The 44,542-nt window shown below is 61.8% G+C and carries 39 protein-coding genes, 1 other RNA gene and 2 pseudogenes (1 of these 42 running past the window's edge); 21 read left to right on the top strand and 21 right to left on the bottom strand.

All coding sequences use genetic code 11. From position 1 onward, the window contains the following. The 3 genes from ISP15_RS14375 to rpoZ all read right to left on the bottom strand — a co-directional run. A protein-coding gene (locus ISP15_RS14375) for a RidA family protein (RefSeq protein ID WP_404548306.1) crosses the window boundary here: on the bottom strand, window positions 1-20 show its 5' portion. Its footprint begins 364 nt before the window's first position; 20 of the gene's 384 nt are visible here — the first part of the coding sequence; it begins with the start codon at window positions 18-20; the stop codon falls past the left edge of the window. An 84-nt stretch (window positions 21-104) separates the two neighbouring features. Next, window positions 105-2,267, bottom strand: coding sequence for a RelA/SpoT family protein (locus ISP15_RS14380; protein ID WP_404548307.1), 2,163 nt, complete (start codon window positions 2,265-2,267; stop codon window positions 105-107). A 144-nt stretch (window positions 2,268-2,411) separates the two neighbouring features. Continuing rightward, entirely contained in the window at window positions 2,412-2,702 is a 291-nt protein-coding gene (gene rpoZ, locus ISP15_RS14385; protein ID WP_126673373.1) for a DNA-directed RNA polymerase subunit omega, read from the bottom strand. A 200-nt stretch (window positions 2,703-2,902) separates the two neighbouring features. On the opposite strand from rpoZ, the gene ISP15_RS14390 reads away from it, so the two are divergent. Beyond that, window positions 2,903-3,751: an MlaA family lipoprotein gene (locus tag ISP15_RS14390; protein WP_404548308.1), complete on the top strand. Its 849-nt coding sequence runs from the start codon at window positions 2,903-2,905 to the stop codon at window positions 3,749-3,751. 80 nt (window positions 3,752-3,831) lie between these two features. On the opposite strand, the gene ISP15_RS14395 is transcribed toward ISP15_RS14390, so the two are convergent. The 7 genes from ISP15_RS14395 to ISP15_RS14425 all read right to left on the bottom strand — a co-directional run bounded on the left by ISP15_RS14395 (window position 3,832) and on the right by ISP15_RS14425 (window position 9,035). Beyond that, a complete protein-coding gene (locus tag ISP15_RS14395) occupies window positions 3,832-4,146 on the bottom strand; it encodes an STAS domain-containing protein (RefSeq protein WP_404548309.1) in 315 nt (104 codons plus the stop codon). Continuing rightward, window positions 4,133-4,816: an MlaC/ttg2D family ABC transporter substrate-binding protein gene (locus ISP15_RS14400; protein ID WP_404548310.1), complete on the bottom strand. Its 684-nt coding sequence runs from the start codon at window positions 4,814-4,816 to the stop codon at window positions 4,133-4,135. The genes ISP15_RS14395 and ISP15_RS14400 overlap by 14 nt, the downstream gene beginning before the upstream one ends. Before the next feature lie 23 nt (window positions 4,817-4,839). Next, on the bottom strand, window positions 4,840-5,712 hold the full coding sequence (gene mlaD, locus ISP15_RS14405) for an outer membrane lipid asymmetry maintenance protein MlaD (protein WP_404548311.1): 873 nt from the start codon (window positions 5,710-5,712) through the stop codon (window positions 4,840-4,842). A gap of 51 nt (window positions 5,713-5,763) precedes the next feature. Continuing rightward, window positions 5,764-6,537 (bottom strand): lipid asymmetry maintenance ABC transporter permease subunit MlaE, encoded by a 774-nt coding sequence (gene mlaE, locus ISP15_RS14410; protein ID WP_404548312.1) that lies wholly within the window; start codon window positions 6,535-6,537, stop codon window positions 5,764-5,766. After that, on the bottom strand, window positions 6,534-7,370 hold the full coding sequence (locus ISP15_RS14415) for an ABC transporter ATP-binding protein (RefSeq protein WP_404548313.1): 837 nt from the start codon (window positions 7,368-7,370) through the stop codon (window positions 6,534-6,536). The genes mlaE and ISP15_RS14415 overlap by 4 nt, the downstream gene beginning before the upstream one ends. 84 nt (window positions 7,371-7,454) lie before the next feature. Further along, a complete protein-coding gene (gene gmk / locus ISP15_RS14420) occupies window positions 7,455-8,081 on the bottom strand; it encodes a guanylate kinase (protein ID WP_404548315.1) in 627 nt (208 codons plus the stop codon). Window positions 8,082-8,177: 96 nt separating this feature from the next. After that, window positions 8,178-9,035: a YicC/YloC family endoribonuclease gene (locus tag ISP15_RS14425; protein ID WP_404548316.1), complete on the bottom strand. Its 858-nt coding sequence runs from the start codon at window positions 9,033-9,035 to the stop codon at window positions 8,178-8,180. Between the two features lie 73 nt (window positions 9,036-9,108). Here ISP15_RS14425 and rph point away from each other — a divergent pair, with 73 nt between their 5' ends. From rph to cydX, 10 genes are all read left to right on the top strand, one after another. Further along, window positions 9,109-9,837 (top strand): ribonuclease PH, encoded by a 729-nt coding sequence (gene rph, locus ISP15_RS14430; protein ID WP_404548317.1) that lies wholly within the window; start codon window positions 9,109-9,111, stop codon window positions 9,835-9,837. Window positions 9,838-9,902: 65 nt separating this feature from the next. After that, window positions 9,903-10,502: an RdgB/HAM1 family non-canonical purine NTP pyrophosphatase gene (rdgB, locus tag ISP15_RS14435; RefSeq protein ID WP_404548318.1), complete on the top strand. Its 600-nt coding sequence runs from the start codon at window positions 9,903-9,905 to the stop codon at window positions 10,500-10,502. Between the two features lie 7 nt (window positions 10,503-10,509). Continuing rightward, window positions 10,510-11,673 (top strand): radical SAM family heme chaperone HemW, encoded by a 1,164-nt coding sequence (gene hemW / locus ISP15_RS14440; protein WP_404548356.1) that lies wholly within the window; start codon window positions 10,510-10,512, stop codon window positions 11,671-11,673. Window positions 11,674-11,754: 81 nt separating this feature from the next. Continuing rightward, on the top strand, window positions 11,755-14,091 hold the full coding sequence (locus tag ISP15_RS14445; protein ID WP_404548319.1) for a DUF1631 family protein: 2,337 nt from the start codon (window positions 11,755-11,757) through the stop codon (window positions 14,089-14,091). Further along, window positions 14,088-14,426, top strand: coding sequence for a PilZ domain-containing protein (locus tag ISP15_RS14450; RefSeq protein WP_404548320.1), 339 nt, complete (start codon window positions 14,088-14,090; stop codon window positions 14,424-14,426). Before ISP15_RS14445 ends, ISP15_RS14450 begins: the two co-directional genes overlap by 4 nt. Before the next feature lie 293 nt (window positions 14,427-14,719). Further along, window positions 14,720-16,039 carry a Xaa-Pro dipeptidase gene (pepQ, locus tag ISP15_RS14455; protein ID WP_404548321.1) on the top strand — a complete coding sequence of 440 codons (1,320 nt, stop codon included), beginning with the start codon at window positions 14,720-14,722 and terminating at the stop codon, window positions 16,037-16,039. Between the two features lie 183 nt (window positions 16,040-16,222). Then, on the top strand, window positions 16,223-16,444 hold the full coding sequence (locus tag ISP15_RS14460; RefSeq protein ID WP_404548322.1) for a hypothetical protein: 222 nt from the start codon (window positions 16,223-16,225) through the stop codon (window positions 16,442-16,444). Next, the gene (locus tag ISP15_RS14465) at window positions 16,444-18,051 is read left to right on the top strand and encodes a cytochrome ubiquinol oxidase subunit I (RefSeq protein WP_404548357.1); all 1,608 of its coding nucleotides are present in this window, start codon (window positions 16,444-16,446) and stop codon (window positions 18,049-18,051) included. Before ISP15_RS14460 ends, ISP15_RS14465 begins: the two co-directional genes overlap by 1 nt. A gap of 55 nt (window positions 18,052-18,106) precedes the next feature. Continuing rightward, complete coding sequence (cydB, locus tag ISP15_RS14470; RefSeq protein ID WP_404548324.1) at window positions 18,107-19,237, top strand: cytochrome d ubiquinol oxidase subunit II; 1,131 nt, start codon at window positions 18,107-18,109, stop codon at window positions 19,235-19,237. Window positions 19,238-19,250: 13 nt separating this feature from the next. Further along, window positions 19,251-19,382, top strand: coding sequence for a cytochrome bd-I oxidase subunit CydX (gene cydX / locus ISP15_RS14475; protein WP_404548325.1), 132 nt, complete (start codon window positions 19,251-19,253; stop codon window positions 19,380-19,382). Between the two features lie 164 nt (window positions 19,383-19,546). On the opposite strand, the gene ISP15_RS14480 is transcribed toward cydX, so the two are convergent. The 3 genes from ISP15_RS14480 to ISP15_RS14490 form a co-directional block, all read right to left on the bottom strand. Then, a complete protein-coding gene (locus tag ISP15_RS14480; protein WP_404548326.1) occupies window positions 19,547-21,622 on the bottom strand; it encodes a phosphocholine-specific phospholipase C in 2,076 nt (691 codons plus the stop codon). A gap of 133 nt (window positions 21,623-21,755) precedes the next feature. Then, window positions 21,756-23,105, bottom strand: a complete 1,350-nt coding sequence (locus tag ISP15_RS14485; protein WP_404548327.1) for an aminopeptidase P N-terminal domain-containing protein — start codon at window positions 23,103-23,105, stop codon at window positions 21,756-21,758. Then, complete coding sequence (locus ISP15_RS14490) at window positions 23,063-23,626, bottom strand: UPF0149 family protein (RefSeq protein ID WP_404548328.1); 564 nt, start codon at window positions 23,624-23,626, stop codon at window positions 23,063-23,065. Before ISP15_RS14490 ends, ISP15_RS14485 begins: the two co-directional genes overlap by 43 nt. A 99-nt stretch (window positions 23,627-23,725) precedes the next feature. Here ISP15_RS14490 and ISP15_RS14495 point away from each other — a divergent pair, with 99 nt between their 5' ends. The 5 genes from ISP15_RS14495 (at window position 23,726) to ISP15_RS14515 (ending at window position 25,636) form a co-directional block, all read left to right on the top strand. Then, a complete protein-coding gene (locus ISP15_RS14495; protein WP_404548329.1) occupies window positions 23,726-23,950 on the top strand; it encodes a TIGR02449 family protein in 225 nt (74 codons plus the stop codon). Beyond that, window positions 23,943-24,278, top strand: coding sequence for a cell division protein ZapA (locus tag ISP15_RS14500; protein ID WP_404548330.1), 336 nt, complete (start codon window positions 23,943-23,945; stop codon window positions 24,276-24,278). Before ISP15_RS14495 ends, ISP15_RS14500 begins: the two co-directional genes overlap by 8 nt. 6 nt (window positions 24,279-24,284) lie before the next feature. Continuing rightward, a non-coding RNA gene (gene ssrS, locus ISP15_RS14505) (6S RNA) lies at window positions 24,285-24,471 on the top strand. A 98-nt stretch (window positions 24,472-24,569) separates the two neighbouring features. Beyond that, window positions 24,570-25,187 (top strand): 5-formyltetrahydrofolate cyclo-ligase, encoded by a 618-nt coding sequence (locus tag ISP15_RS14510; RefSeq protein WP_404548331.1) that lies wholly within the window; start codon window positions 24,570-24,572, stop codon window positions 25,185-25,187. Beyond that, window positions 25,184-25,636 (top strand): EVE domain-containing protein, encoded by a 453-nt coding sequence (locus tag ISP15_RS14515; RefSeq protein ID WP_404548332.1) that lies wholly within the window; start codon window positions 25,184-25,186, stop codon window positions 25,634-25,636. The genes ISP15_RS14510 and ISP15_RS14515 overlap by 4 nt, the downstream gene beginning before the upstream one ends. A gap of 6 nt (window positions 25,637-25,642) precedes the next feature. On the opposite strand, the gene kch is transcribed toward ISP15_RS14515, so the two are convergent. After that, window positions 25,643-26,824, bottom strand: a complete 1,182-nt coding sequence (gene kch, locus ISP15_RS14520; RefSeq protein ID WP_404548333.1) for a voltage-gated potassium channel protein — start codon at window positions 26,822-26,824, stop codon at window positions 25,643-25,645. Window positions 26,825-26,975: 151 nt separating this feature from the next. On the opposite strand from kch, the gene rpiA reads away from it, so the two are divergent. Beyond that, window positions 26,976-27,617, top strand: coding sequence for a ribose-5-phosphate isomerase RpiA (gene rpiA / locus ISP15_RS14525; protein ID WP_404548334.1), 642 nt, complete (start codon window positions 26,976-26,978; stop codon window positions 27,615-27,617). 98 nt (window positions 27,618-27,715) lie between these two features. Here rpiA and ISP15_RS14530 read toward each other — a convergent pair whose 3' ends face one another. Both ISP15_RS14530 and ISP15_RS14535 read right to left on the bottom strand, forming a co-directional pair. Further along, the gene (locus ISP15_RS14530) at window positions 27,716-35,134 is read right to left on the bottom strand and encodes an autotransporter-associated beta strand repeat-containing protein (RefSeq protein WP_404548359.1); all 7,419 of its coding nucleotides are present in this window, start codon (window positions 35,132-35,134) and stop codon (window positions 27,716-27,718) included. 327 nt (window positions 35,135-35,461) lie between these two features. Continuing rightward, window positions 35,462-35,599: pseudogene (locus ISP15_RS14535) on the bottom strand (ESPR-type extended signal peptide-containing protein); the annotation flags it as partial. A gap of 192 nt (window positions 35,600-35,791) precedes the next feature. Between ISP15_RS14535 and ISP15_RS14540 the strand changes: the two are divergent. Beyond that, window positions 35,792-36,997 (top strand): AraC family transcriptional regulator, encoded by a 1,206-nt coding sequence (locus tag ISP15_RS14540; RefSeq protein ID WP_404548335.1) that lies wholly within the window; start codon window positions 35,792-35,794, stop codon window positions 36,995-36,997. 723 nt (window positions 36,998-37,720) lie between these two features. Next, complete coding sequence (locus tag ISP15_RS14545) at window positions 37,721-38,866, top strand: right-handed parallel beta-helix repeat-containing protein (RefSeq protein WP_404548336.1); 1,146 nt, start codon at window positions 37,721-37,723, stop codon at window positions 38,864-38,866. 112 nt (window positions 38,867-38,978) lie between these two features. Here ISP15_RS14545 and ISP15_RS14550 read toward each other — a convergent pair whose 3' ends face one another. From ISP15_RS14550 to ISP15_RS14565, 4 genes are all read right to left on the bottom strand, one after another. Next, complete coding sequence (locus ISP15_RS14550) at window positions 38,979-39,356, bottom strand: YybH family protein (RefSeq protein ID WP_404548337.1); 378 nt, start codon at window positions 39,354-39,356, stop codon at window positions 38,979-38,981. A 59-nt stretch (window positions 39,357-39,415) separates the two neighbouring features. Further along, a complete protein-coding gene (locus ISP15_RS14555; protein ID WP_404548338.1) occupies window positions 39,416-39,865 on the bottom strand; it encodes a DUF6196 family protein in 450 nt (149 codons plus the stop codon). Between the two features lie 479 nt (window positions 39,866-40,344). Next, window positions 40,345-41,331 carry an alpha/beta fold hydrolase gene (locus tag ISP15_RS14560; protein ID WP_404548339.1) on the bottom strand — a complete coding sequence of 329 codons (987 nt, stop codon included), beginning with the start codon at window positions 41,329-41,331 and terminating at the stop codon, window positions 40,345-40,347. Between the two features lie 155 nt (window positions 41,332-41,486). After that, the gene (locus ISP15_RS14565; RefSeq protein ID WP_404548340.1) at window positions 41,487-41,816 is read right to left on the bottom strand and encodes an ArsR/SmtB family transcription factor; all 330 of its coding nucleotides are present in this window, start codon (window positions 41,814-41,816) and stop codon (window positions 41,487-41,489) included. 666 nt (window positions 41,817-42,482) lie between these two features. Between ISP15_RS14565 and ISP15_RS14570 the strand changes: the two genes are divergently transcribed. Then, entirely contained in the window at window positions 42,483-42,908 is a 426-nt protein-coding gene (locus tag ISP15_RS14570; RefSeq protein WP_404548341.1) for a BON domain-containing protein, read from the top strand. 12 nt (window positions 42,909-42,920) lie between these two features. Beyond that, window positions 42,921-43,439 (top strand): hypothetical protein, encoded by a 519-nt coding sequence (locus ISP15_RS14575; protein ID WP_404548343.1) that lies wholly within the window; start codon window positions 42,921-42,923, stop codon window positions 43,437-43,439. A gap of 635 nt (window positions 43,440-44,074) precedes the next feature. Here the strand turns inward: ISP15_RS14575 and ISP15_RS14580 are convergent. Beyond that, window positions 44,075-44,542, bottom strand: a pseudogene (locus ISP15_RS14580) (hypothetical protein); the annotation flags it as partial.

The following is a 44,542-nucleotide window of genomic DNA, read 5'->3' on the forward strand; positions in this document are numbered from 1 at the left end:
GCGATGATGGTACGAGGCATGGGCGTAATCCATGAGGGAAAAGCGAAGTTTAGAGCGGTCCATCCAGGACGAATAGCGAGGCGTCGCCCGCATGCCCCAGTGGATCAAAGCGGATAGCGATAAGCTCCGCTCACCACGCCGGTACGCCGGACGCGCCGGATCACATCGGCCAGATGCTTGCGATTCTTCACCTCGATGGTGAACAGCAGCGTGGCGGCCGCCATGTCACGTTCGACGTATTCCACGTTTTCGATATTGGAATCGGCGGCAGCGATGGCGGCGGCCACGGTGGCGAGCACGCCAGGGCGGTTGATGACTTCGATGCGCAATTCAGCGCGGTAATCGCCCTGCACATCGTGCCCCCATTCGATCGCCACGCACCGTTCCGGCGACTTGCGCAACTCGACGACGTTCGGGCACTCCACACGGTGCACCACGATGCCCTTGCCCGGCGAAAGGTAGCCGATGATTTCGTCGCCAGGCAGCGGATGGCAGCAGTTGGCGAAGCTGAGTACGCCCCGCTCGGCACCGGTGATCCGGATGTTTTCCGCCACGTGTGCGATCGGCGCGCCGCGCGCCGCGGTGCCACGCGAGGACACCAATTGACTGGCAACCTGATCGGGCATGCGATTGCCCAGGGCAATATCCGAGAGCAGCTCCTCCAGACGCTTGAACTTGGATTTGTGCAGGAATTTTTCCAGCACGGCCGGCTGGATGGCATCCAGGTTGGTACCCAGCGCGTCCAGCGCGCGATCGAGCATGCGATGGCCGAAGTCCACCGCGTCTTCATGTTGCAAGTGCTTCAGGTATTGGCGGATCGCCGTGCGTGCCTTGCCGGTTACCACGAATTCCAGCCATGCCGGATTGGGCACGGCGGAGGGCGCCGTAATGATCTCGACCAACTGTCCGGATTCCAGCCGGGTACGCAAGGGCAGCAGTTTTTTATCGACGCGGGCGGCCACCGCATGATCGCCCACATCCGTATGTACAGCATAGGCAAAATCCAGCGCCGTCGCGCTGCGCGGTAGCGAGAGGATGTCGCCGCGCGGCGTAAACAGATAGGTTTCATCCGGGAACAGGTCGATCTTGACGTTCTCGATGAATTCCGCCGCCTCCGGCGTGTTGGCCTGGCTGTCGGCCAGCGCCGAAAGCCATTCGCGCGCACGCGCTTGCGCACTGTTGGCCGGACCGCTGTCGGTCTTGTAGGCCCAATGCGCAGCCACACCGCGCTCGGCTACCGAATCCATTTCCTCGGTGCGGATCTGGACCTCGATCGGCGCACCGAAGGGCCCAAGCAATACGGTGTGCAACGACTGATAGCCGTTTGCCTTGGGAATGGCGATGAAATCCTTGAAACGCCGATCGACCGGCTTATACAGGGCGTGCGCTACGCCCAGTGCCATGTAGCAGCTCATGGCGCTGTCAGTGACCACGCGAAAACCGTATACATCCATCAACTGCGCAAAGCTCTTGTGCTCGCTGCGCATTTTCGAATAGATGCTCCACGGCGACTTGATGCGTCCGACGACGCGCACCGGAATACGCTCCTCGATCAACCGCGTGGACAGCGCACCTTCGATGCGTCCCATGGCCTCGCGACGATTACCCAGCGCGGCGCGGATGCGCTCGCTGATCACGCGATAACGATCCGGGTAAAGCGCACGGAAGCCCAGATCCTGCAGCTCCGCCTTGAACTTGTTCATGCCCAGGCGCTGCGCGATGGGCGCGTAGATTTCCAGCGTCTCGCGGGCGATGCGGCGGCGCGAATCGGATTCCTTGGCGCCAAGCGTGCGCATATTGTGCAGGCGGTCGGCCAACTTGATCAGGATCACCCGCAGGTCGCGTGCCATCGCCAGCAGCATCTTGCGGAAACTTTCGGCATCCGCCTCCTGCCGGCTGCTGAAGCGCATCTTGTCCAGCTTGGTAACACCGTCGACCAGCTCGGCCACGGGTTCGCCGAATTCGCCCGATAGCTCGGCACGGCTCAGCGCAGTGTCCTCCAGCGTGTCATGGAGAATCGCCGCGATGATGGTTTCCGCATCCATGCCGAATTCGGCCAGGATGCCAGCCACGGCAATCGGATGGGTGATATACGGCTCGCCGCTCTTGCGCGTCTGCCCTTCGTGCGCCGCCGCGCCTACCTGGAAGGCCCGCAGCACGCGCTGGATATGTTGCTCGGGAAGGTAGGCAATGCGCTCTTTCAGCGCCAGCACATAAGGCGGCAGCGCAGACGTATCCGTGGGCGCGGGATGCGTGGCCGCCGACATGGTGTCAGGACCCCCGTTGAGGCGAACGCCTCGCTACGAGGCCGGAGGCGTGGAGACTGACAGGAACAACACTGGCGAATGCGCACACCGGCATGCCCGGCGTGGCCGGGCGACGGCTGCGCGATCGACAGCCACCGCCATCCATCAGTCGTCTCCACCCTTGGAAAGATCGTCGTCCACTTCCTGTGCGGCCCATTCCAGTGCCTCGCGTTCGGCACGCTCGCGCTCGGCGCGGTCGATCTCGTCGATGGTGGCCTGGTCGATACGACGGTCGGCGATTTCACGCAAGGCCAACACGGTCGGCTTGTCGTTGTCGGGGTTGACCGCCGGCTCGGCGCCATTGGCGAGCTGGCGGGCGCGCTTGGTCGCCATCAGCACCAGTTCGAAACGGTTGTCGACTACCTCTAGGCAGTCTTCCACGGTAATGCGGGCCATGAGAAATCCTCAAACAATAAAAGACTTATGCGGTCGTACAGTCTATCGGGCAGCCACTTGGCTGGCAACGCGATTGACTCTTATCATGTCCGATTGCCATGCGCCAGCCGCGAAAGCGTCGCGCAAGCCGTGGACAATATAAAACCAACAAGTACAATTATACGCCCTTCCCCCTTTCCTCTGCAGCGGATTCCCCTTTGATGCCTTCCCTGCCTCGTTTTGCCACGCTGCGCCGCGCTCTTCCCGTGGCGGCCATGATGACGTTGCTGGTCGGTTGCGCCATCGCTCCGCCCCGTACCGACGATCCACTGGAGAAATTCAACCGCAAGAGCTACGCCTTCAACATGGCGCTGGATACGCACGTGCTGCGGCCGGTCGCGGTGGGCTACAGCAAGGTCACCCCCAAGCCGGTGCAGACGTCGGTGAGCAATTTCTTCACCACTATCCGCCTGCCGATCAGCATCGCCAACAATATGCTGCAGGCCCGCCCGAGCGATGCCATCACGGATACCGGCCGCTTCCTGATCAACATGACGGTAGGCGTGGCCGGCTTCTTCGATCCGGCGACGAAAATGCAGATTCCGCTGAAGGAAACCGATTTCGGCATTACGCTCGCACGCTGGGGCGTTCCGGAAGGCGATTTCCTGATGCTGCCGCTGCTCGGCCCATCCACTATGCGCGATGTCTGGCAGTTTCCGGTCGACGGCTACCTGTTCGATCCACTCAGCTATTTCGAGCGCAACCACGGTTTTCATGACGGCGTGTACTACGTGCCCGAGGTGGTCTACTTCATCCAGATGCGTGCGCAGTTGCTGGATGCCGACAGCTTCCTGAAAACGGCCTATGACCCCTACGCCTTTGTGCGCGACGCCTGGCGCCAGACCCGGCTCAACAAGTTGTATGACGGCAATCCGCCGGCGGATGTAATGTTGAAGCTGCAGCAGGGTTCGAACGGCAAGGACAACAATTTCGATCCCGCCGAACTGCTGAAAGAGCAGCAGCAATGGGAACAGAAGCAGCACGACGGCGCGCCTTCCGGCAATCAGTAATACCGTCGATCACACATAAAAAAACGGGGCAGCGGCCCCGTTTTTTTTATGTTTGCAACATGGCTTTTAGAGCGCGGCTTTCAATGCAGCATTGTTTCCACGCCGCAAACCTTCGCCAATGCCTGCATTCCTTCGGGAGCATGGCGTGCAACGACGTGGTTTCCGCCCTGGTCGGCCTCCGAAAGTGCCGCCAGCACGCAGGCCAGGCCCGCGCTATCACAGCTGGTGACCGCCGATAGATCCAGCGTATGGCGATCGCCCCGCCCGAATGCGCTGCGCAAGGCCGCCAGCGCATTCGCCGCCGTCACGAAATTGAGCTCGCCGGATATGGACACCGTATCCGGCGCATCGGCGGCGACGCGGCACTCGCCCTTGGCGGTTCTATTTGGCGCCATGGCCCTTGTCTTCCTGTTCCATCTGCTTCAACGCCTGGTCGCCCTGCGTTTCCAACTGCTGGATCAGCTTGTCCAGGCCTTCCTTCTTGATCTGGGCATCGACCTGGTTGCGGTAGTTGGTGATGTAGGAAATGCCTTCGATGATGACGTCATAGGCTTTCCACTGCCCATCGGCGGCCTTGTGGAACACGTAGTTCACCGAAATGTTCTTGCTGTCGCTGGTGGATACCTGCGTGCGCACTACGGTGTACTTGTCGTTGAGTTCGCCACTGAACGGCAACACCTTCACCGTGCCCTTGGTGTAGCTCAGCAGGCCTTCGGCGTAACGGTTGGTCAACGAGGTGTAGAACGCCTTGGCAAAGCGCGCGCGCTGCTCGGGCGTGGCTTCGCGCGCATGCATGCCCAGCACCAGGATCGATGCCCAATCCGTGTCGAAGTGCGGCAGGAAGATCTGGTTGATCAATGTCACCAGCTTGGGCTTGTTGTTCTGCAGCTCGGCCTTGTGGTCGGCGATCTGGGTGTCGAGGTCGTGCGTGATGCCCTGCACGACCTGCTCCGGCGTCGCCGCGCTGGACGGCTGGGCGCTCGATGCATTCTGCGCGAAGGCCGGCGCGGCGATGACGACGCTGCCGAGGGCGATAGCGGTGGCGATAGCCAAGTGACGCAACATGGATGACTCCTGTTTAGGCCGGATCAATGCTTGCCGGCAGGGGTATTGGACGAACCGTTGCCATCGGCATTGTTGCCACCGCTGGACGAGCCATTGACCAGGAACTTGCCGATCAGATCTTCCAGCTGCATCGCCGACTGCGTCAGGACGAGCTGGTCGCCATCCTTGAGCGAATTCGGCGAGCCACCGGGCTGGATCGCAACATACTGGCTGCCGATCAAACCACTGGTGAATATCGCGGCGGCCGAATCATCCGGAATCTGGTTGTACTTTTTGTCGATGGCCAGCATGACGGTGGCATCCAGCTTGACCGGATCGGCCTTCACGGCCGCCACACTGCCGATCGCCACGCCAGCCATCTTCACTGGCGCGCCTACCGCCAGGGCACCTACGTTGGTGAAGTTCGCCTTCACCGTATACGTGCCGCCGATGGCATCCGCCGCGCCGCCGGCGCCGAGGAATTTGCCGAGCATCTCCTCCAGCGGCTGCGTCGACTTGGTCAGGCCGATATGGCCGCCGTCCGCGATATAGGTTTTGGCACCGCCGAATTGCAGGCCCACGTATTGATCGCCCAGCAGACCGCTGGTGTAGATCGTCGCCACCGAATCGGCCGGGATCTGGCTGTATTTCCGGTCGATCGACAGCGTGACGTCAGCCACGTCCTTGCCGGGTTCCAGCGCGATGGACTGCACCTGGCCCACGCGCACGCCCGCCACCTTGACCGGAGCGCGCTCTTTCAGCTGGCCGATGTTGGCGAATTGCGCATCGACGGTGTAGCTCGAGCCCTGATGGCTATTGGCAACCGAGGTGGTCTGAGTGGCCAGATAAGCCAGCGCGGCGAAACCGAGCACAATGAACAGGCCGGTGCCGACGGCATAGGATTTTCTCTGGCTCACGGCGAAGTCCTCAGAAAGAAGCAGTTAGTCATGACGATCACATCAATCCATTCACATCAGGAACGCGGTGAGTACGAAATCCAGCGCGAGAATCGCGATCGACGAGGCGACCACGGTGCGGGTCGTGGCGTAGGCCACGCCTTCGCTGGTCGGCGGCGTGGTGTAGCCCTGGAACACGGCAATCAGCGAGACCACGCCGCCGAACACCACGCTCTTCCAGATCACGCCGTTGACCACGTCCTGCCACAAGTCCACGGTGGAGGTCATGTTCGACCAGAAGGTGCCGTTGTCCACGCCCAGCCAGCTGACGCCTACCAAGTGTCCGCCGAAGACACCCATGGCGCAGAACACGCAGCAAAGCAGCGGCATGGCGATCAGGCCGGCCAGGAAGCGCGGCGCGACGACATAGGCGATCGGATCCACCGCCATCATTTCCATCGCGGCAATTTGGTCGGTGGCGCGCATCAGGCCGATTTCCGCCGTCACCGAGGTGCCGGCGCGGCCGGCGAAAAGCAGTGCGGTCACCACCGGCCCGAGTTCGCGATAGATCGCCAGCGCCACCACCGAACCACTGGCGGACGTGCCGCCAAAGATGGCCAGCACATGGTAAAGCTGCAAGGCCAGCACCATGCCTACGAACAAGCCGCAGGTCATGATGATGGTCAAGCTCATCGCGCCGACGAACCATAGCTGCCGAACCGTCTCGCGCACGTGCCGCAGACTCAGCGGAATAGCCGCCAGGATCCGCAGCAAGAACAGGCCGCAATAACCGATCTGTCCCAGCGATTGCATCACGATGTTGCCTCGTTCCATCCGCGCGCTCATGCGGCACCTTGCTTGAAGCCGAGCGCCTGGGCGTAATCGTCGGCGGGATATTGGAATGGCACCGGCCCATCCGCCTCGCCGCCGAAAAACTGGCGGGTCCATGGCGAGCCATCGTTGGCAATGGTCATGGGATCGCCGCGCGCCACCACTTTGCCGTTGGCCACCAGGTAGATGCAGTCGGCCACCTGCTTGATGACTTCCAGCTCGTGCGCAACCAGCACGCTGGTGATGCCGAGCGTTTCATTGAGCGTGCGGATCAATCTCAGCACCTGGTTGAGTGCGATCGGATCCAGGCCGACGAACGGCTCGTCGTAAAGAATCAGCATCGGATCGAACACGATCGCTCGCGCCAGCGCCACGCGGCGCGCCATGCCGCCGGACAGCTCGCTGGGCATCAGCGAGGCCGCGCCGCGCAAACCCACGGCCTGCAATTTCGTCAGCACGATGTTGCGGATCAGCACTTCGGGCAATTTCGTGTGCTGCCGCAGCGGAAAAGCCACGTTCTCGAACACGTCGAAATCGGTCAGCAAGGCTGAGTTCTGGAAGAGGTAGCCGATGCGCTCGCGCAGGTCGAACAGTTTCTCGCGCGACAGTTCCGACACGTTCAAGCCATCCACCCACACCTCGCCCCGGCTGCCGCGCATCTGCCCGGTGATGTGCTTGAGCAGGGTGGTCTTGCCGGTACCGCTGGGACCCATGATGGCAGTGACCTTGCCGCGCGGGATATCCATATCCAGTCTGTCGAACACGGTTTTGCCGTTGAGCACCGTGGTCAGGCCACGAATGCGCACGAGGGCGCTCTCGTCGGGCTTGGCGGGGACGGTATCGGTCATGAGCGGCAGGGGTCGGGGAAAGTGTTCACGTTAATGGAAGTAGGCATCTAATGCTATACGGCCCAGTGCAGTAATCGTATAAACTCACGCATCGGCGAGCAGTTCCCTGATCAGCGCCTCATGCCGCCGGCATTGCAGGCCGCTGCGTTGGCGCACGGCCCGGACGATGGCCTGCAGCCCGTCGAGGGCGTCCTCGAAGCGGTCATTGACGATGATGTAGTCGAACTCGTGGGCGTGGGCGATCTCGCCGCGCGAATTGCGCAGGCGTCGCTCGATCACCTCCGCGCTATCGGAACCGCGGCCACGCAACCGGCGCTCCAGTTCCATTCGCGAGGGCGGCAAAATGAACACGCTGACACAGTCCGGCTTTGCCTTGCGGATCTGCGCGGCGCCTTGCCAGTCGATTTCAAGCAGGACGTCACGTCCGCGCTGGAGAAGATCCTGCACCGTCCTGCGTGAGGTACCGTAGAAATTCCCGTGCACTTCGGCATGCTCCAGGAACACGTCCTCGGCGACCTCGCGCTCGAACTCGCCGCGTTCGACGAAATAATAATGCCTGCCATATTCCTCGCCCGGACGCGGCGGCCGCGTCGTATGCGATATGGACAGTGAAATATCCGGTTCGCGCGCGAGCAGCGCGTTCACCAGCGTCGATTTGCCGGCGCCGGAAGGCGCGGCGACGATAAAGAGCGTGCCGACCATATCAGCCATGACACGGCGCTTTGCTGTACCGCTCCCCGATCGGGGAAAAGGCCGCGACCGGCGGCTGCACCCGACGCAAGCCTGCTTTCGTGCGCATGCTCGCCTTCATTCGATGTTCTGCACCTGTTCGCGCATCTGCTCGATCAACACTTTCAATTCCACCGCCGCGTTCGTGCTGCGTGCGTCGACCGACTTGGAGCCCAGCGTATTGGCTTCGCGATTGAATTCCTGCATCAGGAAATCCAGGCGGCGGCCCACCGGCTCCTTCAGGCCCAGCACGCGGCGCGTTTCGGCGATGTGCGTGCTGAGGCGATCCAGTTCTTCATCCACATCGGAGCGTGTGACTTGCAGCAGCAGTTCCTGCTCCAGCCGGCCCGGTTCGACGGGCTGCTTGAGGTCGGCCAGCCGCGACTCCAGCCGCGCACGCAAGGCCACGCGGATGTCCGGCATCCAGCCGCGCACCTCGGCCACGATGCGTTCGATGCCGTCCAGGCGTTCGCGCAAGCTTTCGCCCAATTTGGCGCCTTCGCGTTCCCGGGTGGCCGTCAGCGCATCCAGTGCGCAATCGAGCACTCCAAGCAAGGCGGCCTGCTGTGCCTCCTGGTCCACCTGCGCATGTTGCAGCACGCCGGGAAAACGCAACAATTCGGTGAATTCGATGCGCAGGCGCGGAAAGCGGGCCTCCATGGCCAGCGCCAGTTCGGATAACCGGCCCACCATCGCATCATCGATTTGCAGCGATGCGCCATGCGACTCGCCGCGACGCACGATCACATCCACTTTGCCGCGCGAAAGCCGGGTCGCGATGCGTTCGCGCAGCGCCGGTTCGGCATTGCGCAGCTCCTCCGGCAAGCGCGGACTGAGCTCCAGGTAGCGATGGTTGACCGTGCGCAGCTCGCAGGTCAGCGTCCCGGCTGGCGTAGTCGCTTCGGCAGAGGCGTAGGCAGTCATGCTGCGGATCATGGAAGCCGGTCCTGGCGTTGGTGAAAGGGGGCAATGGTAAACTGTCCCGCCCTCTCTTGCCCAACCGAACCTTATGACAGTGTCCCGCCCAAGCGGCCGCGCCAGCGATCAGTTGCGCAACATCACGATCGAGCGCCGCTATACCCGCCACGCCGAAGGTTCGGTGCTGATCGCCTTCGGCGACACCCGCGTGCTTTGCACCGCCAGCATCGAAGACCGTTTGCCGCCCTGGCTGCGCGGCAAGGGCGAAGGCTGGGTCACCGCCGAATACGGCATGCTGCCGCGTGCCACGTCCAGCCGCACCCAGCGCGAAGCCGCCCGCGGCAGCCAGAGCGGGCGCACCATGGAAATACAGCGCCTGATCGGCCGCAGCCTGCGTGCCTGCGTGGACCGCCAGGCGCTAGGGGAACGGGTCATCACCCTCGACTGCGATGTGTTGCAAGCCGACGGCGGCACCCGCACCGCCGCGATCACCGGCGCCTACGTCGCCCTGGTCGATGCCGTGAGTGTACTGATGAAACGCGAAAACCTGCGCCGCAATCCGGTCATCGGCGCGGTGGCCGCCATATCGGTCGGCGTCTACCGCGGCATGCCCGTGCTCGACCTCGACTATGCCGAAGACGCCAACTGCGATACCGATATGAATGTGGTGATGAACGACGGCGGCGGCTTTATCGAGGTGCAAGGCACCGCCGAAGGCCATGCTTTCCGCCGCGACGAAATGGACGCCATGCTCGGCCTGGCCGAAAAGGGCATCGCCGAATTGATCGGATTGCAACGCGCCGCGCTGGATTTAGGCTGAGCGCTTCGCTGGCCGGCCGCACCCTGACGCATGCAAACCTCATCCGTAACCCGCCATTCGATCCCATGCAGCGCATCGTTCTAGCCAGCAGCAACCAAGGCAAGCTCGCCGAGTTCAACGCACTGCTCGCCGACAGCCATGTCGAAGTGCTGCCGCAAGCCGAACTCGGCGTTGAAGACGCCGAGGAAACCGGGCTCACCTTCGTTGAAAATGCGCTGCTTAAGGCCCGCCACGCCGCGCGTGCAACCGGTTTACCTGCATTGGCCGATGATTCGGGTCTGTGCGTGGCGTATCTGCGTGGCGCACCGGGCCTGTATTCCGCGCGCTACAGCGGCACCCACGGCGACACCGCCGCGCACCACGCACGCCTGCTGCGCGAACTCGATGGCGTGCCGCCCGAGCAGCGTGGCGCCTTCTTCATCAGTGTGCTGGCCCTGCTGCGACACGCCGACGATCCGGCGCCGTTGATCACCGAAGGGCGCTGGCACGGCCGTATTCTGGAAGCGCCGCGCGGCACGCACGGCTTCGGCTACGACCCTTTGTTCCTCCCGCATGGACAATTACTGAGCTCGGCGGAACTGGAGCCGGCCCTGAAAAACCGTCTAAGCCATCGCGCCCAGGCCATGACGCAATTGCATGCACGCATCGCCGAATGGCGCGTGTGACCCGCTGATGCCATGGCTCGCTCCACCGCTGGCGCTGTATGTCCACATGCCGTGGTGCGTAAAAAAATGCCCCTACTGCGATTTCAATTCGCACGGCCTACGCGGCGAACCGCCTTACGCTGCCTATGTGGACGCACTGCTGGCAGATCTCGAGGCCGATCTGGCCGACTTCGGCAGCGCCATCGCGGGAAGGCCGATCACCAGCGTGTTCTTCGGCGGCGGCACGCCCAGCCTGTTTTCGCCCGACCTGATTGCCCGCTTCCTGGACGGCGCGCGCGCGCGCCTGCCTTTTGCCGAACACTGCGAAACCACCTTGGAAACCAATCCGGGCACGGTCGAGCATGGGCGTTTCGACGGCTATCTGGCCGCGGGCGTCAACCGCATCTCTTTCGGCATCCAGAGTTTCGATGACGACAAGCTGCGCCGCCTGGGTCGCATCCACTCGGCGGCGGAAGCGGAAGCCGCGGTAAAAACGGCCCAGGATGCGGGCGTGGCGAACATCAATCTCGACTTGATGTACGCGCTGCCTGAGCAATCTATCGCTGGCGCCCTGGCCGATGTGGAGCGCGCGCTGGCGCTGCAGCCGACGCATATTTCGCACTATCAGCTCACGCTGGAGCCAAACACCGCATTCGCCGCCCATCCGCCGCCGCTCCCGGACGACGATGCGGCGTGGAGCATGCAGGAAGCCTGCGAAGCGAGGTTAGCCGAGGCAGGTTATGCGCAATACGAAATCTCCGCCTACGCCAGGCCCGACCGACGCTGCGAGCACAACCTCAATTACTGGCGCTTCGGCGATTACCTCGGCATCGGCGCCGGCGCGCACGGCAAAATCACCGACGCGGCGGCCGGCAAGCTATGGCGGCGCTGGAAAACCCGGCATCCCAACACCTATCTGCAAGCCGTAAGCCAGGCGGACCGGATTGGCGGCCATGCCGCCGTGGCCGAGGGCGAACGGCCTTTCGAGTTCATGCTCAATGCCTTGCGCCTGATCGATGGGGTCCCTGCCGGCTATTTCAGCGAGCGCACCGGCCTGCCCCAGGCGCAAATCGCCGACCGGCTCGCCGCGGCGCGGCGCCAGGGCTGGCTGGAAAGCGATCCCGCCCGGCTGGCGACAACCGCCCTGGGCCAGCGTTTCCTCAATGACGTGATCGCCAGCTTCCTCGACTGACTGGCTGCCATTTAAGGCACGCATGACGCCAACCCGGAACCGGCATACACTTTCTGCCGGAGAAATACTGAGAACCGGGTCATGGAAGTCGAACCGAAGCGCTACCAGTCTTCCGCCATCCGCGCCGGCCGTGATCGCCCCGACGACGGCCGCATGCCGCCGCGTGCGCGCCGGCTGATCGATGCCGTCTGCACGCTATGCGATCACTGGATCGAACCGACCCTGCGCCTGTGCCTGGACCGTTTCGACAAGCGTCTCTACGAACAGGCCGAACAGTCGCGCAACCATCTCGAACAACAGCGTTGTTTCGACAGCCGCGGCCTGGTGCAGCAAGCACGTGCCGGATTCATCCAGTCGTTCGCCGCCCATTTGCGCGACAGTTTCGCGCAGATGGGCCGGCCTGATGACGAGGACAGTCCCCGCTCTTCAGGCACGCTATCGCTGACGTTGCTCGATCGCACCGAGCACGAACTGACCGCCGCGCTGGACAAGCTGGCGGCGCGCAGCGAGGCGCATAACGGATCCATGCTGTCCGAACTTTCCTATCGGCTGGCGGCGCTGGCCGGTTCGCCACCGCTGGAAGGCGCCGACCTGCCGCCGGGACCGCAAAACATGGCGCGTATCCTGCGTGCGGCCAGCGAACCGTTGCACCTGCCGATCGAGCACCGCCTCATGCTGTTGCAGGTGTTCGAAAGCAGCGTCAACGGCGCCCTCGTCACGCTGTACGAAGCCATCAATGCCAAGCTGCTGGCCGACGGAATCCTGCCGCAGTTGCGCGCATTCCCGACCGCACGTCCGCTTCACGGACCGGCGCAGCATGCGGCGTCGTCCGCCGCTGCCATGCCGGCCACGGCAACACCACCGAGCACGCCGGAGCGCAGCGAATCGATCGCCGTGCTGGAAACCCTGCGCGACCTGCTCACCCGGCAGCGCCCCGCAGCCGGGCCCGCGTCCGCCGCCAGCGGACGCACGGCGACCTCGGACGAATTGCAGACCGCCTTGTCGGCGCTGCAACAGCACATGATCCAGGTGACCGACCAGACCAGCCGCGAATTGCGCAGCGCCCAGCGCCTGCATGAAGAACTGCTGCTGCAGCTCAACCTGGGCCTGCCACCCGGTGCGGCACGCACGCAGCTCACCGCCGAGCAGGGCGATACGGTGGAACTGGTCGCGATGTTGTTCGAGCAATTGGCCCAGCAACTGCATCATGGCCCGGACGCACGCGCCCTGCTGGGCAACCTGCAACTGCCACTGCTGCGGCTGGCAGTCAGCGACCGCGACTTCTTCAACCAGCACGAGCATCCCGCACGCCAGATGCTCGGCAAGCTCGCCGAAACGATCGACAGCTGGCTCGATGGACCGGACGGCGGGATCGATCAGCCGTTGCTCGCCAAACTCGGCCAACTGGTCGAACGCGCACAACATGAGCCGCCCACCGCCGGGCTTTACACCAGCCTGCTGGCGGACATCGAGCACCACTTGTCGCAGTTGGCGCGCAAGGCGCAGGCTACCGAGCGCCGCCATGTCGAAGCGATGCAAGGACGCGAACGGCTGGAACAGGCTCGCCAGCGTGCCGACGCATTGATGGCCGAACGCTTTGCGCTCGCCTCGCCACGCGGCTTGCTGCGCACCTTGCTCGAACGCGCCTGGATCGACGTGCTGGCGTTGAACCTGCTGCGCCATGGCGAGCATAGCGATGCGTTCCGCCAACAGTTGCACGTGACCGATCAACTGCTCGGGCAACTTCCGGTTACCGATCCGTTGCTATTGCGGCACGAAGTGGAAACCGGCCTGCAACAGATCGGCATGAACGTCGAGGAAGCCGAACAGGTGGCGCAGCGCCTGATCGGCACGGAAGCCTCGCCGCCGATGGCACCCGTGCTACCGATGCCCGGCCCGATGGCCGACGCCGCCCCGCTCCCGGCAATGACGACGACGCCGATCCAGACGGCGCCGCCCAAGCCATCGGTTCCCCCACGTACCGCCGATGCGCCCAGCGCAACCGACCTGGCGATACGCCTGAAACAGCGCCAGCGCCTGGGCGAACAGCGCGGCCAGGACCCACCGCCGACCAACGCGGCCGTGGTCCCGCCGCTAGGCCTGCGCGAAGCGCGCATCTACAACCGCTTGCGCCAACTGCCCTTCGGCAGCTGGTTCGAATTCACCGATCCGGCGACCGGCCAATCCACCCAGCGCAAACTGGCCTGGTTCTCGCCGCTGTCGGGCAACAGCCTGTTCGTCAATCGTCGCGGGCAACGTGGCGACGTGATGAACCTGCAGGAACTGGCGCGCGCCATCGCCAATGGCCGCGTGCGCGAATTGCCGCCACAGGATGACAACCTGCTCGATCGCGCGTGGCGTGCCTTGACCACCAGTTTGCTGCGGCCTGCCTTGTCCGCGCAGGAGGCCCGCCCATGAACGCACCCGAGCAACGTCGCGCTCCGCGCAAGCGTCCTGAGTACAGCGTCACGGTGACGGATACGATTACCGGCCGGCCGCTCGGGCACCTGGGCAATCTGTCCAGCAACGGCATGCTGCTGATTGGCCAGCACGCTCCGCGCAGCGAAGCGGTATACCAGATCAGCCTGCCACTGCCGCGCCACGATGGCACCGCGCCATCGATCGAGATCGGCGTGCAGGAGCAATGGCACGAACCGGCCGCCACGCCCGGACAGACCTGGGCCGGCTATCGCATCATCGCGATCGGCCAGGGCGATGCGGCGCATTTGGAGCAATGGTTGCAGCAAGCCTGATCGACAGGAATCGCGGATAGGAAAGCAGGCAAGTCGCCCGGCTTTGCGCGATCGCCATGACCTTTCCATATCCACAGCCCACGCCGGGCTTGTCCGCGCTATTCGCGTGGCCCGCGCCGAGAGCTGTTTACCCGCCAGACAAGGAAACGCGAGCGCGTGGACGTGCGTACACGACCAAGTGATGACGCGGTCCGGCGAGTACACGGACCCGGCCCTTTGGGTCAGCGAGCTACGCCAATAGTGCGAACAGGCCCTAGACTGGCACGCTCAAGCCACCACCGGACCGTCGTCGCATGAGCCAGGACCTCGCCCCTTTGTATGCCCAGCATGTCGCCAGCTTGCGCGAGCGCGCCGATAAGGCGCTGTCCCTGGGCGGCTTCGATCATCTGCTGGTGGCCGCCGGCACGCCCCTGCGCAAATTCCTCGACGACCAGGATTATCCCTTCGTCGCCAATCCGCATTTCCTGCACTGGCTGCCATTGACCGACGCGCCGGGCAGCTGGGTGATCCACACGCCCGGCCGCAAGCCGCAACTCATCTTCGTGCAGCCGCGCGATTACTGGCATGTGGTGCCGGCCGCGCCGAACGGCGCCTGGGTCGACCAGTTCGAGATCACCATTGTGCGCACGTTCGCGGAAGCGGTCGCGGCCTTGCCAAAAGGCCGCTGTGCGGTGATCGCGCCGACCTGTCCATCCATCGAAGGCGTGCAAGCAAACAACCCACAGGCGGTCATGGATTACCTCCATTGGCACCGCAGCTACAAGACTCCTTACGAGTTGGCGCGCATGCGCGAAGCCAGTCGCACCGGTGCGCGTGCGCATCGCGCCGCGGAGCAAGCGTTCCGCGCTGGCGAGAGCGAATTCGGCATCCACATGGCCTATCTTGCCGCGGCCCGGCAGATCGATGCCGAGCTGCCGTATGCCAGCATCGTGGGGCTCAACGAACACGGCGCGGTGCTGCACTACGCCCACTTTGATCGCACGCCGCCCAGGCAGAGCCGCTCCTTCCTGATCGATGCCGGCGCCAGCGCGTGCGGCTATGCCAGCGACATTACACGTACTTATGCGGCAGACGGCCACGAGGCATTTCAGGCGCTGGTCGACAGCGTCGACACTGCGCAGCAGGGCTTCGCCGCCATGGTGAAGGCCGGACAGAGCTATCCGGCGTTGCACATCCACGCGCACCATGTTCTGGCCGATGTACTGCGCGAGCACGGCGTCATCCGCTGTAGCGCGGAAAGCGCGGTCCGATCGGGCATTACATCCGCTTTTTTCCCGCATGGCCTCGGCCACCCGATCGGCCTGCAGGTGCATGACGTGGCCGGTTTCCAGGCCAGCGCCAGCGGCGGCAGCCTGCCGCGTCCAGACGGCCATCCTTATTTGCGCATGACGCGCGTGCTGGAACCGGGCATGGTGGTAACCATCGAGCCGGGCTTGTATTTCATCGATATGCTGCTGGATGAACTGCGCGCCAAGCCCGCCGCCGGCGATATCGACTGGAGCAAAGTGGAAGCATTCCGTCCCTATGGCGGCATCCGCATCGAAGACGATGTGGTCTGCACCGATAACCTGCCGGAAAATCTCACGCGCGACGCCTTCGCGCACGCAAGCTGACGGCCATCGCGCCGGCCGGGGCAGTCGCACCGGCTGCCCGGCTTTGGCGCATGCCGATAACGCCGTTGCATTAACATTTTTTTCCGTGCGGCATCGCGCCGCGCGGCGGCACGGCGTGCGCCGCGCGGCCGCGAATGGGGCTATGCTGCCAGCCAATGTCATAGGTAGTAGGAAGGCTGCACTATGCACATGCTGCCCAGCGGGTCGAACCGCCTATCCTCGCCGCGTCGTCCACTGCGCCGGCTGAGTGCGGAACTGATCGCCATCGTGCTGGCCAAAGTCGCTTTCTTCGCGTTGCTCGGTTGGTACCTGACCGCGCATTACCCGCGCCCGGATACGCATCCGGCCGCCATCGAACACCTGCTCGCCCCCTCTGCGTCCATCACGCCGGAAACCAAGCCATGATGATCGATAGCGATGTCGTCACCCTGTCGCGCCTGCAGTTCGCGCTGACCGCGCTCTACCACTTCCTGTTCGTGCCGCTCACGCTGGGGCTGGTGTGGATCCTGGCGATCATGGAGAGCGTCTATGTGATGACCGGGCGCGAGGTATGGAAACGCATGGTGCAGTTCTGGAGCGTGCTGTTCGGCATCAACTTCGCCATGGGCGTCGCCACTGGCGTCACCATGGAATTCCAGTTCGGCATGAACTGGGCGTATTACTCGCATTACGTCGGCGATGTATTCGGCACGCCGCTGGCCATCGAAGGATTGATGGCGTTCTTCCTGGAAGGCACGCTGGTCGGACTGTTCTTCATGGGCTGGACGCGCCTGTCGCGCGTAAGCCATCTGCTGGTGACGTGGTTCCTCGCGCTCGGCACCAATCTCTCGGCGCTGTGGATTCTGGTTGCCAATGCATGGATGCAGAATCCGGTAGGCGCCAAGTTCAATCCGCAGACCATGCGCATGGAGGTGACTTCATTCTCCGAGGTGTTGTTCAATCCGGTCGCGCAGGCCAAGTTCGTGCATACGGTGAGCGCGGGTTATGTAGTGGGTTCGATGTTCGTGCTGTCGATCAGCGCCTGGTACCTGCTGCGCGGGCGCAATGTCGATTTCGCACGCCGCTCGATGACAGTGGCGGCAAGTTTCGGGCTGGCCGCGGCCTTGTCCGTGGTCGTGCTGGGCGATGAGTCCGGCTATACCATCTCGGAAAACCAGAAAATGAAAATGGCTGCGATCGAGGCGATGTGGGATACGGAACCGGCGCCCGCGTCGTTTTCGCTGTTCGGCATTCCCGATGTGCAGAACCGCACGACGCACTATGCAGTGCGCATTCCATGGGTGATGGGGCTGATCGGCACGCGCTCGCTCGATACGCCGATTCCCGGCATCAACAACCTGGTCCGCGACACCAAAGGCAAGATCAGCGACGGCCTCCTGGCCTATGACGCCATGCTGGCGCTGCGCAAGGATCCAAACGATAAGCATGCCACCTCCACCCTGGCGCGCTATGACGAAGACATGGGCTACGCCTTGCTGCTCAAGCGCTACGTCGCCGACCCGCGGCAAGCGACGCCGGCGGATATCGACAAGGCTGCCGACGCCACCATTCCGAACGTGCCGGTGCTGTTCTGGTCGTTCCGCATCATGGTTGCCTGCGGCTTCTATTTCATCGCGCTGTTCGCCTATTCGTTCTGGCTGGCCAGCAAGCGGCAACTCGAACGCAGGCGCTGGTACCTGAAGCTGGCGTTGTGGAGCTTGCCGCTGCCATGGCTCGCTGCCGAACTGGGCTGGATCGTGGCCGAATATGGACGGCAACCTTGGGCGATCGAAGGCATCCTGCCGACCGCACTGGGCGTCTCCTCGCTGACGTCCGGGCAAGTGTGGACCTCGCTGGGCGGCTTCGTGCTGTTCTACACCTTGCTGGCGGTGATCGACGCCAGCCTGATGACCAGGTACGCACGCCAGGGACCGGACCAATTGGGGATCTGGCCGCCAGGCAACCCGCACCTGCCGGCGGAAGGGGGCACGCCCGCGGTAGACGATACGCACGTCGCGCGAGCGCATCCATGAAGCCCGGTCCCATCGCCCCAGCCGCATCCCGTTGCATCGCATTGAGGAGCACGCCATGTTCGACATCACATCGTTGCGAGTGATCTGGTGGGCCTTGCTCGGCATCCTGTTGATCGCATTCGCGATCATGGACGGCTTCGATTTCGGCATCGCGGCGCTGCTGCGCGTGCTCGGTCGCGACGAGCACGAACGCCATGTATTGCTCCAAACCATCGAGCCGACCTGGGAGGGCAACCAGGTATGGTTCATCCTTGGCGGTGGCGCGATCTTCGCCGCCTGGCCCATCCTCTACGCAACGGCATTTTCCGGCTTGTACTTCGCCCTCGCACTGGTGCTGCTCGCCTTCATCCTGCGGCCGGTGGGCTTCAACTTCCGCGGCAAGATGCATCATCCGCGCTGGCGCAACATATGGGATGGCGCGCTGATCTTCTCCGCTTTCGTGGTGATGCTGGTCAGTGGCGTCGCGTTCGGCAACTTGTTCCTGGGCCTGCCGTTTCGCTTTGACGATGATCTGTACATGACCTGGCAGGGCGGCTTTTTCGACCTGCTGCGTCCCTACCCGCTCCTCGCCGGCCTGGTGAGCATCGCCATGCTGCTTACGCATGGCGCCTGCTGGGCGGCCTACCGCGCCGATCATGTGATTGCGTCACGTGCTGCGCGCATGGCGCGATGGATGGCGCTGACCTACGCACTCGCGTTCGTCGGCGCGGGCATCTGGCTGGGCTATGGCATCCCCGGTTTTGCCATCGTCGGACCGGCGGTCACCGACGGCGTTGCCAATCCCTTGTTCAAGCAGGTAGCGGTAGGCGGCAGCTGGTTTGCCAGCTACATGCTTCATCCATGGTTCTGGGCAGCGCCGATACTGGGACTGCTGGGAGCGGTCGGCGTGCAGTGGACCGTGAGCAAGTTGAATCTGCTGGGATTTCTATGCAGCAGCCTCATGCTGGCCGGGACGATCCTCGCGGCCGGCTTCGCCTTGTTCCCGTTCCTGTTGCCGTCAAGCCTCGACCCACGCTCCAGCCTCACGGTGTGGGACGCCTCGTCCAGCCACGGCACGCTGCTGCTGATGCTCGGCGCGGTGGTGGTGTTCCTGCCCATCATCATGGTCTACACGAGCTGGGTGTATCGCGTGATGCGTGGGCGCGTCATGCTCAAAGACACGCAGCACTCGCCCAACGGTTACTGAGGAGCACGAAGCCATGTGGTATTTCAGTTGGATGCTTGGGCTTGGCCTGGCCTGCGCTTTCGCCGTGCTCAACGCGATGTGGTACGAAGTGCACGCCGACGATGAAGCGCATCAACGCAAGGAACCCAGGCCGCCGCAGGCATAAGCGGCGAGCCATTGCATCCTTGGTGCGCGCGATATCAGCATCGGCGAGCTGCGCATCAAGTCATGTTTACGATGCATGGGCGACCGCCGGTTTTCACCGTCTGTCCGCCCGTAGCGGGGCAGTTCGCCGCTCGGCATTCGTGGATGCGGCTTGCAGCAAAGTGCTCACCCCAGCTTGAGATTGCGCCAGCGCGGGTCGGCGATCGCCGGATCGGTGACGCTGGGCGCTCCGGTTTCCACATGTCCGGCCAGGCGTCGCAGGAATCCTGGTTCGGCGTCAGCATGCACGACGAAGTCATACCAGCCGTAGCTGTCGTGCAACGGCCATGTTTTCTCGATCCGATCGCCGGGCGCCAGCACGTATGTCATGGAGGCGCCGTCGTAGATGTTTTCGATGGTAACCGAGCAGCGACTGTCGCCTTCGTTGGCAAGCGCCAGCGTCACGCTCAGGCTGCCGCGATCATCCCGGGCTGTTACCTGCAAATCCGTGCGGCGCGATGCCAGGCCACCTTTGAAGCACCGCAGGAAACCGTTCGGGCCGTATACGCTCAGATCGTAAGCAGCTTGTATCGGCCAGCTGGCGGTTAGCGTCTTGCCTGCCTCCACGGTGTAGAACCAGGGGCCACTCGAAGCACCCGCCGAGCGCACGTGGAAGCACGCGCCGGCGCGTCCGATGTTCTGGAAGTCGATGCGGAACGCGCTATCGCCGTCGGCGCGTCCAATCGCCTGCAACGCATAAGGCAGCGCACGCGCCGGCTTGCTGCCCGGCTCCTGCTCCGGCAGCGCCTGGACGGCGGGAGGCAGCGGTGAATAGTCGGCGTGCCGCAGCTCGTCCGGCGGCGTATAAGCGTGAGTGTCAGGCAAAGGCAGTTGCGTGCCATCCGGCTTCGAAAAATCGAAGGCTGAAGTGAGATCGCCGCACACCGCACGGCGCCATGCCGTGACGTTCGGTGCCTGCACGCCGTAGCGTTGTTCGATGAAGCGGATGATCGAGGTGTGGTCGAACACTTCCGAGCACACCCAGCCGCCTTTGCTCCAGGGTGACACCACGATCATCGGTACGCGCGGTCCAAGGCCATAAGGCCCTCCCGGACAGGAAGCGTTGCCTGGAAAGATTTCATGCGCCGTCGAGACGGTCGACCGCCCTTGCGCATCGGAAGGTGGGGCACAAGGCGGCACCGCATGGTCGAAGAAACCATCGTTTTCATCGAAGACAATGAACAGCGCGGTCTTGCCGAAAACGTCCGGGTTGCCGGTCAGTGCGTCGAGCACTTGCGAGACGTACCAGGCACCGTAGTTCGCCGGCCAGTTCGGATGCTCCGAATAGGCCTCCGGCGCGACAATCCAGGACACTTGCGCAAGCGTGTTGCCGAGTACGTCGCTGCGCAGGCGGTCGAACAGCGTGCCGCCGGCCGCCACGTTGGTGCCGGTCCTGGCGCCTTCGTAGAGCGGACTGCCGGGCTGGGCATTGCGATACGACAGGAAATACAACAGCGCATTGTCGCCGTAGTTGCCGATGTAGGCGTCGTCGGTCCAGCCCCACGAACCGGCCGCATCCAGCCCGGTACCGGCATCCTGGTAAAGCTTCCACGATACCCCGGCCTTTTGCAGCAGTTCGGGATAGGTGGTCCAGGCATAACCGGCTTCCGCGTTGTCGATCACCGGTCCGCCGCCCTCGCCATCGTTGCCGACCCAACCGGTCCACATGTAGTAGCGATTGGGATCGGTGGGACCCATCACCGAGCAATGGTAGGCATCGCAAACGGTGAAGGCATCGGCCAGCGCATAGTGAAACGGAATATCCTGCCGGGTCAGGCAGGCCATGGTGGTGGTGCCTTTGTTCGGCACCCACCGGTCATAGTTGCCCGCGTTCCATGCCGCCTGCGTACTGGTCCAGTCGTGGGCGAGATCTTCGAGGAATTGCAGGCCAAGATCAGGCGCACCAGGATGGAACGGAAGCACGTAGCCCTCGCCATCGGGCTGGTGCCATACGCTGTTGCCGGACGGCAGGTTCACCGGGCGCGGATCGCCAAAGCCACGCACGCCTCGCAATGAACCGAAATAATGATCGAAGGAGCGGTTTTCCTGCATCAGGATGACGATGTGCTCCACGTCCTCGATCGAACCGGTGCGTGTGCTGGCCGGAATTTCCAGCGCGCGCGCGATGCTCGCGGGAAGCGTCGAGGCAAGCGCGGTACTGCCGAGAAGCTGCAAGAACCGGCGACGGCTCATCGAAGTCATGCTGCATCCTTTCTTCGTGGCGTGAATGCGTTGCGCGATAGTGGATCGCCAACCTTGCAATCATGCGACATCGGAGCATTCCTGTAACCGGCGCACTTGACTCCATTGCCGCGCGCGCCAGTCCTGCGACGATTCAACGTTGCGCGAGCAGGCTCTCCAGTATCTGTGGATCCTTGGGCACGCCAGCGGTGAGCACTTCGTTGCCGTCGCGCGTGACGGCAACGTCATCTTCGATACGGATGCCGATTCCGCGCCATGCTTCGGGCACCGACGTGTCGTCCGTTGCGATGTAGATGCCGGGCTCGACGGTGAGCACCATGCCGGGCTCGAGCATGCGCGGCTCGCCATCGACGCGATAATCGCCCACGTCGTGTACGTCCAGGCCCAGCCAGTGGCTGGTCTTGGCCGGGAAAAACCGCTTGTAAGCGCCTTGCGCCAGCACTTCCGCCGGCTCGCCCTTGAGCAGGCCAAGCGCGCACAGTCCCTCGGTAATCACGTGCACGGCCACGTCATGCGCTGCACTGTAGGAACGTCCAGGCTGCACCTCGTCGATCGCGGCCAATTGGGCGGTAAGTACCACCTCGTACAGCGCACGTTGTTCGCGACTGAAGCGACCGTTCACCGGAAAGCTGCGGCTGATGTCCGAGGCATAGCACTCCCATTCCGCACCGGCATCGATCAGTAGCAGGTCACCGCTTTTCAGCGGCGCGCGGTTGGCCTGGTAATGCATGGTGCAGGCATTGACGCCGCCGGCGACGATCGGCGGAAACGCGGCAACGGCGCCGCGGCTGCGCATGACGCGCAGCAGTTCGGCTTCCACTTCGTATTCAAGCCGGCCGGCGCGCGCCAGGCTCATCGCGGCCAGGTGCGCTTCCGCCGCGATCGCCGCCGACGAGCGCATCAGCTTGAGTTCCGCACGCGATTTGTACAGGCGCAGGTCGTGCAGCAGGTGGCCCAGCGCCACGAATTCCTTCGGCACCACGCCACCGCCGCGCAGTTGCCGCAGCCGGCGCATCCAGCCCAGCAATTGCGCATCGAATTGCGGTTCGCGGCCGAAATGGCAATACACGCGCCCCCTGCCCTCGATCATGCCGGGCAGGATGTCGTCGATGTCGTCGATGGGAAATGCGTCATCCATGCCGTGATCGGCCACGGCGCGTTCCGTGCCGATCGATTCGCCATGCCAGCGCTCGTGTTCCGGATCGCGCTCACGGCAAAACAGCACGGCCTCGCCATGCTGGCGCCCCGGCAACAGCGCCAGCATGGCTTCGGGCTCGGGAAAGCCGCTGAGGTAGTGGAAATCCGAGTCCTGCCGATACGGCCAGGCCGCATCGGCATTGCGCATGCGCTCGGGCGCCGCGGCGATCAGCACCACGGCATCCTGTCCCGCCATTTTCATCAACTGGCGGCGTCGGCGCGCGAATTCGTCTGGCGCGATCGTCAATGCAGGGTATCGCTGGAAGGCTGGCTGGGAAGATGACATTCGGTAAACACCAGCATGGCGCCCACGCGCACGAATTCATGCACTTCGATCAGGGCATCTTCGTCTTCGTCTTCGTCGCCAAAGTCGAACGAGGACGAAGCAATGGCGCCAAGGTCACGCAGCACTTCCTTGCCCTCGTCGGACAAGCGGTTATGCGCGTCAGGCCCGCCCAGGCCGAAGCCGCCGAGAAAGCCGCGGCACCAGTCCACCAAGGCGTCGGCGCGCTCGGGCAACGGACGGTCGTCCGCCGGCAGCAAGGGCTCGAAGCCGAGTTCAGGATCGGCCAGTTCGCTCTCGCTCTGGCGAACCAGCTGCGCCAGCACCGCCTGGTCCGCGGGAGCGACGGTGATGCCCCCCGCGTCCAGATGCAGCATCTCCAGCAACGGCCGCCTGCCCAGCCGGCCGCCGCCGGCCAGGAACCCGCACACAGAACCATGCAACTCGCTGGGACGGATGGCCAGGCGCAGGTGCGCCATCACCTCGTCCAGTTCATCGTGACCGATCGATTCGGGGGCGGTCATCGCGGCTCCTTTAACGGCCAAAGCACAAGTTTAATGCACATCGGTTCGCGAGCAGCCTGGCCCGCAGATTTCTGTCGATGTCCTGATATAGTTCGGCGCATGAACACACCCGACGCCGCCCATTACGAGCTTGCCGCGCTGAGCCAGCAGCTTGATCGGTTGCTCGAGCACGTCCATCGGTTAAACGAAGAGAATCGCAGCCTGCGCCATAGCCAGGAACAATTGGCGAACGAACGCGCGGGGCTGCTGGCACGCAACGAGCAGGCGCGCAGCCGGGTTGAGGCCATGATCCAACGACTCAAGGCGCTCGAGAACAATGGCTGACGTCATCAGCACCCCTACCAACGAACCGGTCGCGCTGCGGCTGATCGATCGCGAGTTCCTGATCGCCTGCCCGCCGGAAGAACGCGACGGGCTGCTGGAGGCGGCCAGCTTCCTCGATCGCAAGATGCGCGAACTGCGCGCACACGCCAAAACGCCAGGGTTCGACCGGCTGGCAGTGCTGGCGGCGATCAGCATTACCCATGAATACTTGCGGTTGCAGAAGCATTCCGGCAATTCCGACAACAACACAGCTGAACCTGGCATCGCCGACGGTCTGGCAACTTTGCGCCGCAAGCTTGAAGCGGCCATGGACGCGCAACTAAGATAGCTACGGCGTTTTCTGCGGTGTGCGCCAGCACACTCTTACATTTTGCCTTGTTCCTATATACGGCCCCGGGACGGTTACTTAAGGCTGTTGTGCATGTCCGCCGCGAGCGGAAAGCCTCGAAGCCTTGATCTCCCTCCCACCTGATCCATTTGGATCAAGGTCGTTTGGTGGGCAGCGGCATCGCGGTTGACGCCACCTCATTCCCAGCCCGGACGCCGTCGAGCACGACGTCCGGGAGCGGATCGCCGGCCTCGGCATCCGCGGGTGCTCTGTCCCCAGGAGACGCGCGACGTGGATACCGCCGCACGACGCCGTGAACTACGCCAGCGCCTGGCCGAACGGCGCCGCGCGCTTACGCCGCCCCAACGCATGGCCGCCGCCCAAGGTTTGCGGCGCAGCCTGGAACAATTGCCCGAATACCATACGGACAACCGCGTCGCCGGCTACTGGGCATGCGACGGCGAGCTGCCGCTGAACCTGGCGATCCCGCCGCTGGCGACACGCGGCCAGCAGTTCCTGCTGCCCCTGATCGGCCAGGATGATCTGTTGCGTTTCGCGCCCTGGGCGGCCGGCGACCCGGTACAACCCAACCGTTACGGCATACCTGAACCGGTGGCGCCGCATGAGTGGTTTGCACCGTTCCAGCTGGACCTGGTCTTCGTGCCCCTGCTTGCGTTCGATCGCCGTGGCAACCGGCTGGGTTACGGCGGTGGCTATTACGATCGCGGCTTTGCCTTCCTCAAGGATCAACTGCGTCCGACCGAACCGCTGCTGGTCGGCATTGGCTACGCTTTCCAGGAGCTGCCGGAGATCGCCCCGGAAAGCTGGGACGTGACCCTGGATTTCATTGCCACCGACCGCGAATTGATCGATTGCCACGCCGCTGCAACAGGAGACGCCAGCGCATGAATCACTGGCTGATGAAATCCGAACCCGATACGTTCTCGATCGACGATCTCAAGCGCAAGAAACGCGAAGCCTGGGACGGTGTACGCAATTACCAGGCGCGCAACTTCATGCGCGACGGCATGCGCGTGGGCGACGGCGTGCTCTTCTACCATTCCAACTGCACCGAGCCGGGCATTGCCGGCATCGCCGCGGTAGCGAGCGATGCGTATCCCGATCCGAGTCAGTTCGATCCGGAAAGCAAGTACTTCGATCCCGGCAGCTCGCGGGACCATCCGCGCTGGATGCTGGTGGACGTGACATTCGTCAAGAAGCTCAAGCGCACCATTACGCTCGAAGAACTCAAGCATCATCCGGCGCTGGAGCGCATGACGCTCTTGCGCAAAGGCAACCGCCTGTCGGTGATGCCGGTGGATGCGGCCGAATGGCGCTACATCCTCGATCTCGAATAGCGGCTGCTACTGGAACACGCGGTCCAGTACAAAATCCGCCGTGACTTTTTCGCCAGTCAGCAGCATCGCGGTGAGTTCGCCGCCCAATACCTGCGGCGCCACGATCACGTCGGGCTGTACCAGCTTGATGCGGCTGAGATGGCGTGCATCGTTCACCGCCGCCACCGTGCGCGCATCGCCACCCAGCTCCTTGACCGCCAACACGGTGAATGCGTTCTCGGCATCGTCGTCGCGCATGGCGAGCACGGCCTTGGCCTGGTGCGCGCCAGCCTGGCGCAATACATCGATATCGCTGGAATCCCCTACGACCACGTCGACATCCGCCAGTTCGCCTTCTTCCGGTGCATCGCGCAGCAGGCGCGTCACCGGCTGGCCGCGCTTGATCAGCTCCCGCCAGGTATTGATCGCCAGCGAGGTGTTGCCAATCACGACGAAATGATCCTTGCGTTTCATAGTGCGACCCTTGTGATTGATAATGCGCTGCAGGCTGCGCGTTACCATCGGTGCGACGACTGCGGTCAACGACGTCGCGAATACCGCCACGCCCAGCACGACTACCGATACGGCGAACAGGCGCGCTTCCGGCGTATGCGGAACGATATCGCCGTAGCCGACCGTGCTCATGGTGATCAATGCGTAGTACAGCGCCGTCACCAGGTCGTTGATGTGCGGCGTGAATTCCGCGCCGAGATAATAGCTGCCCAGCGTGGCGTACATGATCAGCATCGCCACCGAGGTAAAGGCGAACAGCGTGCTGGCAGCAAGGCTCGAACGATCGAAACGCTGCCAGCAAGCCAGCAACGCCGACAGCAGCAGCGAAAAGTAAACCAGCATCGGAATGCTGTGGTGCCAACCGAACAGCAGGCTGGCCATTGCCGCGATGGTGAGCAATACCGCCATGGTCCAGGCCAGGCGGGAGCGCATCAGCAAGCCGAGGGCCATGGTCAACTGGCCAAGGCCGATCAGCAGCGGCGGCAACAAGCCTGGATGGGCATCGAACTGGCCGTTCGCCAGCAGCGCCAGATAACGCTGCCAATTCCGGCCCAGGTCGGTATGCAGCAGCTTCAGTGCGCCGCCAGCCAGCACCAGGGCCAACGGCACATGGGGAAACCATCCGTGCGTGCGCAAACGCCTCGCCCATCGCTGCAGGCCTGCGTGCCAGCGTTGCCACAAGGGTTTCAAAAGCATTCCGTCTTTCCCGTCGGTTCGCCCGTCCAGCCCGATGGTTGCCGGGCATCCGCACCCTAGCAAGTCCCCGCAGGGCTGCCAACGGCAACCGGTGGGTGCGGGAAGGCGGCAAATCGGGGATCATTCGTTTTTTGGATTTTCGGGTGAAGCCATGAGCAGCATTGAGGAAAAGCGCGTCGCCGGCGAAGCCGCCATCCGCTACGTCGAGGACGGCGCCATCGTGGGCGTGGGCACCGGTTCCACCGTGGCGTTCTTTATCGATGCGCTGGCCGGCATCAAGGATCGCATCCAGGGCGCGGTATCCAGCTCGGAACAATCCACCGCGCAACTGAAGAAGCACGGCATTCCGGTGTTCGACCTCAACGCGACCGGCCCGCTGGCGCTCTATGTCGACGGTGCGGACGAGTGCGATCCGCACAAACGCCTGATCAAGGGCGGCGGCGCGGCCCTCACGCGCGAAAAGATCGTGGCGCACGCGGCACAAAAATTCGTGTGCATCATCGATTCCAGCAAGCGCGTGGACTTGCTCGGCAAATTTCCACTGCCGATCGAGGTGATCCCGATGGCACGCAGCCTGATCGGACGCGAAATCGTCAAGCGCGGCGGCAACCCGGTGTGGCGCGATGGCGTAGTGACCGACAACGGCAACTGGATCATCGACGTGCACGGCTGGCAGATCGCCGATCCCGTCGCGCTGGAAAGCGAACTCAATCAGATTCCCGGAATAGTCACGGTTGGATTGTTCGCGCGCCGGCCGGCGGACGTAGTGTTGGTTGGCGACAAGACGTTGTAAGCACTACCCAACCTAACGGCAAAAAAAAACCGGACCCATGGTCCGGTTTTTTTTGCCTGCCTGGAATGGCGCCGCTACAGGACGCCATCCCGGCCGGTTCAGAACGATACCCGCAATCCCGCTGTCACGCCGTAGGATGAGCGCCGCGTTCCTAGCTCGTCGGTCACGCCGCCGTACAGATAGGCGGAGTGGCTCAACCGTATCGTGCCGTTCGCATTGAGCTGCACGAAGTTGCGGCCGATGTCCGCCGACCGCGTATCGAACGACTCGCCTTCAAGCGTCGACTGCACGTCCGGCGACAGCAGGCCACGGCTGTCCCTGCCGAGCGCCGCACCGAGGCGATAGGTAACTTCGCTCGACAATGGACTTTGCTGGTTCGACCCGATGTTCACGCCCAGCAGGGCACGGGTACCGGTAGCCGACAAGCCCGATACCTGCAAAGCCGCCGGCGAACTCCCCGTTTCGCTCATGCTGCCCCGCTCGAACTGCTGCCAGATCACGCTGGCATACGGTTCGATATGCAGGCTGGACAGACTTATCGGCATGCGTGCAGTCAGGTCCGCCATGGTGTCATTGCCGCCGGTGCGGCTGTACAGGCTTCCTGCGGCACCGGTTGGATCAGGACGGCGCGTGATCCAGGTATCGTGGCCGTAGGACACGACGCCATCCACCAACACCGAAGCGATGGCTTGCTGGCCGTACACGATGCCGCTGTTGCCGCGAATCGAACCCTGTGCCAGGCCCGCATTTACCGTGGTGTCGTGATTCGATGCCGCGAGGCCGACGACCGTGCCATAGCCGGCATACACGTCCGTGCCGACGGAAGTCTGGTTGGTGCCGGTCTGGAAACCGGAAGCCTGCGCATCGCCGCTCCAGCGGTTGCCATCGTGAGAGACATTCGCCCAGGCCAGGTGACCGCTCTGCTCGCCCGCCACATCGCTGTCGTCGGTGGACAAGTGGCCGAGGGTGTCGCTCTGGATCGCCAATCCGTCGGCACGCGCCGCAGCTGCTTCGTCCGCATAGACTTCGCCGGCCAAGGCGGTCATGACACTGCCCAGCTGATCCGCCTTGGCATCCGCGATGGCATACAGCAGCTCGCTCTGTCCGCTGCTGGCGGTGCCGCCAGCCTGGAGATTCACGGCCTGGTCCAGGGCATAGGCGGCACTCAATGCATTGCGGTTTGCACCGGACGTGGCGAGCAGGCCCGCATACGAAGTGGGCAGCACGCCAAGCTCGATGCTGTGATTGTCGTTGACGTTATAGAACGCGACCAGGCGCGTGTTCGGGGCCAGGCCCGCCGGTTGCGTCAGCGCGCTGAACTGTCCAACGATACCGCCCTGCGCCACCACGATCTGGTACACGTCGCCGACCGTTGGCGTATAGGTGTTGGACGCATTACCGGTAATGCCGCGCAGCAGCGGGACCAGCGTTCCATCGGCCACGAACTGACTGTTGGCGCCGGTGAGGATCAAGCGCGAATAATTGCCGGCACCGGTGCCCGTGCCCAGCCCGTCAATGTCTTCCTCATAGGTACTGCCGGCATGCATGGTGACGGTACCGGTCACGGTCAGCGTACCTGGCGAGTTGCCTGGCGCCAGGCGGCCGCTGACGTCGATGGGACCTTCGATCACGCCTACGCCGCGCAGCTCGCCTGGTGCGTCCACCGTGACATTGCTGACCAGGTCGCCGTTGGCGCGAAGCATGCCGTTTTGCACGCAGGTGCCGTTGGCGAGCACCGCACGGCCGGTCAGGTTCAGGGTGCCGGTGCCGCTCTTGACGAAACAGCCGCTGCCGCTAGCTTCCTCGATATCTCCGGCCATGACCGTGGTGGTGCCCGCATCGACGTTGACACCCGCGTTACCGCTTACCACCACGTTCTGATTGTTATTCAAGCTGGCCGTGGTCTGCAGCGTGCCACCATTCAAGAGGATGGTGCCTGCGCCTAGCGATGAGCCCGTATCGATCTGCACCACGCCGCCGTCGATCAACGTACCGCCGGTGAACGTGTTGTCGCCGCTGACGATCAGCGTGCCGGCACCAGTCTTCACCAGGCCGCCGGCGCCGCTGATATTGCCGCTGTCGGTGACGGTAACGCCGGTGAGCGTATTGAAATCGGCACCGCCGTTGTCGATGACCAGGTTGCGCGAGGTATTCATCGACTGCGTCACCGTCAGCGTGCCGCCGTTGAACGTCACCGGCGTGCCGGATGCGCCCAGGTTGGCGTCGCTGCTTACCACCAGGTTGCCGCCATTGAGCGTGGTGCCACCGGTGTAGCTGTTGTTGCCGCCGAGTACTTCGGTGCCGCCGCTCAGGGTGACGCCACCTTGGCCGTTGATGTTGCCGCCGAAGTTGCCGTTGGCATTGGTCAGCGTCAGGCCGTTGTTGCCCAGGTTCACCGTGCCGTTGCCGGCTAGCGACACGATCGACTGCGCACCGTTGGCACCGCTGACATCGAAGGTGCCACTGTTGTTGATGCTCGATGCACTAGCTTCCGAACCATTGCCGGTGACCGCCAGGGTAGCGCCCGTGGCGATGTTGACGGCACCGGCATCGGCGCTGGCACCGGTCAATTGCAGCGTGCCGCCGCCGACGTTGAGACCGCCCGTTGAGTTATCGGCGCCCAGCACCAGCGTGCCTGCACCGAGCTTGGTGATCGGGCCGTTGCCGGTGATCGCGCCAGCCGCGTCGGTAAGCGTGGTGCCGGCATCGGTATCGATGTTCACCGCACCGGTCGCGTTGACGTTGCGCGTAGTGGTAAAGCTGGCCGTGCTCTCCAGCGTGCCGCCATTGAAGTTCAGCGCGCCGGATGCATCGCCCAGGTTGGCATCACTGCTTACCGCCAGCGTGCCGCCGTTGAGCGTGGTGCCACCGGTATAGGTGTTGGCGCCGCTCAGCTCTTCCGTGCCGCCGTTGAGGGTAACCCCGCCGCTGCCACCGATCGTGCCGCTGAAGTTGCCGTTGGCATTGGTCAACGTCAAGCCGTTGTTGCCGAGATTGACGGAACCATTGCCGGCCAGGCTGGCGATCGACTGCGCGTTGTTCGCGCCACTGATATCGAAGGTGCCGCTGTTGTCGATGCTCGATGCGCTGGCATCCGAACCGTTGCCGGTGATCGCCAGGGTGGCACCGGAAGCAATCTGGGTGGCACCCGTATCCGTGCTGGCGCCGGTCAGCTGCACGGTACCCGCGCCGACGTTCAGGCCACCGCTCGAGTTATCGGCGCCCAGCACCAGCGTACCTGCGCCGAGCTTGGTGATCGGGCCATTGCCCGTGATCGTGCCAGCCGTATCGGTAAGCGTGGTGCCGGCATCGGTATCGATGTTCACCGCGCCGCTCGCGTTGACGTTGCGCGTGGTGGTGAAGCTGGCCGTATTCTCAAGCGTACCGCCGTTGAAGTTGAGCGCGCCATTGGCATCGCCCAGGTTCGCGTCGCTGCTTACCATCAACGTACCGCCGGTCAGCGTGGTGCCGCCGGTGTAGCTGTTGTTGCCACTCAGCTCCTCCACGCCATTGTCCAGGGTGACACCGCCGTTACCGTTGATGGTGCCGCTGTAGATGCCATTGGCATTGGTCAGCGACAGGCCGTTGTTCCCCAGGTTGACGGTGCCCGCCCCCGACAGCGTGGTGATCGACGCGCCGCCATTGACGCCGCTGATATCGAGCGTGCCATCGTTCTGGACGCCTGAGGCGGCGGCGATGGAGCCATTGCCGGTCAGCGCCAAGGTGGCGCCATTGGCCACGTTCACGCCGTCGGTATCGGTGCTTGCGCCGGTCAGCTGCAGAGTGCCCTGGCCCACGATTACGCCACCGGTAGAATGATCGGCACCCAGCACCAGCGTGCCGGTGCCTTCTTTCTCGATCGGACCGCTGCCGGTGATCTGGCCAGCGATGTCGGTCAGCGTGGTGCCGCTATCGACGTTGAAAGTGGCCGCGCCGTCCATCGCGATATCGCGCGTGGTGGTCAACGTCGCCGTGCTTTCCAGCACGCCGCCATTGAAAGTCAGTCCACCCGAAGCGTCACCGAGGTTGGCATCGCTACTGACCAAAAGCGCGGCATTCTGGATCGTGGTGCCGCCGCTATAGGTATTGTTGCCCGAGAGTTCCTCGACGCCACCGTCGACCGCGATGCCACCGGTACCATTGATCGTACCGGCGAATTGGTAGTCGGTATTGGTCAACGTGAGATTGTTGCTGCCCAGGTTGACCGTGCCACTGCCCAGCAGCCCGGCGATCGACTGCGAGCCGTTTGCGCCGCTGACGTCGAACGTGCCCTCAGCGTCGACGGATGAATTGGCGATGGAGCCGTTACCGGTAAGCGCCAGCGTCGCGCCGCTCGCGATAGAGTTCCAGCCCGAATAGGTGCTCTGCCCGGTTACTTGCAGGGTGCCTGCGGATACTCCGACGTTACCGGTGGTATCGATCGCGCCAAGAACCAGCGTGCCGTTGCCCAACTTGTTGATATCGCCTGCGCCGGTGATGGCGCCGGCCGTATCAGTGAGCGTGGTGCCCGTATCGGTGTTGAAGTTGGCGGTGCCGATGACGTTGATATCGCGCGTGCTGGTGAAGCTGGCAGTGTTCTCCAGCTCCGCATTGCCGAATGTCAGGCTGCCGCTGGCTGCGCCGAGATTATTATCGGCGTTGACGATCAGCGAGCCGCCCTGGATATCGGTGCCGCCGGTATAGGTGCTTGCGCCGGTGAGCGTCTCGGGACCGTAATCGACCACGACGCCGCCGTTGCCCGCGATGCTTCCCGAAAACGTGCCGCTGGCATTGGTCAACGCAAGACTGTTGTTACCCAGCGATACGGTACCGCTGCCGGACAAGGTGGACACGTTTTCCGTGCCGCTCGCATTGCTGATGTCGAACGTGCCGTTGTCGACCACGCCAGCCGACAGCGCGTCCGAAGAAAGCGAACCGCTGCCGCTCAGCGCCAGCGTGGCGCCATTGCCGATGGTGGTTGCGCCGAGGTAGCTGTTGCTGCCGCTAAGCGTTTCAGTGCCACTGGTAACGGATAAGCTACCCGTGCCCTGGATGCTGCCGGCGAAATTGTCGTCCGCGTTGGTGAGGTTTAAATTGCGGCCGCCCAGATTGACCGTACCGGTGCTGCTGCCCGCTAACGACGCGATGGTTTCATCCTGGCCGGCGCCGCTGATATCGAACATACCGTTGTCATTGACCACAGACGAATTGGCGATCGAACCGTTGCCAGTCAGCGCCAACGTAGTACCACTAGCGACATTGGTCGCGCCGGAATAGGTACTCGCCTGGGTCAGCTGCAAGCTGCCGGCGTTGACGTTGACGCCACCGGTGGCGTCATCAGCCCCCAGTATCAGCGTGCCCGCCCCCAGTTTGTTGATCGAACCGCTGCCGGTGATGGCACCGGCCGTATCGGTAAGCGTGGTGCCGGCATCGGTGTTGAAGTTGGCATCACCCAGCAGGTTGATGTTGCGCGCGGTGGTGAAAGACGCCGTGTTTTCCAGCGTGCCGCCGTTGAAATCCAGCGCACCGGAACTGGCGCCGAGGTTGTCATCGGCACTCACCTGTAACGTGCCGCCGTTGAGCGTGGTATCGCCGGTGTAGGTGTTTGCGCCGGTGAGCGTCTCGGAACCGTAATCGACCGCCAGGCCACCGTTGCCCGCAATGGTGCCCGAAAACGTGCCGTTGGCATTGGTCAGCGCGAGATTGTTGTTACCTAGCAATACCGAGCCGCTGCCGGACAAGGTGGAAACGTTTACCGCACCGTTGGCATTGCTGATATCGAACGTACCGTTGTCATTGACGACAGACGAATTGGCGATCGAACCGTTGCCGGTCAGCGCCAGCGTAGCGCCACTAGCGACGTTGGTCGCGCCGGAATAGGTACTCGCCTGGGTCAGCTGCAAGCTGCCGGCGTTGACGTTGACGCCACCGGTGGCGTCATCAGCCCCCAGTATCAGCGTGCCCGCCCCCAGTTTGTTGATCGAACCGCTGCCGGTGATGGCGCCGGCCGTATCGGTGAGCGTGGTACCGGCATCGGTGTTGAAGTTGGCATCGCCCAGCAGGTTGATGTTGCGCGCGGTGGTGAAAGACGCCGTGTTCTCCAGCGTGCCGCCGTTGAAGCTTAGCCATCCACTAATATCACCCATGTTGCCATCGCTACTCACCTGCAAGGTGCCGCCATTGAGACTGGTACCTCCGTCGTAAGTGTTGATACCGCTCAATGTTTCTGTTCCACCGTCGACGGCGATGCCGCCAATTCCCTGAATGGAACCGGAAAAATTATCACTGGCATTGGTGAGCGCAAGGTTATTGCTACCGAGGTTGACGGTACCATCGCCCCCAAGGGAGGTTATCGATTCCGCACCATCGGCGCCGCTTATATCGAATGTACCGTTGTTGGTCACGTCGGAAGAGCCGGCAATCGAGCTTACACCGGACAGCGCAAGCGTAGCGCCGCTATTGATGTTCGTAGCGCCGGTGTACGTATTCGTTCCGGCAAGCGTCAATGCACCGCCGCTACCGCTATTGGCCAGAGTGAGGCTACCACTACCGGAAACACCCCCCTGTAGTGTTACATTGTTGCCATCGACGTCGATCGTGCCGCCGCCAGAGGCCAGCGCATAGTCGTGATCATCAGTCATGCCGGCCGTCATGGTCAGCGTGCCGTTGTCCAACGTTACCGCACCACTGCCGAGATTGTTCGCGCTGCTGATCATCACCGTGCTTCCGCCGGTGATAGTAGTGCCGCCCGAATAAGTATTGTCCCCGCTTAGCGTAACCGAGCCACCGTCACCGCTATTGGTGATAGTGAGCGCACCGGGAGTGCCGTCGGTCGCGTCGGAAATCGTACCGCTGAATACCGAGTTCTGCCCTGCTTGATCGATGATGCCGTTGGTAGCATCAATGCTGAAATCTTGCGTAATAGTGGGGTCTGTCTGGTCGATTTTCAGCGTACCGCCATCGAACGTGGCCGACGATGCGCTGCCGAGCGTGCTGGAGCCGTAATAGGGCTGCGCAGTATCGATCACGATACTAGCCGGCGGCGTCGTGGGTGCGCTGGAACCTGCGTTGGGCTGAATCGGATTAAACAATACACCGTTGTTATAAGTGGTGCCCGGTTGCTGGTCGACAAACAAAATCGGACTATTGACTTCGTCGCTCAAGTTGAACGACGCAAAGCCGAGCAGGTATGTACCGGTTTCAGACACCGTATAGGTGGAAATTTCCCAACCAGTGGCACCATAGCTACCTGTGGCGTAATTGCCCGTACCTGTGTTCGTCGCACCGAGCAGAGCATACTGAGCGGTCTCATTGTTGACCGAGGCCAAATTACTGGGATCGGTCTCGTTTACCAGCGACGTAATCGAGCCATCGTTAAAAGGTTCATAATCGGTGGAAATATATTGCCAAGCCATCGTGATCGTCTGACCTGCAGTGAGGTTCAGGCTTTGCGTAATCCAGGCCGCATTGGTGACGGTACCGCCGAGTGAGCTGGATATCGCCGATGAACTGCTGGACGATAGGCCCAGAGCGGTCATGGCAGTCGCGAAGCTATTGCCTGAGCTCAGAGTATCGGTAGCCTGCAAGGACGCCATATAGCTCCCATAGGGATCGACCGTCCACGAATATTCCCCAGGCTCACTTCCGGCAGTCGAATCGAACGACGTCATGCCTGTGACGACGGAAACGCCCACCCCTGATGAGCTGTATGCGGAAGAGGATTGTGTGCCTGTTCCACCTCCAGCCGTCCATCCCGTCAAGTCTCCGGTTTCAAAGCCTGCATTGGTCGCGGCACTCTGGGCATGCGCAACGGGTACATCAGCGATCACCAGTATTGCAACAAGCGCCTGCGATGCCAGGGCAAACATCAATTTCGGTGCCGAAACCTGCACACTTGGGCTTTTACGGCGGGAAGACTTATGCGCGCCTTTGGCGATTTCCGGCGCGACGACCAGCATGTTCCGCGCCTTGTTGAACACGAGGCTGAAGATATTCCGATTCATAAGTCCCCTGGGTATTTTGTAGTCGTCGGCAAACGCCGCTCATGCATCGCGTTGCCATGAGTGCATGGCGACATCCGCAACAAGCGCGTAGCAATCGATATGCCAGCGTGGCAAGTGGTCAAATCGCGCCACCTATCGACTTAACCAGTCCGTCCGCAACGCCCCAGGCGACAGTTCGTCTCAAAGACATGGATGCAATGCGCGGAATTTCCGGACCAGTCGACTGCTCTCTTCACATCCAGGCGACGTTTTGTCTCCACGCATACGACCGGATGCGTCACGAGGTTTGCCAGACATGCCGGTATATACCCCGCATCGACGCGGTGCCGCAGACACTGCACGAGCGATCGCGTCCTGACGGGCGCTTGTATGAAGCTGGCACGCTTTATGCCCGACCGATGGCTTCCAATACGAGAGGCACGAATGGAGACGGCAAAGCAAAGGCTCCCCGATACAGTGTTCGCCACCTCCATGCTCGAGCCCGGGATGAGGACCACCGCGTATCGCCGCTGGTTGCGGCCGATCGCGCAGCTCGAAGCCAGCAACGACGAACCTGTCAGCGCATCGGTCGTCAGCTACCGGCTTGGTGAAATCACGCTTGCGCAGTCCACCTCGAACGCCGCCCACTATGTGCGCGATGAATCCACCCTCTTGAAAGGACGCTTCAAGGACTGCGTGCTGCTGCGTCTACTTGTAAGCGGACACGGACGTGGCCGCTTCGGCAACACCACGGCCGACCTCAAGGAAGGCGACATCTATCTCACCGACCTGGCCCAGGAGTCGGAGTTATGGCTGTCCGGTGATTGCATTCACATCAACGTGATGATGCGGCGCACCGATGCAGGCGATCTGCCGGTGCACGGCCGGATCCTGCATGCCGAATGGCTGCCTTGCCGCATGTTACGGGAGCACTTGCTCAACTTCGTCGAAATACTGCGGCACTGCAATGCCACGAGCGTCAGGGAAATGGTCAAAGCCACCATGGAACTGCTGCGCTTCTGCCTGCGCACCAATGATGTGCGGGGCAACGAATCGGGCTATTTCGATGAAGCGAGGGAAAGCATCATGGTTTACATCGACCAGCACCTGAGTGAAGGCAACCTCGGCGCGCTGCGCTTGCAACAAGTATTCGGCATTTCGCGCGCGCAGCTTTACCGGCAATTCGCCGAACTGGGGGGCGTGCAGCATTACATCCGCAACCGGCGTCTGCAGGCCGTGCTGCGCGAGTTATGCGACACGCCGCAATGCAGCATCACTGACATCATCGAACGCTACGGCTTTTCCAGCGAGCGCCAATTCCAACGTGCATTCAGGGCTCGCTTCGGCACGACGGCAAGCCAGGTGCGCGCGGAATGGAAGTCCAAAGCATCCGCCGAGCAGCCCGATATCATCGAATAGTGATACGGACTGCGGCATGGCCGCATTCATACGCAATCGTCCGCTCGTTGGCTGAAGTAATGCTCGGCCTTCAAGAGATCATTTTGCCTCGAGCCTGGCTCGCTGCTTCGTTCTTTTTTCGTTGCGCCACTCTTTCTCGCACCTTTCGACGACCCTGCGCCCCCTCGATGATTCGTAGCGCGCACTCGTTCGAGATCCACCCGAGCGCATGAACCAACGTCGCTGACGGAATACGTCAGGCCAAAACTTTCCGCAGGCCTGTCTGCTGATCGCGCATCCGAAACTGCAACGAGGCACCCTGCTTTACCCAGAGCTTTCACATTTGGAAAGCTTACCTGCACGCTCACAGGCGCTTCGAATCCGCCAAAAAAAAATCCAACCGGCAATGACACATTGTTAACTGGTTCGGTGACGCATGCGCTCTGGAGGCGACATGCCGTCACCGCCGAAACACGCAAATAAACCTTCACAAATGTGAGTTTCGATAGCGATGTTTCGGCACGAGCAAATCTGACGACACCAAAATTCGATCGGATTTCACGGCGGAGCTCACACACCGTTGATAGACGTGTACGTGCAATCTATTTTTTGTGAAAGAGATCATCATTTCACATTTGCAGTTTCACACGCCGGTGACTCATCGTACACACACCGTTGATCTCAGAAAAAACGGGCCTCCTTCCAACTTGTAATGAACGCACTAGCGTTGCAGGGGTTCTTAACATGTCGCACAAGCGCAACACACGACTTTCTAACTTTCACATCCGTCGCAAGCTTTTTGCTGCTGCCGTTTCCCTGGCCTTCGCTGCAGTCGCCCTTCCGGCTTCCGCAACCAATTGGTGGACGACGACGCCCACCGTTTCGATCGGCTCCACCGTACTCAACGTCCGCAACTTCGGCGCCATGGGCAACGGCGTGTCGGATGACACGGCAGCCTTTCAGGCCGCCATCAATGCGCTGCCCTCTTCCGGCGGCACCATCGTGGTGCCGACCGGCAACTACATGATCAATGCGCTGCAGGGCATCAATCTGCGCTCGCATACACGCCTGTCACTTTGGGGCACCGCTTACCTCAAGGCCATTCCGAACAACGCCGATCGCTACTGGATCGTGAAGGCATGGAATGTAAATAACGTCGAGATCGAAGGCGGCTATTTCGTCGGCGAGCGCACGCAGCACCAGGGCACCACCGGCCAGTGGGGCTACGACATCAACATCGAGGGATCGAGCAACGTCTACGTCCACGACACCACGCTGTCGAACTCGTGGGGCGACGGCATTCTGGTCGGCGGGACCGGCTCAGGCAGCACCGTGGTGGTATCGACCGGCGTGACGCTCAACCGCGTTACTTCCTCCAACAACCGCCGCCAGGGCCTCACGATCGCACCAGCGACGCAAGTGTATGTGGTGAACAGCAGCTTCACGGATTCGAACGGCACCGCACCGCAGGCCGGTATCGACATTGAGCCGCAGACGCAGGGCACCACCCAGCAAGTGCGCCTGGAGAACACCACGCTGTCCGGCAACGCAGGAAACGGGCTGGAAGTGCATGAATATGTGTCCAGCCTGGCGTTGAACGGCATCACGGCTGAGAACAACAAAGGTTATGGCGTATACACCGATGGCCCCAATGGCGTGACCATCACCAATAGCAACCTGAGCGAAAACTACTTGTTCGGCGTAGATATCAGCGGCAACACGAGCAACGTGCAGCTCACGGGCAACACCATCGAATGGAACGGCGACACCTGGTTCTACGAACACAGCCAATCGATCTTCTCGGAAGGCTGGGACCTGCGTGACATCACCATCGCCAGCACTGCGGTGAACGTGACACAGTCCAAGAATGTCATCTCTCCGCTGAAGTAATCAGCCATCGTGGTGGCAAACCACTCCTCCCCCTTCCCGGGGGAGGTTTTTTTGCATCCGGGAAGGCAACGACCGGAATAACAACGTTGATGACGTCCGAGGCCAGGACGACTTAGGTAGCCCGGTAATGCGCGTGAACCTGCACCCCTTTACCCAGCATATCGACGACCACCGTGTCCACAACGGCAGCGCCGCTTTCGCGTGAATAATAGACGGTATATCCATTGACGCCGGAAAGAACATCCATGATCGTGAACTGCACGTTTGCTCCGAACGTTTCGAGTCCACGACGAAAATGCTCCCGTAAGGCATGCTTGCCCCGAAGCATCCCGGTCGGTTCTCCGTAGCGCGTAACCACGCTGGGCGAGAAAAACACTACATCCTCCGCATAGTGAGAGAGGATGCGCTCAAGGTCACGAGCATTCCAGGCTGCAATCCAGTCTTCGGCAAGCCGACGAGCATCCGCAATACTCAAGATCACACTGGCCACCACGCCCTCCTTGAGGCTTCCCGCCCGAACCCGGTCCGCCTACGCGATAAGCTCGACTGCTAAGAGTTACCGGAATCTTTGCCGCACATCCGAAGCCGCTCAATCTCCGCGATGACTTGCGTGCCAATGGACCACGGAGCACCCCAATAGTCAAAGATTCCTCCCCGCCGGGAGTTCTGGCCACAAACTACCAATATGCCCGTGCCCAGGCATGTTTTGAGATGAGAAGCCAACCAACCCACGAAGCCTGAGTTGTCCAAGTCAGGCTTGAAGTGGAAACCAAAGATCACGAACTGCTCTTGCTCGGGCGACGACGCTGGTACGAGCGCACTCCACACATCCTCGTCCCTGACGAACGCAAGTGCTACGGCGACCCATTCTTCAGGAAAACGGGAAGCGCCCACCTCCACAAAAGAATATGGGCGCTCGTAAACGATAAGCTCCGACTCGGCGAGAACGTGGCCGAGTCTGAGATGGGCTTGATGTGCAGGTTCTTGATTGATGTACATACGTGATGGCGTATCGCAGCAAGCGTCTTAAGGATGCTCTGATCAATGCTACGTAGGCGTCACCAGCTCTGTCTGTTCGCAGACCATAGGTTCGTCGGCGCACGCGGGGAGGGTACATGGATGTACCCGGCTTTGAGGAGCGAGGAAGGCAGACTGGCTGTCTGTCGAGACGACGGGCCGAAGGGATGCGGACAGACAGAGCTGGCCCCAACATGTTGAATTTAAAGCGATGGGGTGATGTCCAGAAGGCACGCAGAGTGCGCCGCGCGACTTGGCAAGACGGCCGGTCTTCCCGGCGCCGCACAACACACTCTGCGAGCCTTCTGGACATCATGCCGCCTGCGTAGCATTGATCAGAGCATCCTTAACTGCCCGATTGCATAATGGTTTCGACCCGGACTGATTGCCAGTTTTTTCCTGGATATTGGTGCGAGAGGGATATCGTTCGTTTCCACCCTGCGAGAGCACTCATCGATCCATCACACGCCCCAGAGCTTGCGCGCTTCTTCCGCGATGACGTCGGGAAACTCTTCCGGGAAGAAGAGTTTTGCTCCCCCGATTCGGCGCACGCCGCGAGAACGCGGCAATGTCTTATCAAGGTAAGCGGCGTCGGCCTGGGAAAAAATCGTGTCGCCAGTACCCCAGATGATGCGAGCAGGCACTTGGCTCCGCTTGAGCAAAGACTCCGTACCGAATAATGGATTCGGCGCAAGGCCGACCGCGTAAGCGTTGGTTAGCGCCTTGCGTTGTGGCGATTCCACTAGCGGACGGAGATACATGTCGATCGTTTCATCGGCGAGCCGATCCGGATAGGTAAAGGTCATGCCGCCGAGACCCTTGGCTGAACGCGCAAGATCCTTGTCAGCCACCCATGGAGCGAGCCATTCATCTGCAAATCGCCCCTTTTTCGCCAGCGCGATTACAGGGACCACGGCCGGCGGCGGGCAGTTGCTCTCCACGTCGCAGTTGGTCAGGAGTACTGTCCGAACGCGATCAGGATGACGTGTGAGAAAAAGCTGCGCTACCGCTCCGCCGCTGTCATTGGCAATCAGATCTACATCGCTGATCGAGAGTTTGTCCAACAATGCCGTGAGCATCTGAACCTGCGTAGCGGGTGTCACCTTCACGCCATCGGCCACATGGGTATAGCCAAGGCCCAGTGAATCGGGCGCCAGGCAGCGTCGGTAAGATGACAGGCGATCGAACGCGCCACGCCATTGAAAGCTATTGAGGGGAAACCCGTGCAGAAATAGCGCGGCGCGGCCACTGCCGCGATCCGTATAGGCGATATTGCCAAACCGCGTATCGACGAAGCGTCGGGAAGCATTCCACGCCGCGGCGTCCGTGCGTGAATCGCTCGATCCAAAGGTCATCGTGTGACGAGGACCTGTACGAGGCATGCTGCCAGCAACTACGCCAGTAGCCAAGGTGCCCAGTGTCAAACCAAGAAACTGTCTGCGGCGCATCTCAATATCCTTTCATATGGCTTTGGAAGCGGCGATGATTAGTCATGGATAGACGTTCTGATAGTGACGATTCCGGCTCTTGCTTCCCGCTCAAATCCGCACTATCCAAGAAGCCAAACCTGCTGGATCCGGCGGGGCACTCTCGTTGCGCTGCGCTACAAGCCTTCCGCCAGCTCATTGCGAACGACATCGATGACGTCCTCGCGACGCTTATAGAACACCCATTGCTTGACTCGTTTACCTCGTATCAAGCCGGCATGACTAAGCACCTTGAGGTGCTGCGTTGCCGTCGCAGCGCTTATACCCAGTTTGTCGCGAATGAAATCGGCGCACACACCGTCCTCGACCAGATCACCATCAACCTGTGGAGGAAAGTGCGCCACCGGATCTTTCAAGTAGTGCAGGATCAATAGACGTTTGTCGCTGGCAAGCGCCTTCACGGCTTCGAGCTGCCCGACGAGGGGCGCCAACTTTTTCTTGTTCATTTCGCAATTATACGAATTTACAAAACATATGCAACGCTGACGCGATGACAGATCAGGGACGGATCGGCCAGGAGGTTCAGCAACGGGTTCAAACGAGGCGGCCGCCAGCCCACCAGTTGGCGGCGAGTTTAGCCGGGTGGTTCGCGATATCGGAGCAGGAACGGCATGTGGATGCTGCAACGGAAGTCAGCGAGTGGTCACCAGAATCAGGATGTGCTGGCGCTTCAGCCTGAGTTGCCCCGTGGTCAAGTCCAACAGAAATGCCGTTGCCAGAAAGCCCTCGCTCTAGTCGTGCTGGCGTACTAGGCCATAAGTACGCGCATGAGGATAGCCGACGAACGCTAGCACCTATGCCCATCATGCGATCTGCGATGGCGTTACCGATGCTGCGCATGCAAGCGCAGTCTCCATGAAGGCAATAAGGTCAACCCAATGTTTCTTGCTTGAATCAACTAGCCTCGATCGTGTCGATGCACTGGGCGCAGATGTGCGAGCGCAACCTTGCCAACCGTTTATGCAATCGCAAACGACCATCTGTGAATACATGCAAACTGGTCGGTGCGCATCACCTCGCGCCATATTGCGCTGCACAGTCGCTTCACTCCGCACCGATCATGTTTACCCAAGCACACAAGTGCTTCCTTATTCGTGAACTCGGGAGTTTTCATGCGTCGACTTCAAAACCGCGTAGCGTTGGCGGGCGCTTTTTTATCGGCCTTGGTCGCCGCCACCGCTATCCATGCACAACCTCAATCCACCCCGGCGGCAAACAGTTCTACGGCCTCTTCACCCGCGTCCACCGTGGATAACACCCAGGTCAACCAACGCGATCGTTCCGGTCAAACGACAACACCCACGAGCCAGCCCAACGATAAGGCGGACATCAAATTGGCTGCCGCGGTCCGTCGCGCCATCGTCAAGAACAAATCGCTGTCGATGTCCGCTCACAACGTCAAGATCGTGGCTTCACAAGGCACCGTTACGCTGCGCGGTCCGGTCAAGAATGGTGACGAAAAGTCCCAGGTGGAGTCCATCGTCAAAGGGGTGGCTGGCGTAACCAGCGTGGACAACGAATTAGACGTCAAACACTAAGGAATGATGACCATGAAAGCTTCTGTCTACTGCATCAGCAAGACTGTCGAACAAGCCGAAAGCATCGTGCTTGACCTCAAAGAACATGGCTTTTCCGCTGACGCGATTTCCGCCTTGTTGCCCGATAAGCGCGGCACCAGGGACTTTGCACATGAGCACAACACCAAGGCACCGGAGGGCGCAACCACCGGTGGCGTGGCCGGCTTGGGGGTCGGCGCCGCGTTGGGTTGGCTGGCCGGTATCGGCGCACTCGCGATTCCCGGCGTGGGGCCCCTCATCGCGGCAGGCCCGATCATGGCCGCGCTGGGTGGCGCAGCGGTTGGCACCGCCGCAGGCGGCGTGATCGGCGCCTTGGTGGGCTTGGGTATTCCGGAGATCGAGGCCAAACGCTACGACGACAAAGTTCGCGGCGGCAACATCCTCCTGTCCGTCCACACGGACGATAGCAAGGAACGCGATATCGCCAAGGAAGTGTTCAAGCGTCACCACGCCGATGACATTGCGAGCGCTTCGGAAGCAAGCGCCAAATAAATAGGGCGCATGTGCCTAGCTGCGGCGAGAAGGTGGCGTTTGCCGCCTTCTTTTTTAAGCGCCGTGGTAAAGCTCCCGCAGCCCTCTTCAAGGCCGTTGACCTTGTCGGCTGCCCTCAAATCAGTACCACGAATAACTGATCTTATTAGGTTTTTCTGAATTGTAGGTTGACGGGAAGGTAGTAGCCTCCGACGAATTTAGCCAACGGCAGAGGGATGTAATGTTTCGCAGCGGACAGTTGACGTGCCGAACGCATTGGCGGATGAGAAGCCAGTAGCAGAAAGTTCACGTCCGTTACAAATTTGCATTTGGCGGGGTCAGTTTCTAGGTAGCCCACTTTGCCGGGCGAGCAACACTGTGAGGTCAGCGATGGCTCGCAAGGAGCATGGCCACAGTATTCAGTGATAATGATCTTCCAGGACAAAATAGATGCACGGATGGCAAGGAATAAGCGTTCCAGGCGAATCAGTAAGGCGCGTTCCCTGATGCCACCTATCCGAGCAGTCACAGGTGCGGAACAGGCTTATGTTGATGAACCAAAGCTCTGCGACAAGGCCATCGAAATAACGGCCCTCATCCCGTTGCGTCAGTACGGGATTCAGGCCGATGGCAGGGGCTTTCTCGCCATGAAGACATTAAAGGTTTGCAGGGTTTACGTTTTTGACCACATGGCCCGCGGCATCTAAAAACTCCAAACTCGATTGACCGGCTGACGTAACCTTCAGGACGATTCGCTTTCGACCGGTTCCGTCCATAAGGGACAGCATGGCGTCTCCCTCTCCCGTTCGCCCCACCCAAACGCGCTTGTTATCGTCCCTTATCGCCATGCCGGCGAATTGATCGGTCTTATCGTCGACACCTGCGATTTGAACGATCTGGTTGGCTCCATATTTGTCAAAAGATAGACTTCCGCCGGAATCGACCACATTTCCGCTGCTGTCCTTGCGCCCACCAAAAATCAAACTGAACCGCCCCGGGATTCGCGGAGGCTCCAACTCTTGAGAGAATGGAGCCATGACAAAGTTAAAACAGTTTTCCCCGGAAGTCCGCGAGCGTGCGGTGCGGATGGTGCAGGAGCACCGTGGTGAATACCCATCGTTGTG

The sequence above is a fragment of the Dyella jejuensis genome, from assembly GCF_044904675.1.
Classification (GTDB): Bacteria; Pseudomonadota; Gammaproteobacteria; order Xanthomonadales; family Rhodanobacteraceae; genus Dyella_B; species Dyella_B jejuensis.

What these genes read in the sequence shown, in the direction of transcription:
- ISP15_RS14380 (WP_404548307.1), bottom strand. Translation starts at nt 2,267, where the DNA reads ATGTCGGCGGCCACGCATCCCGCGCCCACGGATACGTCTGCGCTGCCG.
- rpoZ (WP_126673373.1), bottom strand. Translation starts at nt 2,702, where the DNA reads ATGGCCCGCATTACCGTGGAAGACTGCCTAGAGGTAGTCGACAACCGT.
- ISP15_RS14390 (WP_404548308.1), top strand. Translation starts at nt 2,903, where the DNA reads ATGCCTTCCCTGCCTCGTTTTGCCACGCTGCGCCGCGCTCTTCCCGTG.
- ISP15_RS14395 (WP_404548309.1), bottom strand. Translation starts at nt 4,146, where the DNA reads ATGGCGCCAAATAGAACCGCCAAGGGCGAGTGCCGCGTCGCCGCCGAT.
- ISP15_RS14400 (WP_404548310.1), bottom strand. Translation starts at nt 4,816, where the DNA reads ATGTTGCGTCACTTGGCTATCGCCACCGCTATCGCCCTCGGCAGCGTC.
- mlaE (WP_404548312.1), bottom strand. Translation starts at nt 6,537, where the DNA reads ATGAGCGCGCGGATGGAACGAGGCAACATCGTGATGCAATCGCTGGGA.
- ISP15_RS14415 (WP_404548313.1), bottom strand. Translation starts at nt 7,370, where the DNA reads ATGACCGATACCGTCCCCGCCAAGCCCGACGAGAGCGCCCTCGTGCGC.
- gmk (WP_404548315.1), bottom strand. Translation starts at nt 8,081, where the DNA reads ATGGCTGATATGGTCGGCACGCTCTTTATCGTCGCCGCGCCTTCCGGC.
- ISP15_RS14425 (WP_404548316.1), bottom strand. Translation starts at nt 9,035, where the DNA reads ATGATCCGCAGCATGACTGCCTACGCCTCTGCCGAAGCGACTACGCCA.
- rph (WP_404548317.1), top strand. Translation starts at nt 9,109, where the DNA reads ATGACAGTGTCCCGCCCAAGCGGCCGCGCCAGCGATCAGTTGCGCAAC.
- rdgB (WP_404548318.1), top strand. Translation starts at nt 9,903, where the DNA reads ATGCAGCGCATCGTTCTAGCCAGCAGCAACCAAGGCAAGCTCGCCGAG.
- hemW (WP_404548356.1), top strand. Translation starts at nt 10,510, where the DNA reads ATGCCATGGCTCGCTCCACCGCTGGCGCTGTATGTCCACATGCCGTGG.
- ISP15_RS14445 (WP_404548319.1), top strand. Translation starts at nt 11,755, where the DNA reads ATGGAAGTCGAACCGAAGCGCTACCAGTCTTCCGCCATCCGCGCCGGC.
- ISP15_RS14450 (WP_404548320.1), top strand. Translation starts at nt 14,088, where the DNA reads ATGAACGCACCCGAGCAACGTCGCGCTCCGCGCAAGCGTCCTGAGTAC.
- pepQ (WP_404548321.1), top strand. Translation starts at nt 14,720, where the DNA reads ATGAGCCAGGACCTCGCCCCTTTGTATGCCCAGCATGTCGCCAGCTTG.
- ISP15_RS14460 (WP_404548322.1), top strand. Translation starts at nt 16,223, where the DNA reads ATGCACATGCTGCCCAGCGGGTCGAACCGCCTATCCTCGCCGCGTCGT.
- ISP15_RS14465 (WP_404548357.1), top strand. Translation starts at nt 16,444, where the DNA reads ATGATCGATAGCGATGTCGTCACCCTGTCGCGCCTGCAGTTCGCGCTG.
- cydB (WP_404548324.1), top strand. Translation starts at nt 18,107, where the DNA reads ATGTTCGACATCACATCGTTGCGAGTGATCTGGTGGGCCTTGCTCGGC.
- cydX (WP_404548325.1), top strand. Translation starts at nt 19,251, where the DNA reads ATGTGGTATTTCAGTTGGATGCTTGGGCTTGGCCTGGCCTGCGCTTTC.
- ISP15_RS14480 (WP_404548326.1), bottom strand. Translation starts at nt 21,622, where the DNA reads ATGACTTCGATGAGCCGTCGCCGGTTCTTGCAGCTTCTCGGCAGTACC.
- ISP15_RS14485 (WP_404548327.1), bottom strand. Translation starts at nt 23,105, where the DNA reads ATGTCATCTTCCCAGCCAGCCTTCCAGCGATACCCTGCATTGACGATC.
- ISP15_RS14490 (WP_404548328.1), bottom strand. Translation starts at nt 23,626, where the DNA reads ATGACCGCCCCCGAATCGATCGGTCACGATGAACTGGACGAGGTGATG.
- ISP15_RS14495 (WP_404548329.1), top strand. Translation starts at nt 23,726, where the DNA reads ATGAACACACCCGACGCCGCCCATTACGAGCTTGCCGCGCTGAGCCAG.
- ISP15_RS14500 (WP_404548330.1), top strand. Translation starts at nt 23,943, where the DNA reads ATGGCTGACGTCATCAGCACCCCTACCAACGAACCGGTCGCGCTGCGG.
- ISP15_RS14515 (WP_404548332.1), top strand. Translation starts at nt 25,184, where the DNA reads ATGAATCACTGGCTGATGAAATCCGAACCCGATACGTTCTCGATCGAC.
- kch (WP_404548333.1), bottom strand. Translation starts at nt 26,824, where the DNA reads ATGCTTTTGAAACCCTTGTGGCAACGCTGGCACGCAGGCCTGCAGCGA.
- rpiA (WP_404548334.1), top strand. Translation starts at nt 26,976, where the DNA reads ATGAGCAGCATTGAGGAAAAGCGCGTCGCCGGCGAAGCCGCCATCCGC.
- ISP15_RS14530 (WP_404548359.1), bottom strand. Translation starts at nt 35,134, where the DNA reads ATGACCGCTCTGGGCCTATCGTCCAGCAGTTCATCGGCGATATCCAGC.
- ISP15_RS14540 (WP_404548335.1), top strand. Translation starts at nt 35,792, where the DNA reads ATGCAATGCGCGGAATTTCCGGACCAGTCGACTGCTCTCTTCACATCC.
- ISP15_RS14545 (WP_404548336.1), top strand. Translation starts at nt 37,721, where the DNA reads ATGTCGCACAAGCGCAACACACGACTTTCTAACTTTCACATCCGTCGC.
- ISP15_RS14555 (WP_404548338.1), bottom strand. Translation starts at nt 39,865, where the DNA reads ATGTACATCAATCAAGAACCTGCACATCAAGCCCATCTCAGACTCGGC.
- ISP15_RS14560 (WP_404548339.1), bottom strand. Translation starts at nt 41,331, where the DNA reads ATGCGCCGCAGACAGTTTCTTGGTTTGACACTGGGCACCTTGGCTACT.
- ISP15_RS14565 (WP_404548340.1), bottom strand. Translation starts at nt 41,816, where the DNA reads ATGAACAAGAAAAAGTTGGCGCCCCTCGTCGGGCAGCTCGAAGCCGTG.
- ISP15_RS14570 (WP_404548341.1), top strand. Translation starts at nt 42,483, where the DNA reads ATGCGTCGACTTCAAAACCGCGTAGCGTTGGCGGGCGCTTTTTTATCG.
- ISP15_RS14575 (WP_404548343.1), top strand. Translation starts at nt 42,921, where the DNA reads ATGAAAGCTTCTGTCTACTGCATCAGCAAGACTGTCGAACAAGCCGAA.